The organism is Micromonospora sp. NPDC048040, from assembly GCF_055587185.1.
Genome location: NZ_JBVJGT010000028.1, coordinates 1 through 57671 on the forward strand (window position 1 = coordinate 1; position 57671 = coordinate 57671).

The 57671-nt window shown below is 72.1% G+C and carries 40 protein-coding genes (1 of these 40 running past the window's edge); 15 read left to right on the forward strand and 25 right to left on the reverse strand.

Annotation, left to right across the window (positions count from 1 at the left end; translation table 11 throughout):
* Positions 1-106: 106 nt before the first annotated feature.
* The 7 genes from ACZ6O2_RS23385 to ACZ6O2_RS23415 all read right to left on the reverse strand — a co-directional run bounded on the left by ACZ6O2_RS23385 (position 107) and on the right by ACZ6O2_RS23415 (position 6555).
* Positions 107-484: an SCP2 sterol-binding domain-containing protein gene (locus tag ACZ6O2_RS23385; RefSeq protein ID WP_350704605.1), complete on the reverse strand. Its 378-nt coding sequence runs from the start codon at positions 482-484 to the stop codon at positions 107-109.
* 169 nt (positions 485-653) lie between these two features.
* The gene (locus ACZ6O2_RS23390; RefSeq protein ID WP_466024278.1) at positions 654-2231 is read right to left on the reverse strand and encodes a hypothetical protein; all 1578 of its coding nucleotides are present in this window, start codon (positions 2229-2231) and stop codon (positions 654-656) included.
* Positions 2231-2530: a YciI family protein gene (locus tag ACZ6O2_RS23395; protein WP_350704609.1), complete on the reverse strand. Its 300-nt coding sequence runs from the start codon at positions 2528-2530 to the stop codon at positions 2231-2233. Before ACZ6O2_RS23395 ends, ACZ6O2_RS23390 begins: the two co-directional genes overlap by 1 nt.
* Positions 2527-3849: a hypothetical protein gene (locus ACZ6O2_RS23400; protein ID WP_466024279.1), complete on the reverse strand. Its 1323-nt coding sequence runs from the start codon at positions 3847-3849 to the stop codon at positions 2527-2529. The genes ACZ6O2_RS23395 and ACZ6O2_RS23400 overlap by 4 nt, the downstream gene beginning before the upstream one ends.
* Before the next feature lie 39 nt (positions 3850-3888).
* The gene (locus tag ACZ6O2_RS23405; RefSeq protein ID WP_357702966.1) at positions 3889-4650 is read right to left on the reverse strand and encodes an SDR family NAD(P)-dependent oxidoreductase; all 762 of its coding nucleotides are present in this window, start codon (positions 4648-4650) and stop codon (positions 3889-3891) included.
* Positions 4647-5627, reverse strand: a complete 981-nt coding sequence (locus ACZ6O2_RS23410) for an alpha-ketoacid dehydrogenase subunit beta (RefSeq protein ID WP_350704614.1) — start codon at positions 5625-5627, stop codon at positions 4647-4649. The genes ACZ6O2_RS23405 and ACZ6O2_RS23410 overlap by 4 nt, the downstream gene beginning before the upstream one ends.
* A complete protein-coding gene (locus ACZ6O2_RS23415) occupies positions 5620-6555 on the reverse strand; it encodes a thiamine pyrophosphate-dependent dehydrogenase E1 component subunit alpha (protein WP_350704616.1) in 936 nt (311 codons plus the stop codon). The genes ACZ6O2_RS23410 and ACZ6O2_RS23415 overlap by 8 nt, the downstream gene beginning before the upstream one ends.
* 130 nt (positions 6556-6685) lie before the next feature.
* Here ACZ6O2_RS23415 and ACZ6O2_RS23420 point away from each other — a divergent pair, with 130 nt between their 5' ends.
* Positions 6686-7816 (forward strand): mandelate racemase/muconate lactonizing enzyme family protein, encoded by a 1131-nt coding sequence (locus ACZ6O2_RS23420; RefSeq protein WP_350704618.1) that lies wholly within the window; start codon positions 6686-6688, stop codon positions 7814-7816.
* 62 nt (positions 7817-7878) lie between these two features.
* Here the strand turns inward: ACZ6O2_RS23420 and ACZ6O2_RS23425 are convergent, their stop codons facing one another.
* The 6 genes from ACZ6O2_RS23425 to ACZ6O2_RS23450 all read right to left on the reverse strand — a co-directional run bounded on the left by ACZ6O2_RS23425 (position 7879) and on the right by ACZ6O2_RS23450 (position 13663).
* Complete coding sequence (locus tag ACZ6O2_RS23425; protein ID WP_350704619.1) at positions 7879-8262, reverse strand: L-rhamnose mutarotase; 384 nt, start codon at positions 8260-8262, stop codon at positions 7879-7881.
* Between the two features lie 8 nt (positions 8263-8270).
* Positions 8271-9104, reverse strand: coding sequence for a carbohydrate ABC transporter permease (locus ACZ6O2_RS23430; protein WP_350678952.1), 834 nt, complete (start codon positions 9102-9104; stop codon positions 8271-8273).
* A complete protein-coding gene (locus ACZ6O2_RS23435) occupies positions 9101-10060 on the reverse strand; it encodes a carbohydrate ABC transporter permease (protein ID WP_466024280.1) in 960 nt (319 codons plus the stop codon). Before ACZ6O2_RS23435 ends, ACZ6O2_RS23430 begins: the two co-directional genes overlap by 4 nt.
* Before the next feature lie 61 nt (positions 10061-10121).
* Positions 10122-11417: an ABC transporter substrate-binding protein gene (locus ACZ6O2_RS23440; protein WP_350711949.1), complete on the reverse strand. Its 1296-nt coding sequence runs from the start codon at positions 11415-11417 to the stop codon at positions 10122-10124.
* A gap of 15 nt (positions 11418-11432) precedes the next feature.
* Positions 11433-12434, reverse strand: a complete 1002-nt coding sequence (locus ACZ6O2_RS23445; RefSeq protein WP_466024281.1) for a Gfo/Idh/MocA family protein — start codon at positions 12432-12434, stop codon at positions 11433-11435.
* Positions 12431-13663 (reverse strand): M20 metallopeptidase family protein, encoded by a 1233-nt coding sequence (locus tag ACZ6O2_RS23450; protein WP_466024282.1) that lies wholly within the window; start codon positions 13661-13663, stop codon positions 12431-12433. Before ACZ6O2_RS23450 ends, ACZ6O2_RS23445 begins: the two co-directional genes overlap by 4 nt.
* 113 nt (positions 13664-13776) lie before the next feature.
* Here ACZ6O2_RS23450 and ACZ6O2_RS23455 point away from each other — a divergent pair, with 113 nt between their 5' ends.
* The 3 genes from ACZ6O2_RS23455 (at position 13777) to ACZ6O2_RS23465 (ending at position 18239) form a co-directional block, all read left to right on the forward strand.
* Complete coding sequence (locus ACZ6O2_RS23455; protein WP_466024283.1) at positions 13777-14652, forward strand: amidohydrolase family protein; 876 nt, start codon at positions 13777-13779, stop codon at positions 14650-14652.
* A 150-nt stretch (positions 14653-14802) separates the two neighbouring features.
* The gene (locus ACZ6O2_RS23460; protein WP_350711953.1) at positions 14803-15339 is read left to right on the forward strand and encodes a hypothetical protein; all 537 of its coding nucleotides are present in this window, start codon (positions 14803-14805) and stop codon (positions 15337-15339) included.
* On the forward strand, positions 15339-18239 hold the full coding sequence (locus tag ACZ6O2_RS23465) for a M48 family metalloprotease (protein ID WP_466024284.1): 2901 nt from the start codon (positions 15339-15341) through the stop codon (positions 18237-18239). Before ACZ6O2_RS23460 ends, ACZ6O2_RS23465 begins: the two co-directional genes overlap by 1 nt.
* A 52-nt stretch (positions 18240-18291) precedes the next feature.
* On the opposite strand, the gene ACZ6O2_RS23470 is transcribed toward ACZ6O2_RS23465, so the two are convergent.
* The 7 genes from ACZ6O2_RS23470 to ACZ6O2_RS23500 all read right to left on the reverse strand — a co-directional run bounded on the left by ACZ6O2_RS23470 (position 18292) and on the right by ACZ6O2_RS23500 (position 27879).
* Positions 18292-19515 carry a multidrug effflux MFS transporter gene (locus tag ACZ6O2_RS23470; protein ID WP_466024285.1) on the reverse strand — a complete coding sequence of 408 codons (1224 nt, stop codon included), beginning with the start codon at positions 19513-19515 and terminating at the stop codon, positions 18292-18294.
* A 400-nt stretch (positions 19516-19915) separates the two neighbouring features.
* Complete coding sequence (locus ACZ6O2_RS23475; protein WP_466024286.1) at positions 19916-21151, reverse strand: outer membrane protein assembly factor BamB family protein; 1236 nt, start codon at positions 21149-21151, stop codon at positions 19916-19918.
* A gap of 75 nt (positions 21152-21226) precedes the next feature.
* A complete protein-coding gene (locus ACZ6O2_RS23480; RefSeq protein WP_466024287.1) occupies positions 21227-22621 on the reverse strand; it encodes an FAD-dependent oxidoreductase in 1395 nt (464 codons plus the stop codon).
* A gap of 207 nt (positions 22622-22828) precedes the next feature.
* Complete coding sequence (locus ACZ6O2_RS23485; protein WP_466024288.1) at positions 22829-23914, reverse strand: PQQ-dependent sugar dehydrogenase; 1086 nt, start codon at positions 23912-23914, stop codon at positions 22829-22831.
* A gap of 216 nt (positions 23915-24130) precedes the next feature.
* Positions 24131-24433 carry a GNAT family N-acetyltransferase gene (locus ACZ6O2_RS23490; RefSeq protein ID WP_350711959.1) on the reverse strand — a complete coding sequence of 101 codons (303 nt, stop codon included), beginning with the start codon at positions 24431-24433 and terminating at the stop codon, positions 24131-24133.
* Between the two features lie 78 nt (positions 24434-24511).
* Positions 24512-26095, reverse strand: coding sequence for a DHA2 family efflux MFS transporter permease subunit (locus ACZ6O2_RS23495; protein ID WP_350711960.1), 1584 nt, complete (start codon positions 26093-26095; stop codon positions 24512-24514).
* Between the two features lie 206 nt (positions 26096-26301).
* Positions 26302-27879 (reverse strand): helix-turn-helix domain-containing protein, encoded by a 1578-nt coding sequence (locus ACZ6O2_RS23500; RefSeq protein ID WP_466024289.1) that lies wholly within the window; start codon positions 27877-27879, stop codon positions 26302-26304.
* Between the two features lie 154 nt (positions 27880-28033).
* On the opposite strand from ACZ6O2_RS23500, the gene ACZ6O2_RS23505 reads away from it, so the two are divergent.
* Together ACZ6O2_RS23505 and ACZ6O2_RS23510 are read left to right on the forward strand one after the other, a co-directional pair.
* A complete protein-coding gene (locus ACZ6O2_RS23505; RefSeq protein WP_350711962.1) occupies positions 28034-29296 on the forward strand; it encodes an NAD(P)/FAD-dependent oxidoreductase in 1263 nt (420 codons plus the stop codon).
* A 210-nt stretch (positions 29297-29506) separates the two neighbouring features.
* Positions 29507-30064 (forward strand): hypothetical protein, encoded by a 558-nt coding sequence (locus ACZ6O2_RS23510; RefSeq protein ID WP_466024290.1) that lies wholly within the window; start codon positions 29507-29509, stop codon positions 30062-30064.
* A 26-nt stretch (positions 30065-30090) separates the two neighbouring features.
* Here the strand turns inward: ACZ6O2_RS23510 and ACZ6O2_RS23515 are convergent, their stop codons facing one another.
* Complete coding sequence (locus tag ACZ6O2_RS23515; RefSeq protein WP_466024291.1) at positions 30091-30507, reverse strand: TraR/DksA family transcriptional regulator; 417 nt, start codon at positions 30505-30507, stop codon at positions 30091-30093.
* A 574-nt stretch (positions 30508-31081) separates the two neighbouring features.
* On the opposite strand from ACZ6O2_RS23515, the gene ACZ6O2_RS23520 reads away from it, so the two are divergent.
* The 3 genes from ACZ6O2_RS23520 (at position 31082) to ACZ6O2_RS23530 (ending at position 34471) form a co-directional block, all read left to right on the forward strand.
* Positions 31082-32905, forward strand: coding sequence for an AMP-dependent synthetase/ligase (locus tag ACZ6O2_RS23520; protein ID WP_466024292.1), 1824 nt, complete (start codon positions 31082-31084; stop codon positions 32903-32905).
* Between the two features lie 114 nt (positions 32906-33019).
* Entirely contained in the window at positions 33020-33718 is a 699-nt protein-coding gene (locus ACZ6O2_RS23525) for a hypothetical protein (protein ID WP_466024293.1), read from the forward strand.
* A gap of 9 nt (positions 33719-33727) precedes the next feature.
* Positions 33728-34471, forward strand: a complete 744-nt coding sequence (locus ACZ6O2_RS23530; RefSeq protein WP_466024294.1) for an N-acetyltransferase — start codon at positions 33728-33730, stop codon at positions 34469-34471.
* 169 nt (positions 34472-34640) lie between these two features.
* Here the strand turns inward: ACZ6O2_RS23530 and ACZ6O2_RS23535 are convergent, their stop codons facing one another.
* On the reverse strand, positions 34641-35126 hold the full coding sequence (locus ACZ6O2_RS23535) for an SRPBCC family protein (RefSeq protein ID WP_466024295.1): 486 nt from the start codon (positions 35124-35126) through the stop codon (positions 34641-34643).
* Positions 35127-35129: 3 nt separating this feature from the next.
* Positions 35130-35471 (reverse strand): ArsR/SmtB family transcription factor, encoded by a 342-nt coding sequence (locus ACZ6O2_RS23540; RefSeq protein WP_350711969.1) that lies wholly within the window; start codon positions 35469-35471, stop codon positions 35130-35132.
* Between the two features lie 416 nt (positions 35472-35887).
* Between ACZ6O2_RS23540 and ACZ6O2_RS23545 the strand changes: the two genes are divergently transcribed.
* The 5 genes from ACZ6O2_RS23545 to ACZ6O2_RS23565 all read left to right on the forward strand — a co-directional run bounded on the left by ACZ6O2_RS23545 (position 35888) and on the right by ACZ6O2_RS23565 (position 52985).
* A complete protein-coding gene (locus ACZ6O2_RS23545) occupies positions 35888-46636 on the forward strand; it encodes an amino acid adenylation domain-containing protein (RefSeq protein WP_466024296.1) in 10749 nt (3582 codons plus the stop codon).
* Positions 46633-47952: an MFS transporter gene (locus tag ACZ6O2_RS23550; protein WP_466024297.1), complete on the forward strand. Its 1320-nt coding sequence runs from the start codon at positions 46633-46635 to the stop codon at positions 47950-47952. Before ACZ6O2_RS23545 ends, ACZ6O2_RS23550 begins: the two co-directional genes overlap by 4 nt.
* 363 nt (positions 47953-48315) lie before the next feature.
* A complete protein-coding gene (locus ACZ6O2_RS23555; RefSeq protein ID WP_466024298.1) occupies positions 48316-49524 on the forward strand; it encodes an SGNH/GDSL hydrolase family protein in 1209 nt (402 codons plus the stop codon).
* A gap of 375 nt (positions 49525-49899) precedes the next feature.
* Positions 49900-51720, forward strand: a complete 1821-nt coding sequence (locus tag ACZ6O2_RS23560; protein WP_466024299.1) for a YncE family protein — start codon at positions 49900-49902, stop codon at positions 51718-51720.
* A 122-nt stretch (positions 51721-51842) separates the two neighbouring features.
* Positions 51843-52985, forward strand: a complete 1143-nt coding sequence (locus ACZ6O2_RS23565) for an acetylxylan esterase (protein ID WP_466024300.1) — start codon at positions 51843-51845, stop codon at positions 52983-52985.
* A 175-nt stretch (positions 52986-53160) separates the two neighbouring features.
* Here the strand turns inward: ACZ6O2_RS23565 and ACZ6O2_RS23570 are convergent, their stop codons facing one another.
* A complete protein-coding gene (locus ACZ6O2_RS23570; RefSeq protein WP_466024301.1) occupies positions 53161-55848 on the reverse strand; it encodes an AAA family ATPase in 2688 nt (895 codons plus the stop codon).
* Positions 55849-55946: 98 nt separating this feature from the next.
* Between ACZ6O2_RS23570 and ACZ6O2_RS23575 the strand changes: the two genes are divergently transcribed.
* Entirely contained in the window at positions 55947-56357 is a 411-nt protein-coding gene (locus ACZ6O2_RS23575) for a hypothetical protein (RefSeq protein WP_350711976.1), read from the forward strand.
* Between the two features lie 152 nt (positions 56358-56509).
* On the opposite strand, the gene ACZ6O2_RS23580 is transcribed toward ACZ6O2_RS23575, so the two are convergent.
* A protein-coding gene (locus ACZ6O2_RS23580) for a citrate/2-methylcitrate synthase (RefSeq protein WP_466024302.1) crosses the window boundary here: on the reverse strand, positions 56510-57671 show its 3' portion. Its footprint extends 38 nt past the window's final position; 1162 of the gene's 1200 nt are visible here — the last part of the coding sequence; the start codon falls outside the window, past its right edge; it ends in the stop codon at positions 56510-56512.

Genomic DNA, 57671 nt, shown 5'->3' on the forward strand with positions numbered 1-57671 from the left:
TCGAACGAGAAGAGCCCGGTGGGAAAGGTCGGCGACGGGTGCAGGTCGCCACGTTCGTCGCTGACGACGAACGTGTTGCCGTCCAGGATGCTGACGCCTCGTTCGCTCATGAGCCCTGTCCTCCTGCACGGGCGAAGTCGCGCGGGTGGTGGGCGCCCTCGGGGCCGGGCAGCAGCCGCTCGAACGACGACAGGAGCGCCAGGTCGCCCTCGACGTTGATCTCGTTGCGCATCAGCGCCGCGTAGAGCTGCGCCCGACCCTGGACCAGCCGGTCGAAGAGCGTCTGGTGGCCCCGGATCACCAGGTCCGGCCGCTGGTCCTGGCGCGACACCTGGGTCGTGCCGTCGCACAACGTTACGAACCAGACATCTGCTCCCGTATCGCGTTCGACTTCCAGCCGGATCGTGCCCCGGGCCTTCATCGTGATCGGTGTGGCCGGGCGCCGGCCCAGCCGGCCGAGATAGTCGGCGGTCGGGTCCCCCATCAGAAACCTCCTTCCGACACCCCCGCGAGCAGCACTGTTCGTACAGCCTGGAACGCCCGGTGGTGAGCGGCCGTCACCCGAAGCGGGTGAAAGTCGCCGGCGGTGTACCCGCCGCGCAGCGGGGGCCGGTCGTCCGGCCGCACCGCTGCCTCCGGGGGGGTCTGGCAGGTCAGCCGGCGGAGTGGGCGTGACGGGCCGCGCGCTCGGCCAGCCACAGCCACCGACGCTGCACGTCGCCGCTGGTGGCGGCGACCATCGCCAGGGCGTCGCCGCGGACCGCGCCGAGGGCGTCCGCCGTCGCCGTGGGGTCGTCCAACACGGCCGCGCCGGCGCGGAACGCCTCGGCCTCGGCCGCGCCGCCGAACCGCGGTGCCACCTCCGCGCGCCAGAAGTCCGCCCAGGCCAGGTCCGGGTTCCAGGTGAAGCGCGCGTACGCCAGGTAGCTGATCTCGTTGGTCGGGTGGTACGCCGACGCCTCGGCGAAGATCGTCAGGCCGCGCATGCCCGCCCCGGCGGCCCGGGTCGCCATGTCGGCGTACAGGTCGGGCACCCAGGAGTGCCGCTGCCGGTTCCACTGGGAGCCGGCGTGGGTGCGCAGCACGTTGGTGGTGTGCGGAAGCCCGTGGACGTGGTCGGCGGTGAGCCGGTCCCGGTTGTCGTGCCAGAAGCCCCGGTTGACGCAGTACTGGTAGGCCACGTCGTCGGGCAGGTCGGCCAGCGGCTTCTGGGCCTCCAGGTCGAAGATGTTGTCCCAGTAGACCTCGACGAGGTGCCGCAGCGGCACCCCCGCCGGCCCGGTGCGGCGGGCGGTCTCGAGCAGGGTCGGGTAGACCGACCGCATGGCCTCGTACGACCAGGAGGTGCGCTCGCCGCCGGTGCGGGCCGCGCACCTGGCGCAGGCGCAGCTGCCGTAGTCGCCGGTCTCGAAGTTGACGCCGCCGACGGGGAGGGTGTCCAGCAGCCAGTCGACCGCCTCCCGGTGCCACGCCAGGTTGTCCGGCTGCGACGGGCAGGCGGCCATCATGTACTCGCTGGCCGGGAAGTGCAGGTCGCCGAAGTCGTCGATGTCGAACCCGACCTTCTTCGGCAGCTCGGCGGCCAGGTCGGGGCGCTGCCGCAGCCAGGTGGCGAGGTTGTAGCGGTGCCGGCCGTCGAAGTAGATGCCGCCGTAGGCGTTGACGCCGATCCCGGCGATGATCCGTACGCCTCGGGCGTTGGCGTACTCGCACAGCTCGCGGGCCGCCTCGACGCCGCCGTGGGCGTCGCGCAGCAGCCCGTACACCACGATGCCGCCGATCCGCTCCCGGCTGCAGAAGTCGACCAGCCGCCGGTAGTCGGCGCCGAACGCCTCGGCGGGCTTGGCGTACGGGTTCAGCGCGCCGATCTCCTGCTGGCCGAGCTGCCGGAGGTCCCAGTTGGTGGAGTGGTCCCAGGTCCACAGGTTGCGCAGCGGCAGCCGAGGCGCGCCCTCCCGGACGCCCACCGGCACGCCGGCCGGGGTGGCCAGGGCGAGCAGTTCCCGCGCGGCGTAGACCAGGCCGGCGAAGGGGTCGCCGCTGAGCCGGATCTCGCCCTGCTCGGGCACCTCGATCCGGTAGCCGCCCTCGGGCCGCGCCGGGTCGGCCTCGAAGCGGACCGGCACCCCCTCGGGTGTCTCTCCCCACGCCTCGCCCAGGAGCCGGGCCGCGTACGGCGCGGACGCGCTGCCCTGCACCCGGACTCCGGCGATCTGGCGGTACTGCGACATCATGACCTCCCGAGGGACTGCGGGGTGGCGGCGAGGTAGTCGACCACCTCGATGCCGGTCCACACCCGGTGCTGCCAGTACGGATCCTGTTCGACACGGTTGCGGGCGGCGGTGGCGTCGGCGGCCCGCAGGACGAGGACGGAAGCGCCGAGGTCGGCCCGGGCCCCGGCGAGCAGGGCGGTGCCGTCGGCGAGCAGGGCCTCGACGTGGGCGAGGTGGGCCTGCCGGTGCGGTTCCCGGCGGGTGGCGGCGTCCGCGGCGAAGGTGGCCGTGACCAGGAAGGTCGGTTCGAACCTCACGCCTCACCGCCGATGGCCTCGAGCAGCCGCCGCATCGCCACCCGGTAGACCGTCTGCGGCCGGCCCGCGCCGGTGCTGACGTGCACGCCGACCTCCTCGGCGAAGCCGGCGGCCCGCAGCGACTTGAGCAGTCGGCGCGCCGATCGTGCCTCCACCCCGTAGGCGTCGGCCAGGGCCCGCGCGGTCACCTGGTTCGGGTCCATCTGGTGCAGCGCGTCCAGCAACCGGCGGGTCGACAGCGGACCGAGGCGGAGCTGTTCGGAGATCCGCAGGACCTCGGGCGCGGTCTCGCGGAGCCGTTGCTTCACCGGGCTCTCCCGGCTGGAGTAGATCTGCCCGTCGGGGAAGACGACGTGGGTGTCGCCGCTGCCGCGGCCGAGTGCCAGCGCCTTGCGGGCGTTGTCCTCGGCGGCGGCGATGGTGGTGCCGGCACCGAAGCCGACCGTGTGCTCGACGTCGACGCCACGGAGGGTCAGCAGGGAGGCGTGGCCGGCCCGGTGCCGGGCGATGGCGCTCTCGACGGTGCCGCGGGTCGTCGTGATGAGCAGCGTCCGGTCGTCGATCGTGCCCAGCCTGCCCCGCATCCGCTCGGCGTGTTCGAGCAACGCCTCGCGCAGCCGCAGCCGCTCCCGTTCCATCTGGTACGGGTCCTGCTGGCGGCTGGCGGGCTCGGTCAGCTCGATCATCATCACCGCGATCTGGGTGGCGCGGGACTGTCGTACCTCCGCGGCGAGCCACGCCCGGCGCAGGGCGTCCCGCACGGAGGCGCGGGTGTGTTCCACCCGCCAGACCGGCACCCCGCTGTCGGCCAGGTCGCGGTGCACGGCGCCGAGGCAGGTCAGGCACGCCTCGACCGCGCCGGAGGCGTACCGCTCGCGGTGGAAGGCGGTGATCTCGTCGAGGCCGGAGAAGAGCAGGCCGGACGAGTCCGCGATGGGCAGGATCTCGGTCGGCGGGACCAGGTCGATGTCGTGGTACGTCTCGCGGACGATGTCGGCCTCGATGGTGTCCACGCTCACCGTGGGCAGCCGTCCGCCGCTCGCCAGCAGCATCCGCGACAGTGTCCGGTAGAGGTCGATGCCGGCGTGCGGCATGTAGTCGATCTCGGCGCGCAGGTCGCCGGCGGCGGCGGCGAACGCGTACGGGATGCGCCCGGTGAAGAGCAGCACCTGGCACAGCTCGTCGAGTTCGCGGGCGAGCTCGAGGGCCTGTTCCGGCCGGGTGTACGTGCGGGCCGTCAGGTCCGTGGCGCGGCCCTCGCCCGCGGCGACCTCCTGCACGAGCCGGATCGAGTCCTCCGGACCGATGATGCCGATCACCTTGCCACCTCCACGTCGTCGCCGTCTCGGGCGGGCTGTTCAGCGGGTGTGGACGGTGCCGACCACACCGTCGCTGACCGGCGACGCCAACAGGACCAGCGCGGACGCCACGTCCTCCGGACGGCCCAGGGCCGCCTCGATCTCCGCGACCCGGCCGGCGTCGGTCCCGTTGGTCCGCGCCTCGTCCAGCGACCGTCGCATCAGCGGCGTGTCGATGTCGCCGGGGCACAGCGTGTGCACGCGGATCCCCTGTGGACGGAGCTGTCGGTCCAATGTGAGCGCCAGGCCGTGCAGTCCACCCTTGCTCGCGCCGTAGGGTACCGAGCCGGAGCCGTTCTGCACGCCCGCCCTGGAGCCCACCAGCACGAGGACACCGGCGCCCGGGGTGAGGTGCCGCACCGCGTGCTTGGCGACGAGGAACGGCCCGGTCAGGTTGACCGCGATCACCTGCGCCCACAGCTCGGCGGTGACCTCCCGGACGTCGAGGCCCTGGCCGCGCATGACGCCCGCCACGTGCAGCACGGCGTCGATCCCGCCCCACTCGGCGGCGACGTCGTCGAGCGCGGCGGCGACCTCCGCCTCGACCGTCACGTCGACCCGGCGGGCGCTGGCGCTCGCCCCGGTGCGCCGGGCCGCGTCGGCTGCCCCGGCCGCGCCGTCGCCGTCGGCGTCCAGCACCGCGACCGCCGCGCCGGCCGCGGCGGCGGCGTGGACGGTGGCCAGGCCGATGCCGGAGGCGCCGCCGACGACGACCACCCGCCGGCCGGCCAGCAGGCCGGCCGGCGGAGTGTCAGCGGTCATCGGGCGACCGTGCGACGCACGGCATCCACCACGTCGGCCGCCTCGGGGATCACGGCGGCCTGCAGGGCCGGGGCGGCCGGCATCGGCACGTCCGGGGTGGCCACCCGGGCGACCGGGGCGCGCAGGTCGGCGAAGCACTCCGCGGCGGCCCGGGCGGCGATCTCGGCGCCGAACCCGCCGGTCAGGTTCGCCTCGTGGGCGACGACCAGCCGACCCGTGCGGGCCACCGAGGCGGCGACGGTGTCGAAGTCCAACGGGTTGAGCCAGCGCAGGTCGATCACCTCGGCCTCGATGCCCTCCTCGCTGAGCTGGCCCGCGGCGTCCAGGGACGCCGAGACCATCCGGGACCACGCGACGACGGTGACGTCGGTGCCCGGGCGGACCACGCGGGCGCCGCCGACCGGTTCGACCGGGGCGTCGGTGCGGACGGGGCCGCGGGTCGGGTAGAGCATGCGCGCCTCGGCGACCACCACCGGGTCGTCGCTGACGACCGCGGTGCGCAGCATCTGGTACGCGTCGTCGGGCGTGGCCGGCAGGGCCACCCGCAACCCGGGGGTGTGCGCGAAGTACGCCTCGGGTGAGTGCGAGTGCTGGGCGCAGGCGCCGGGCGAGTAGCCCTGCTGCATCCGGATCACCAGCGGCGCCTTCCACCGCCCGTTGCTGGAGTAGTGGATGGTGGAGATCTGGTTGACGAACTGGTCCATGGCCACGAACGAGAAGTCGGCGTACATGATCTCGGCGATCGGCCGGAGGCCGGTCATCGCCGCCCCCAGGGCCATGCCGAGGAACCCGGTCTCGGAGATCGGGGTGTCGAAGATCCGCGCGGAGCCGAACCGCTTGTGCAGCCCCTTCGTGGCGCCGAACGGCCCGCCGGGCAGGGCGACGTCCTCGCCGAAGTAGACGGTGTCCTCCCGGCTGTCCAGCGCCCAGGTGAGCGCGGCGTTGACGGCCTGGATGTAGCGCAGGGACTCAGACATGGACGTGCTCCTTGACGGTCGCCGGGTCCGGGAACGGCACGGCACGGGCGGCGGTGACGGCGGCCTCCACCTCGGTGGCGACCTCGGCGTCGATCGCGTCGAGCCGGGCGGTGAGCGCGGCGTCGGCGGCCTGCCGGATCCGGGCCAGCGGCTCGCGTTCCCGGGCGGCGGCGACCTCGCCCGCCGGCCGGTAGTGCTGCACGTCGCCGCTGTAGTGGCCGACCAGCCGTTCGGTCATGGCCTCGACGATGGACGGTCCGGACCCCTCGCGGGCCCGGGTCACCGCCTCGGTGACCGCCTCGGCGACGGCGTCGGGGTCGTTGCCGTCCACCACCCGGCCGGGGATGCCGTAGCCGGCGGCCCGCTCGGCGAGCTGGCGGACGCGCACCATGTCCTCGATGCGGGACATCTCGGAGTAGACGTTGTTCTCCACCACCAGCACCAGCGGCAGGTCGAGCACCGCGGCGAGGTTGAGTGCCTCGTGGACGTTGCCCTGGTTCATCGCGCCGTCGCCGATGCTGACCACGGACACCGCGCCGCTGCCGGTGCGCTGGGCGGTGAGGGCCGCGCCGGCGGCGACGGGCACGCCCGCGCCGACGATGGAGTTCTCGCCGAGGAACCACCGGCCCGGGTCGGACAGGTACGGCGAGGCGGCCCGGCCGCCGCAGAGGGCGGAGTCGCGGCCCATCATCTCGGCGAAGAGGCCCACCATGTCCACGCCCCGGGCGATCGCCCAGCCGTGGCCGCGGTACGTGGCGGTCACGTGGTCGCCGTCGCGCAGCGGCCGGCAGGCGCCGACCGGGATCGCCTCCTGGCCGTTGCACAGGTGGATCGAGCCCGGGATCTCGCCGTCGTCCTTGAGGGCGGCCAGCCGCTCCTCGAACCGGCGGATCCGGGCCATGAGCCGATAGTCGTCCGGCAGACCCATCACACCCCCAGTGGTAGTTAGAGCCTTATTCCGGCTCGTTCGTTTTGAAGCCTAGACCAGCGCCGTAAGCCTATGGAAGAGTGCAAGAGCAAGTTTCTGGCCGTTATTGGTCTCTTATTTGGAGGCAGGTATGGAGATCACCGCCGTCGAGTCGGTGGTGCTGGGCGACGCGCACTTCGTCCAGGTGCACACGTCGGACGGGCTGGTCGGCGTCGGCCAGTCCGCCTGCTGGGGCTACCCCACCGCGGTGCACGCCGTCGTGGAGGCGTTCCGCCCGCACCTGCTCGGCGCCGACCCCACCCGGATCGAGCACCACTGGCACCACCTCTACCGGATGGGACCGTTCCGGGGCTCGGTGCTCTCCGCCGCCGTCTCCGCCGTCGACCTGGCCCTGTGGGACCTGCTCGGCAAGCGCCTCGGGGTCCCGGTCTGGCAGCTGCTCGGCGGCCGGGTGCGCGACCGGATCCGGCTGCACCTGCTGCTGCCCGGCACGGGGGCGGAGGCGCTGGCCGCGCAGGCCGCGGCAGCCGTGGCCGACGGCTTCACGGCGGTCAAGTTCGACCCGCTGCCGGCCGACTACGCCGACCTGTCGCTGGCCCGGCTGGTCACCGCCACCGAGGCCACCACCGCCGCGGTCCGCGACACCGTCGGCACCGACGTGGACCTGCTCATCGAGCTGCACCGCAAGCTCACGCCCCTGCAGGCCGAGGCGGTCGTGCCCGCGTTGGCCAGACACCTGCCGCTGCTGGTGGAGGACCCCATCCAGATCGACAGCGTCAGCAGCCAGGCCGACGTCGCCCGCCGCGTGGCGGGGGTGCCGATGGCCAACGGCGAACGCCTCCACAGCATCTGGGAGTTCAAGGAGTTGCTCGCCCAGGGCGGCGCCCAGTACGTCCGCCCCGACCTGGGCCTGGCCGGCGGGATCAGCCACGCCCGCAAGATCGCCGCACTGGCCGAGGCCCACCACGCCGCCGTGGTGAGCCACAACTGTCTCGGTCCACTGCTGACCATGGCCTCGGTGCAGTTGGACGCGGCCATCCCGAACTTCGTCGTGCAGGAGTACTCGCCCCTGGACGACCAGCTCGCCGACGGGCCCGCGCGTGCCTGCGTACGGCGGCAGGGCGGTTTCCTGCCGGTGCCGCAGGAACCGGGACTCGGCGTGACGCTGGACCTCACCGGCGCCACGCCGCTCGACCTGACCGGTCGCCCGTTGACCCGGATCCCGCTGCGCGCCGACGGCTCGGTCGCCTACGCGGTCTGAGTGCTCACCCCCGTGGCCCGGCGGGACGGTCCGCCGGGCCACGGGGGTGCGCGACGCCGCGCTCAGCATCCCGCGGGACGGCCCGCGTGGTGGAAGACCGGGTACGCCCACAGCGGTTCGCCGTCGGCGTCGGCGATCTCGGCGAACAGGTGCGCCAGGGACCGGCTCCAGCGGGCCTGCACGGCGGACGCGCCGGTGACCCGCCGGGCGTGCGGGTGACCGTGCCGGGTCCGCAGCACGCAGATCAGCAGCAGCCCGTGCCGGTAGATGTGGTAGTCGTAGATGCCGGCGTCGTCGAGCAACGCCGACATCTCCGGCCAGATCTCGGCGTGCCGCCGCTCGTACTCCCGCTCCGCCCCGGGGCGCAGCCGGTACAGGTGGCACAGCTGGACCCCGGGCCCGGCCTCCCCCGGCCCGGCCGCCCCGTCCGCACCGGAAACCTCCACCGGCGGGCTCACTTGCCGGAGCCGGCCAGCGCGCCGGCCACCAGCTGCCGCTGGAAGACCAGATAGATGATCAGCACCGGCAGCAGCGCGACGATCAGACCGGCGCTGACCAGCGGCACCGACACGTCGTACTGGCCGCTGAGCAGGGAGACACCGACCATCAACGTCTTGCTGTCCGAGCCGCCCATGATGACCAGGGGCAGCAGCAGGTCGTTCCACATCCAGACGAAGTTGAAGATGGCCAGCGCGGCCAGCGCCGGGGTCGCGATCGGCGCCAACAGGCGGAACAGGATGGTGAAGTGGCCGGCGCCGTCCACCCTGGCCGCCTCGATCAGCTCGTCGGGCACCTGCTGGAAGTAACCGGCCAGCTGGTACGTGCCCAACGGCAGGCCGAACGCCGCGTACGCCAGGATCAGGCCCTGGTACTGCCCGGACATGCCCAGGTCCAGCACGGTCTGGTACAGCGGATAGATGATCGCCTGGCTGGGGATGGTCAACGTGACGATGATCAGCAGGAAGACCAGCTTGCCGCCCCGGAAGCGCAGCTTGGTCACCGCGTACGCGACCAGCAGCGCGGCCAGCACCGACAGCACCAGCCCACCGGCGGTGGTGATCAGCGAGTTCAGCAGCAGCCGCGGCATGTCCATCCGGCGGAACGCCTCGAGGTAGTTCTCCAGGGTCACGCCGGCCGGCAGGCCCAGCGGGTCCCGCGCGAAGCCCGTCTGCGTCTTCAGCGAGCTGACGATGGTGAACAGCAACGGGTAGACCGCCGCGACCGCGACGACCACCAGCGCGAAGGTCAACAGGTAACGCCCCAGCCGGGCGGTGGCACGCCGGTTCATCGCGACTTCCGGGTCCCCTCTGTGAACATGTGCCGCACGCTGAGGATCGACAGCAGGGCGACGAAGACGAACAGGGCGATGCCGATGGCGGAGCCGTACCCCCGGTCCAGGAACTGGAAGGTGGTGAGGAAGACCAGGTACTCGGGGAGCATGGTGGCGTCCCCCGGCCCGCCCTGGGTCAGCGCGTAGATCAGCGGGAACAACCAGATCAGCACGCCGGAGGCGCACAGCACGCTCCAGTAGGCGACGGTGGGCCGGAGCATCGGCACGACCACCGAGAACAGCCGCCGCCAGAAGTTCGCCCCGTCGAGGTAGGCGGCCTCGAGGACCTCGTCGGGGATGGTGGCCAGGCCGGCGAGGTACGTCATCACGCCCAGGCCGAACAGGCTCCACAGGGCCACCGCGACGAGCGAGAACAGGGCGCTGTAGCGGCCGTTGAGCCACTCGAGGGCCAGGGGGTCCAGCCCGACCGAGCGCAGGAAGGCGTTGAGCGGCCCGTCCGGGGCGAGGATCTGCCGGAACATGATGCCGACGACGATCGGCGCGATGGTGTACGGGATGAAGTACACGGCGCGGAAGAACTTCCAGCCCGGGGCGCGCTGGTGGATGACCACCGCCAGGACCAGGGGCAGCACGACCCAGATCGGCAGCGTCGCCACCACGAGCAGCGCGTTGCGGAAACTGGAGCGCACCACCGGGTCGTCGAGCATCCGGGTGTAGTTGTCGGCGCCGGCGAAGGAACTGCCACCGAAACCGCTCGACGATTCGAGGCTGGTGACCACGCCCCGGCCGAGGGGCACGAACTTGAACGCGACGGCCAGGGCCAGCGCCGGCAGCACCAGGGCGGCACCCAGCCACCACTCCCGGAGCCGCGCGGCGCGGGCCGGACGGCGTGCGGGCTCGGGCGGGCGGTCCGCGACCACCGGCTCCGACACCGGCGCGGTGGAGATGGTCATCGGGGGTTCCTCTTTCCGGGCGGGCCGGGCGGGGCGGCCGGAGCCGCCCCGCCCGGGGCGACTACTTGTTCTGCTTCTTCGTCGGGCTGCGCTCCAGGGCCTGCTGCATCTGCTCGGCCCACTTGTCGACGGTGAGCTGGCCGAGGGTGACCTGCTGCCAGCCGCGGGCCAGCGCGTCGGCCTCCGGGCCGGAGAGCATCACCCCGGCGTGCAGGGTCGGCTCCGCCACCAGTTCCTGGATCTTCTGGAAGGCCGGCGAGGAGGGCAGCAGGGCCTTGTCGACGTTCTTGTTCAGCGGCTGGCCCTTGGCGTGCTTGACCCACAGCTCGCCGTTCTCCTTGCCGGCGAGCCAGGTGATGAACGCCAGGCCGGCGTCCTTCTTCTTGCTCCACTGGGTCACCCCGTAGACGGCGCCCTCGATGCCGGAGAACTTCTGCGCCAGCGGCGCCGTCGGGTTGGCCGCCGGCCAGCGGGTCACGCCGAGCTTGTCGTCGCCGAGGGCCTTGCCGAACGCCTCCCAGTTCACCGCGTCCGAGATGATCGTCCCGGCGAAGGCGGCGCCGCCGCGCTGGAAGATGTCCGCCCCGTCGGGGAGCATCGTGATCGACGGCGCGTTCTTGTTCGCCCAGCCCTTGGTGGTGATCTCGGCCAGCTTCTCCAGCACCGAGACCAGCTTCGGGTCCTTCCAGGACAGGCTGCCCGCGAGCAACCCGCGGATGTCGTCCTCGCTCAGGTAGCTGCGGGCGATCTCCGGGAAGTCCCAGTAGGCGGGGAACGTGCCGGACAGGCCCAGGGCGAGGCAGGTCTTCCCCGTCTTGGCGACCGCGTCGCAGGCCGCGCCGAACTCGTCCCAGGTCGCCGGGGGCCGCTCCGGGTCCAGCCCGGCGGCCTTCAGCACGTCCTTGTTGTAGTAGAGGACGTTGCCCTGGTACGAGAAGGGCACGCCGTAGCAGGGCTTGCTGGTGTCGAAGCCCTCGCAGGCTCCGCTGTAGGTGACGAGGTCCTTGTTGATCTCGGCGGCCTTGTCGCCCAGCGGCACGTACGCACCGCGCCGGTCGAACAGCTCCAGGCCGGCGTTGTTGGCCATCACGTCCGGCCCCGACTGCGAGGTGATGTACGGGCCCTGCACCTCGGGGTACTTGTCGAACGGCACCGACTGCATCTCGAGCTTGATGTCCGGGTGGCTGGCCTCGAAGCTGGTCTTGACCTGCTTCCAGTACTCGGTGCCACCCGGCTCCCAGGTCAGCACCTTCAGGGTGACCGGGCCGCCCGCGGCGTCGTCGCCACCGCAGCCGGTCAGCAGCGCGGCGGCGGCCACGCCCGCGGCGACGAGACCGGCCAATCTACGTCGATTCATCGGCAGAAGCTCCTGTCAGCGAGGGGGATGAGGGATGCGGCGGACGGCGCCGTCGGCGGCGGCGCTGTCGACCACGGCGGCGGCGATCTGGACCACGTGCAGTCCGTCGGCCAGGGGAACGACCGGGGAGACATCGCTGCCGTCGGCCTGGCGGAGGAAGTGCCGGAGCTCGGCGGCGAGCGCGCCGCCGCCGTCGACCGGGGAGAGCAGCCAGTCCGGCGCCTCGGCCTGCTCGGCCTGCACCAGCACCGTGGGATGTCCGAGGTCGACGTGACCGACCCCGTCGGTGCCGTACACCTCGACCAGGTCGGAGGTGTGGTTGGGGGTGTGTTCGGGCAGGAGGTAGCTGTTGCGGATCGACGACACGACGTCGTTGGCGTGTCGGAGCTCCGCCCAGACCAGGACCGGCGTCGCCGATCCCGGTAGGGTCCGGGCCGCCGCGCGCACCTCGACCACCGGCGCTGCCGCGTACCAGAGCGCCAGGTCGATGTCGTGCACCGCGGTCAGCAGTGCGGGATGGTCGTTCGGGAAGAGCCGGGTCAGGGAGCGGGGACGGTCCCGGCGCGAGGAGACGGCCAGCACCCGGCCCAGGCGGCCCTCGCGGACCGCGTCGTGCAGCGCCCGGTGGGCGGGGCTGTGCCGCAGGATGTGCCCCGGCTGGCAGAGCACCCCGTGCGCCTCGGCGGCCTCGACGATCGCCGTGGCGTCGGCGACCGTCGCGGCCAGCGGCTTCTCGACCAGCACGGGAATCCCGGCGGCGATCAGTGCGACCGCGACGGCGCGGTGCGCCGGCCCGGGCACGCACACGGAGGCGACATCCGGCGCCGCCTGCGCGAGCAGGGCCGCGACGGAATCGAACGTACGCGGGATGCCGTGCTGGGCGGCGACCCGCTCCCGGGTGGCGGTGTCCGGGTCGACCAGCGCGTCCACCCGGACACCGAGCGACCGGTACGCGGCGACGTGCCGGGCGCCGAACGCGCCCGCCCCGACCACGGCCACCCGCGGCCCGGCGCTCACCGGGCCACCGCCTCGGCCGGCGTCGCCGTGGTGCCCGCGCCGGCGGCCGGGGCCGGTGCCTCCTCCGCGAGCCGACCGTCGAGGACCGCCCGGGTGAGGCGCTCCAGGGCGTCGACCCCCGTCGCGAGGCACCGCTCGTCGACGTCGAACGCGCCGGAGTGCAGCGGCGCGCCGCCGCGTTCGCCGGTGACCCCGAGCTTGACGTACAGGCTCGGGCCGAGCGCGCCCAGCAGGGCGAAGTCGTCGGTGGTCAGGGGCGGTACCGGCAGGTCGACGACGTCGACGTGCCCCGACAGCTCGGCGTGCGCGAGAGCCACCACCTCCGGGGCGTTGCGCACCGGCGGCATCTCGTTGGCCCAGGTGAACCGTACGCCGAGGTCGAGCGCGGCGGCCTGCTGGCGGGCGACGCGTTCGATGACCTCCTTCAGCCGCTCCCGTACGGCGGGGTCGTGGGTACGCAGCGTCCCGGTGGCCTCGGCGCGCTCGGCGACCTGACTCTGGCTCGCTCCCCCGGCGATCGTGCCGATGTTGAAGGCGACCAGTTCGTCGGGGTTGCGGGACCGGGAGACGGCGGCGTGCAACGTGGACACCATGGCGGTCAGGCCGAGGATGGCGTCCCGGCCCAGCGCCGGGGTGGCGGCGTGCGCGGCCCGCCCGAGCACCTCGACGCGGAACGCGTCCTTGGCCGCCATCGCGGTCGCCCGGTCGATCCCCACCGCTCCCGCGGGCAGGTCGGGCCAGCAGTGCAGCCCGAGCACGGCGTCGAACCGGCGGTCGCGGAACGCCTCGTCGGCCAGGACCGCGGCGGCTCCCGAGTCGGCGCCGAACGGGATCTCCTCGGCCGGCTGGAACAGCACGGTCACCGCGCCCCGGGCGGGTGGGTCCGCGGCGAGCCGGGCGGCGACCCCGTAGGCGACGGTCATGTGCACGTCGTGCCCGCAGGCGTGGCACACGCCCGGATTGCGGGACGCGTACGGCTCCTGCTTGCTGTCCTGCACGGGATAGGCGTCCATATCGGCCCGAAGAAGGACCGTCGGCCCCGGGGCACCACCGTCGATCTCCAGGACCACGCCGGTGTCGGCAATTCCGGTGCGAATCCGGCCGAGTGGCCCGAGCAGGCGCTCCAGGGTAGCTGCGGTCTGCCGCTCCGTGAACCGCAGCTCGGGGTGCCGGTGAAGCTGACGCCGCAGCCGTACCAGCTCATCAACCTCGTCGCCTGGCAGCGTCACCCGGCTCACTCCTCGCTCGCGCCAACGTAATCCGGACCTAATTGAGACAAGAACCTAAGTCAGGGGTGTCTCCGCGTCAATGGCCAGGCGAAATTTGAGTTAGGGTCCGAACCATGCAACGCGCCGACGCCCACCTGCACCTGTTCGCCGCCGGCTACCCCGGCCGCTACGGCCGCTCCCCCGCCGGCGGCAACGAACTGGCCGCCTACCAAGGCCTACGCCGCGAACACGGCATCGTCCGGTCGCTGGTGATCGGCTACGAAGGCGAGGCCGGCTTCGCCGGGAACAACCGCCATCTGGCCTCCCTCGCCGCCGCGCACGACTGGATCGCCCCGGTCGCCTACGTCCCACCAGATGGACCAACCGACGGAGACTCGCTCGACCGCTGGTGGTCGGCGGGCTTCGTGGGCATCGCCGCCTACCTGGCCGACCCGGCCTCGGCGGACCGCTTCGGCGGCTGGCTGGCAGGCAGCGCGGCGGCGCTGAACAGCACCGCCGCGCTGCTCAGCCTGAACGCCACACCCGCCGCGACCGACCGGCTCGGCCCGGCCCTCGCCGCCCTGGACGGGTGCACGATCCTGTTCAGCCACCTCGGGCTGCCCGGCACGCAGCCCGTGGTGCCCACCGGCGACGAGGCGCGGGAGATCCTCACGCCCCTCACCCACCTGGCGCGGCTACCCCACGTCGGAGTCAAGATCTCCGGGCTGTACGCCGTCAGCGAGCCCTCCCACGGCTACCCGCACGAGGCAGCACGACCGTTCGTCGAGCTGCTCCTGACGCACTTCGGCACCCGGCGCCTGTACTGGGGTTCGGACTTCCCGCCCAGCCTCGACCACGTGTCGTTCGCACAGACCCTGCACCCGGTCGGCCTCGACGAAATCTCCGTCGCCGAACGGGACGACGTCCTCGGCGCCAACCTCCTGCGTGCCCTGGACCAACGCGCCGCCGCGGTGCCCACCGGCCGCCCCGCCGCCGATCGGCAGACGTAGAACCAGAACGGTCCGCACATCCGCATCATCATTCCGCCAGGAGCTCCCACCCGCTCCCGGGACCTGCCGGCGAGTGGCACTGTGCAGATATACATGCACATGTGCCCATGTTTGTTGGCGCCCGACTTCGGGGCGGTGCGGGGAGGTGCGGTGACCACGACTGAGGAGCAGGGCGCGGCCGGCGGGGTCACGGTGCGCGAGGTGGTCCGGGACGTGGTGGCTTCGGTCGCCCAGGAGGAGTTGCCTCTGGTGGACGGGCTGTTCGCGTTCGACGACGCCACGGTGGTGCGGCGCCTGGGCGCCCGGGGCGGGCGGCGTGAGCCGTTGGGATTCGGGTGGGGCGAGGTCGTGGCGTTGGCGACCCCGGTGGTGTGGCTGGTCGTGCAGCAGCTCGCCGACCGGGCTGCCGCGTCGGCCGTGGATGGCGCGGCCAAGGGGACGAGAGCCATGCTGCGCAAGGTCTTCCGCCGGCGGGCCGCGCCCGTGGAGGTCCCCGCGTTGACCCGCGAGCAACTCGGCGAGGTACGGCAGCGGGTGTTGGAGGTCGCCGTGCAGCGGGGCCTGGACGACGAGCGGGCCACGGCGATCGCCGACGCGCTGGTGACCCGGCTGGCGCTGACCGCGCCGGTGACACCCGTGCCGGAGCCCGTGAGCCCGGACAGGCCCGGGCCCGGGGACAGGGCGTGATGGTCGCCGAGCCTGCCCGGTCGCGGGTCGACGAGCGGGCGATGGGTGCCGGTACGACCGTGCGGTTCGTGCTGCTGGCGGTCTTGCTGCTGGTCAGCAGCGCGACCATGACGGCCAACGTCACCGCGTGGCTCTCCGACACCGACGGCGTGGAGGGCTTCGCCTGTCTGCTCGCCACCGGGATGGATCCCAACGATGCCTACAGCGCGGCCGGCGAGGCCAGCTTCATGGCCAACGTGGATGCCTACGAGGCGTGCATCGCCCGCCATGAGCGACCGCTGCCGTGGTGGATCCGCCTGGCGTGGCCGGCTCTGCTGGTGGTGTCGGCCAGCGTGCTGTTCTGGTGCCTGCATCTCTGGAAGGCGCGGCGTGGCCGGGTCGTCCCGCTGACGGCGATCGACCGTCACGGCGAGGTCCTGCGCACCGTGGAGAGTCTGGCGGCGTCGGCTGGTCTGGCCCGTACGCCGAATGTCGTCGTGGATCCGGCAGCGGCCTCGGCCGGGGCGGTGGTGTTCGGCCGCAACCGCCGGCCGACGGTGCGCCTGCACGGTGGGCTGCTCGCCCGCAGGGCCACCGATCCGGAGGCGTTCCGGGCGGTGCTGCTGCACGAGTTCGCCCACATCCGCAACGGCGACGTCACCCTCGCCTACGCCACCGTCGCGGTGTGGCGGGTGTTCCTGGCAGTGGTGCTCCTCCCCTACGTCGTGTGGTGGATCATCGCGTTCCCGGGTGGGCCATGGTCGCCGGAGTGGCCCGGTGCGGTGCCGTTGGCGACACGTAGCCTCGTGCTGGCGGCCTTCCTGGTGGCGCTGATCTATCTCGCGCGGTCGGACGTGTTGCGCAGCCGGGAGATCTACGCCGATCTGGCCGCGGCGCGGTGGGGTGCCGACCCCCGCCCCTGGGCGGTGGCGACCCCGGGCCCGCCCGAGGGGAGACTGAGGCGGCTGGGCGCCTCGTTCGTCGAGCTGTGGCGCACCCATCCGCGATGGGATCTGCGCCGGGAGGCGCTGGACGATCCGGCGGTGCTGTTCGGTCTGCGGTCGCTGCCGATGTTCCTGACCGGGGCCGCCGCGACTCTGATCAACTCCCAGGTGCGGTTGTACCTGAGCATGTCCGATCTGACCCGCCCGTGGCTCGGCCAGGTGACGGCTGTCGCCGCGGCGGGGCTGGTCACCGGGCTGGTGGGGGTCGCCCTGTGGCGGGCCGTGGCCCATGCCGTGCTCACCGGACGGCGTGTGCCCTCCGGCCTGCGGGCAGGGCTGTGGCTGGGAACGGGGATGATGGCCGGCGAGCTGGTGCTGAACGACATCGTGCTCACCGAGTGGCTGCCCCAACGCCCCACGATCCTGGTGCTGGTGGTCTTCGCCGGGGCGGCGTTCACCTGGTGGGTCGCGCAGTGCGCCCACCTGTGGCTCAGGGCATGGCCGGGCCGGACGATCCGACCGGTGATGCTGGCGGGGTTGGCATCCGCGTGCCTTGTGTTGTCGGCATGGTTCACGTGGTGGCGCGAGTGGGGCTCTCAGTACCTGAACGGGCCGCCGTTCGACACGCGTGCGCTGCTGGCGCGTGACTACCCCGGCGAGGTGGCCGACCATCCTGCCGCGGCCAGCGTGATCGGCATCGTCCACCCGCTGTTGCACAGCCTGGACCAGCCCCTCGTCCTACCGATGGTCGCGGCCCTGTGGGCCGTGCCGCTGCTGGCCTGGACGAGCCGACGGGCTACGGCCACGCTCCGCTGGGTGCCCGGCGCGCTGCGGGAGCCGGCCGCGGCGGAACCACCTGTGGAGCTGCCGCCGCTGCGAGGGATGCTCGGAGTCGCGGCGCTGGGCGGGGTGTCGGGCTGGGTGGCCGTCGCGGGCGCGGCGGCGTACATGCATTCCTGGCAACCACCGCGTGGGCAGCGGGGCGGCCTGTACCTCTGGATCTACGAGGGGTGGGTGTTGGTGGCCCTGGTGACGGCGGCCACGGCAGCCGCCGTCGCCGCGAGCGTGGTCGCGAGTCGCCACCGGCTGCTCATCGCGATCATCACCGCCGAGCTCGCGGCGTTGATCGGCCTCGGCGGGTGGTTCGTCCTCCTGTCCGTCGACGGGTGCGTTCCGCTGCTGAACACCCTGGCGTCGTCCTGCCAGTGGCGTCCGGCCGCGGCCTGGCCGCTGGTCCAGCTTCTCGCGGGCCAGGTTCTCGTGGTCGCCGCGGTCACGGCCGTCATCGCGGCCGCAACCGTTTCCGCGATCCGCCGGGTGTGGACGTCTGGAGGGCACCACGCCGCCGAAGCGCGTCCGGCGAGGGAAGGACGGGGCGGGCTGGTCGCCCGACGGCTGTGCGTCGGTGTGTTGTGCGCCGCCGCGGTGGGGGTCACCGTGCTGGAGGAAGCGAGCCTGCTGGACATGGAGCGCTCCTCGAAACGTGCGGCCGCGGCCAACGTGCAGCTCATGGTGCCCGTTGGTGAGCCGCCGGCGGTGTCCGCCGAGACAAGAGCCATGCAGGTGCTCGCGTGGAAGAACCTCGGCGCAGGGGACCTGGTGAGGCGCTACGCCGATGCCCTCGAACGCCTCGGTACGGCGCAGATCCAGGCCGCGGACGCCGCAGACGCCGCGAACAGCGCACGCGCCGAGATCGATCCCGCCACGTTCCGGCCGATCTGTGCCGACATCGGTCAGGTCGCGCGGGACGCCGACCGCTACTTCCGGGTGCCCGACCCTCAGGGCCAGGTGCTCTGGCGCAGGTTCATCGAACAAGCGGCAAAGGGCAGTCAGGAGTGCCAACAATCGCTGGACCAGGGGGATGCCGCCCTCTTCACGGCATCGAACGACAGCATCGCCAAGGCCAGCGACGCCCTCACGTCGCTGCTCGACCGGACCGACGCGGTGCTGCGAGACGGCGGCCTGAAGGGCCCGTGACAGCGCCGGGCGGCGCCACGACCGCCGCCCGGCCACGAAACACGGCAGCTCCTCAGTGCGCTGCCACGACCACCGCTGCCGGTTCCAGTTCGGCGAGCCGGGACGGCCGCACCACCACGAGCAGGACCACCATCGCCGCCACCATGCCGCCCGCGACCACGAGGGCCATGGCGACCGCGCCCGTGCCCAGCACACCCACCAGGGGCGCGGCCAGCGCGCCGACGCCGAACTGCACCGCGCCGAGCAGGGCCGATGCCGTACCGGCCGCTTCCCCGTGCCGGGACAGGGCCAGGGCTGGCGCGTTCGGCATCGCAAGCCCCGCCGCGGCGAGCACCACCCACAACGACGCCAGCAGGCTCGGCAGACCGCCGAGCCCCGTCGCGGCGAAGGCGAGCAGCGCCACACCGGCGCCCGTTCCCACAGCCAGGGCGACGACGAGGATCCGCTGCGGCGAATAGCGGCGCAGCAGCCGTACGTTGAACTGCGTCGCCGCGATCAGCCCCACCGCGCCCGCGCCGAAGGCCAGCCCGAACTGCTGCTCGTTCAGCCCGTACTGCTCTTGCAGGACGAACGACGACCCGGCCACGTACGCGAACAACGCCGCCATGGCGAGCCCGGCGACCAGGACGAGACCCACGAACGTGCGGTCCCGCAGCAGCGAGCCGTACACGACAACCGTCGCGACCACCCCGCCGCGCTGACGCCGGTCCGCCGGCAGCGTCTCGCGCAGCCCGAGCGCGGCGACCACGACGAGCAGCACCCCGAGGACCGCCAGGGCCACGAACACGCCGCGCCAGTCCGTCCAGCGCAGCAACCCGCCGCCGAGGGTCGGGGCGAGGATCGGCGCCGCCCCCATGACCAGCAGCAGCCGGGAGAGCAACGTGGCGAAGGCCGCGCCGCTGAACAGGTCGCGGACCACGGCCATCGCGACCACCGAGGCCGCCGCCACGCCGAGGCCCTGCACCACCCGCAACACACCGAGTACCGCGATGTTCGGTGCGAGGACGCAGAGCACCGACGCCACGACGTGCAGCGCGATACCGGCGATCAGCGGCACGCGCCGCCCGACGGCGTCGGACAGCGGGCCGATCAGCAACTGGCCGACGGCGAGGCCCGCCAGCGTGCCGGTGAGGGTGAGTTGGACCGCCGCCGACGTGGTCTGGAAGTCCGCGACGATCGCGGGCAGCGCGGGCAGGTACATGTCGATGGTCAGCGGACCCACCGCGATCAGCGACCCGAGCACGAGGACGAGCCGCAGGCGTTGCCCTGCGCTCATCAGGTCACCCGGCGTCCCCGAGGCGGCGGGACCAGCGGGAGTATCGACGGTAGCGGTCATCGGATCGTTTCCGACCGGTCGACCCGCAGCCGCGGGGACTGTGCAGAAGTCATAACTGGCTCCAAATCCCGATCCGGGTGATCTCATTCCCCGGCGGACCAGGACGCAACGAAGATCACACAGCGGCCTCTCTGCCCGGCGGCCAACCAGCAGAGACCGGACGTCGCCTACCAGACGAACGAACGCGGCCAGCCGGACGGACCGGTTCAGAACGTGTGCAGGTCCAGGATGCTCCCGTCCGATCCCCCGGAATGGCTCACCGCGACCCAGTCGTCTCCGGCGCCAGCGAGCCAACCGGGGTAACGGCCGAGTTGGCGGCCGGTCGGCACGTCGTAAACGATCACGAACGGCCGGTGGCCCGTCGCGCCGCTGACGCCACGAGCCGTCCGGTCACGGTCGACCGCCAAGTCGCCGACCCACCGGAGAGCCCCGGATCCGGCGCGGTCCACCGCGACGCGCCGGTGGTCATGTCGAGCAGCTCCAGCTCACCCTCGTCGGCGCTGCGCCGCACCAGCACGGACCGGTCGTCCCCGTCGATCGGTACGCCGGCGGTGGCACCCTCCCACTCCGCCTTGCCGTTGCGCAGGTCCACCAACTGTGGCCGGCCGGTCGCGCTGACCGCGACGAGCCGGGTGCCGGCCCCGATCAGGACCAGCCCGCTCTGATGGTTCGTCAACCGCTTGACGCACTCACCATCCTCGTTACGCCCGCTGAAGACCTCACCGGACCAGCCTCTGGCACCGGTTGCCGCGTTGACGGTGTCGATGCTGACGGTGCACTGCCGATCACCCCGGGGTGGATCGTTGTCGGTGGTCACCAGCAGGTCGCCTGCGACGAAGCCGTACCAGGCCCGGCTCGGCAACCGCCCGGCCCCGGCCTTGCCGGTGGTGGTCGCGACTGCCGTGTAGGTAGGGGCGGACGCGCTCAGCCGCACCGCCACGTACCGCCCGGTGGGCGGGGCATACGGAATACGCGCACCGAGCGCGACGTCGGTCACCCGGGCGAACCGGTCGGCGGCCAGTTTCCAGAGCTGACGGCCGTCCCGGATGTCCCGGGCGATGACCACGCACTTCGCCGACTGCCCTGTGCCCACGCACTCCTTGTTGTAGACGACCTGTTGCTGGACGATGACGTCCTGGGTGTCCTCGGCCCGCCAGCGGGTGGCGCCGGTGACCGCGTCGAGCACCTCCAGCGGTCCTCCGTCGCTGGCGCTCGCGACGATCAGACCGTCGGTGACCGCGTACTGATAGCTCGTCGGGAACGGATGGCGCCACCGTTCCTGCCCGGTGGACCGGTCCACCGCCCGGAGTTCCCGCTCGTCGGGCACGACGATCAGCTGGCCGATCTGCGCCAGCTGATCGACGAGCCGGTTGACCGACACCGACCAGACCGGGTCGGGGCCCTCCTGCCCCGGCCGGCTGCCCCGGCCCCGTAGGGTCTCCTGGCTCGCCTCGACCTGCGGCGCAGGCTGCTCCGGCGGCTCCGCCCGAGGCCCGGCGCACGCGGCGAGCCCGAGGACCAGGCTCAGGGCCGCTCCGGCAAGGCTCCATCGGGGCAGGCGGTACGACGGTGACAACGGTCTCTCCCTCGATCGGCGGCGAGGGCCCCACCGTAGGACCCGCCCGCACCCGGAGAAGGCGTGACGCCGGAACTACCGGAAGGTGGCGCGGTCAGGGTGCCGACGGTTGGCGCGCAGGGCGGCCAGCACCACGCCCGGTGTGGCCAGCGACCTCGGATGGGCACGCATGGAGACGACCTCGTTGAACCGCCGCGCGACCGCGACGTCCGTGACGGTCGCCGTGACGATCTGCCGGCTGACCCAACCCGAGAAGCGGTGGCCGCGCGGGTAGGGCCCGTCGACGTGCGGCAGGGCCAGGTCGGCGGAGGTGGACGTCGACCACGCGGCGTCGACCACGACCCTCTGCCAGTCGAAGAACCGGCGCGCGGGCAGGCCCGGATCCGGCCGTGACCGCAGGTACACCGACAGGCAGGCCGCGTGCAGGGCCGCCGCCGTCATTCCCTGCCCGTACACCGGGTTGAACGACGCGACCGCGTCGCCGACGCTCACCAGCCGGGCCGGGAACCGCTTGAGCGCGTGGAAGTCCCGCCGCCGGCTGTCGGCATGGCGGTAGGTCCGGACGTCGCCGAGCATCTCGTTCCCGGCGACGTCACCGAACTCCGGTGGGAAGTGGTCCCGCAGCCGCCGCACGAAATCCTCGGCGGTGCTTCCCGGGCGGTTGTCGCCGTACCCGGCCATCATCGCCATCCACCGGCCGTCCTCGACGGCGAAGACCGCGGCTCCGGCCACGTCCGGCGACGTCCCCGGACTGTGCAGCGCCATGACGACCGTGAGGTCGGGATCCGTCTCCGGGCGTCGGAACAGGGCCGTGGCGTAGTTCAGGTTCACGGTCATCCGCCGCGTGACGGGGCGGTCCCAGCCGGCATGCTCCAGCCATTCGGACAGCCTGCTCGAACGCCCCATGGCGTCCACCACGAAGTCGCCGCTCTCGACGCCGGGCACCCCGCCGACGTCGCAGCGGACGCCGGTGGCCGCGCCACCGTCGAGCACGAGACCCGTGGCGCGGGCGACGACCGTCTTCACGTTGGGCAGTCGAAGCACCTGCTGCCGGATGAGCCCCTCCAGCAGCGGTCGGGTGCCCGCCAGGCTGTCGGCGTCGTCGGGCACGACAACCTTCAGCCGGCCGTCGAGGTAGGCGCGTCTGGTCCCGGGGGGAGCCTCGACCGCTCCCTGGGCCAGCGCCTGTTCGCGGAAGCCGGGAAACAGGCGTTCGAGCTGGAGGAAGCCACCGGGCAGCAGCGCGTGCAACTGCGTCCCCTGTGGCACGCCCCGCCGACCGCCGGTCAGATGCAGGTCGTCCCGGTCGACGACGACGACGCTCTCCGCGTGGTCGGACAACACCCGGGCGGCCAGCAGGCCGGCGACACTGCCGCCGACCACGACGGCCCTGCCCATGACCGGAGACTGCCGGGCGGCTGGTCGCACGGCGTTCAACGCGGCGAAGACCTTCGTCGGGGAGAGGGGCATCGTGCTCTCCAAGGGGTACGAGAGGTGCCGCGCACGCGCCTGCCGAGCGGGCTGCGCGTACGCGGCCCCACGGGGCGGACCGGCCGACATGACGCTCGTCGATCGTCGCACAGGCAGCGGGCGCCGCCCCGGCAGGTCGCCCACCAACCGGTCCTCGGTGCGACTGCGCGACCATGACGAACGCGTGCCCGGGTCGGGGCGCGGGCGTCACCGCCACCAGGAGCGCGGCGGGAACCGCAGGATCCGGTCGCCTGCCGCGGGAACGCCCCGGCCGTCACGGTTGCTGGTCGTCACCCAGAGGGAGCCGTCCGGTGCGTACGCGACGGCACGCAGCCGGCCGTAGGTGCCGACGAGTTGCGCGGTGGGCGTGCCGGCCCCGTCGAGCGGTACGACCCACAGCCGGGCGCCGCGCAGGGCCGCGACGTAGAGCGTCCTGCCCACGATCACCGCGCCGCTGGGCGACGCCTCGGCGGGCGTCCACGTCACGATCGGGTCGCGGAAGCGCGGGTCGCCGGCCACTCCCTCCACCACCGGCCAGCCGTAGTTGCCGCCCGGCACGATGCGGTTGACCTCGTCGAAGCGGCTCGAACCGAACTCGGTCGCGTAGAGCCGACCCCGCCAGTCCCAGGCCAGGCCCTGCACGTTGCGGTGGCCGAGGCTGTAGACCAGGGACCCGGCGGTCGGGTTGCTCCACGGCACGGTGCCGTCCGGCCGCATCCGCAGGATCTTGCCGTTGCGGTGCGACGGGTCCTGGGCGGTGGCCGGCTGCCCGGCGTCGCCGACGCCCGTGTAGAGCATCCCGTCGGGGCCGAACGCGATGCGCCCGCCGTTGTGCGCGCCGGAACGGGCGAGCCCGGTGAGAACCGGCTGCTGGACCTGCGGCGCGGTGAGCCGGAAGCGGACGATCCGGTTGTCGACGCTGGAGGTGAAGTACACGTACACGAATCCGTCGGTGCGGTAGCGGGGCGAGACGGTCAGCCCGAGCAGCCCGGCCTCTCCCGTCGCGACGACCCCCGAGATCTGCGCGACCTGCTGCGGGGCCGACCCGCGGCGTACCCGCAGGACCCGCCCGCTGTTCCGCTCGGTGACGAGCGCACTGCCGTCGGGCAGGAAGTCCAGCCCCCACGGCGCTTCGAGGCCGGTGGCGACGGTCTCCGGCCGGGTGAAGTCGAACCCGCGCCAGCCGAATCCGCGCTCGCCGCTGGGTGCGTGAGCGGTCGCCGTGGCGGGCGGCCCGGCGACGCTGACGCAGACGACGAGGGCGATACCGGCGACAACGCTGCGTCTTCTCATGGCGTACCCCGGGGTCTTCGACACACGCCAGTTGATGCCGGCGTCGCCCGCCAGGGACAGGCGAGCGCGACACCACTCTCCTCGTCCCGCCGTCTCGGGACCGTCACCGCGACGCCCGCCACGGAGACGCCGGATGTGCGGCCGTCAGGCGACGCGCCGGGACGGACCCCAGCCCGCGGGCGGTCTCGCTCGGCTGTCGGCGAGGTGACCCGGCCGCTACTTCACCTTGCGCGTCGACCGGGTCACGATGGCGTCGTACTCGGGGTGCTTCTCCAGCCATCCGCTGAGGTACGGGCAGATGGGCACCACGGTCCGGCCTCTGGCGCGGGCGTCGTCCATCACCGCTCGGGCCAGGGTCGATGCCACTCCCCGGCCCTCGAACTCCGCGTCGACCTTGGTGTGGGTGTAGGCGATGATGGTGCCGGTCAGTTGGTAGGTGACGACACCGGCCAGCGCTCCGGTCTCGTCCCGCGCCTCGAACCGCTCCCGCTCCGGCGCGTCTGTCACGGTGAACTGCACCAAGCCATCCAATCACGGAGCGGTCCACGGACCGGGCGGGGCCGCCGGGGTGTGCCCGACGGCCCCGCCCGGCGCGGGTCAGTGCAGGAGGACGGGAACCTTCTCCTGCTCCGCCTGCTGACCGTCGAGCAGGTGCGACGGCTCGCGCCGACGGGGCAGGAACACGGCCGGGATGAACGTGGCCAGCACCAGCGCGAACCCGACCCAGAACGTGTTCGCGAACGCACCGGCGGCAAAGTCGAGGCCACGGTCGATGAGCGACGGGTCGACCGGGAACTGCTGGGCCAGCTCCGGCTGCTGCTGGACGGCGGTGGCGAGGCCGGCTTCGGTCACCGGCTCGCCGCTCGGGTCGGTCACGCCGGGGATCGGCCGCGAGCCGTTCAGCTCGCTGGTGAGGATCACCGACATCACCGCGGCGCCGACGGACCCGCCGATCTGCTGGAGGATGTTGACCAGCGTGGAGCCGCGGGCGACCTCGTGGGCGCTGAGAGTCTTCAGCGCCGAGGTCATGATCGGCATCATGGTGCCGCCCATGCCGAGGCCCATGACGAACAGCGACCCGCAGAGCAGCCAGTACGACGTGTCCGGGCCGAGCTGGGTGAAGGTGAAGAACCCGGCGGCGATGAGCACCAGCGCGAACGGCACCGTGCGACCGACGGGCACCCGGTCGGCCAGCATTCCGGCCACCGGCATCGTCATCATCGCGCCGATGCCCTGCGGCGCTATCAGCAGGCCGGCGGCCAGCGTCGACTCGCCGCGGACCAGCAGGAAGTAGCTCGGGAACAGAATGCCGGCGCCCATGAACGCGATGATGAACACGAACATGGTCACCGACGCGATGGTCAGGTTGCGGTTGGCGAACAGCCGCAGGTCGAGCAGGGGGTGCCGGGGCTTGAAGGAGTAGAGGACGAACGCGACGACGAGCACTCCGCCGACCAGCATGGGCGCCCATACCTCGGGGTCGGCGAAGGTGCCTGCCTCAGGCAGCGTGGAGACGCCGTAGAGGAAGAGCGCGAGCCCCGGCGAGAGCATCAGCATGCCGACGAAGTCGAACGACTCGGAAGGCTCGGGGGCGTCCTTCGGCAGCGCCAGCGCGGCGTAGACGAGCGCGACGGCGCCGATCGGCAGGTTGATCAGGAAGATCCAGTGCCAGCTCGCCGTGTCGATCAACCAGCCGCCGAGGATCGGACCACCGATGGGCCCGAGCAGCATCGGGATGCCGAGGACAGCCATCAGCCGGCCGATCCGGTGGGGTCCGGCCGCCCGGGTCATGATCGTCATCCCGATGGGCATGAGCATGCCGCCGCCGAGGCCCTGCAGCACGCGGTAGCCGATCAACTGCCCGATCGTGTCGGCGGTGGCGCACAGCACGGACCCGATCGTGAACAGGGCCAGCGCGATCATGTAGAGCCGCTTGGTGCCGAACCGGTCGGCGGCCCAGCCGCTGAGCGGGATCACGGTGGCCAGCGCGAGCGTGTAGGCGGTCATCGTCCAGGCGACCTGGGCGTAGGACGCGTCGAACTCGCGTTGGAAGGTCGGCAGGGCGACGCTGACGACCGTCACGTCGAGGATCGACATGATCGCGCCGAGGACGACGACCCCTGCCACCTTGAGGACTGCGGCGTCGAGTTTGTCTGAGGTCGCGATGGATTGCTGTGTCACAAAGTCTCCTGATCCCCGTTGGGCCAGCGGGAGCTGGCCAGGCGCCGATCGGTACGGCCGGCGCGCGCTGTCACGTGCGCAGCGATGTCCGCGGGCAGACTAACGACCGGCAGTGACATTCGGCTTCCGGATTTCCGGCTGTCGAGGCCGACGTCACTCCGCACAAGTCGCGCCGAAAGGCCCACTCCGCGTTGAAAGCGGTCCCCCTATGCCGTCGGGCGGGGCGCGGTCGGCGCGGGACCCAGCGCCGCGAGTTGGATCTGCAACGCCAACCGCGTACGCGGCGACTCGAGATCGACGGCGACGACCTCGGCGAGGCGGCGCAGGCGGTACCGGAGCGTGTTGGGGTGCACGTGCAACTGCCGGGCGGCCCGCTTCGGGTCGCCCTGCTGCTCCAGCCAGGCCGCGACGGTGGCGACGTAGTCGGTGCCGTGCTGCCGGTCGTGGGCGACGAGGTCGGGCAGCGGGCCGCCGACCAGCAGGTCGGCGCTCGGCACGGCGCGGACCACGCGGTGCACGACCACCTCCGCCCACTGGTCCTCGAACCGCAGCACCGGTCCCCGCTGCCGGGCCGGGCCGTGCAGCGCGAGCAGTTCCGCCGCCTCGGCCCGGGAGCGCGGCAGGTCCGTCAGGTTCCTGGCGACGCCGCCGGACGCGGCGTACAGCCCCGGGTCGTGCACGGCGATGTCGCGGATCAGCCGCTCCATCCAGCGCCGGGAACCGGGCGACTCGCCGCCGTCGACCAGGACGGCGAACAGGACGTCGCCGACGTCCGCGATCAGCGGTTGGCGCCACCCGTGGCGGCGGGTGATCGACTCCCACAGGGCCAGGTTGTCCACCATCTCCCCCGTGCCGCCGTGCGTGCCGAGCCCGACGACCCGCCACGGGCCCTCGGGAAGCGCCAACTCCTCCCGGCCCATCCGGCCGGGCGCCCGCAGGGCGGCCCGCAGCCGGTCGGCCGAGACCCGGCGCGCGACGTCGGCCTGCACCCGCAGGCGGAGCAGGTGCAGCGCCAGCACGGACGCCGTGCCCTGGAGGTCGCGCAGCCGCGCGGCGGGGACCGGGCCCTCGACGACGGCCCAGATCGAGCCGAGCAGCTCGCCCCCGGCCCGGATCGGGATGATGAGCCGGGGCAGCGTCCCGTCGGGCCCCTGCGGCACGAAGATCAGCTCGCTGCCGGTCGCCAGTTTGCGGAAGACCCCACGGGACCGGAAGTGCGCGACCACGTTGCCGGGGGCGCGCCGCCCGACGATCGTCGAGACGCGTGCCGGGTCGGTGCGGTCCTGACGTGACGAGTACGCCAGCACCCGGGACTGGGCGTCCTCGATCGTCACCGGCGCGTCGACCACGGCGGCGGTCGCGTCGGCGAGGGCGAACAGTTCGTCGTACACGCCGGTCTCCCCGGTGTCGGCCGGGCCGGGCGCGACGGCCCGGTCGATCACCCCGCGCAGCAGCCAGACGAGCTGGGCCCACGAACCGTGGCTCTGCAGCTCGACCAGGGTCAGCCGCCGCTCGGCGGCGGCCGCCGTCACGGCGGGGTGCCCGGCCAGCGGAGGCTTGAGCACGAGGCCGGCTGCCCCCGCCTCGGCGTAGCGCGCGACGACGGCGAGCGCCTGATCCGGGGTGCCGATGCCCGCACCGAGCACGAGGTCGCCGCTCTGGCCGCTCGTGGCCTCGTCGACCTCGGCGAGGGTCACGTCGCGGACCTCGGCCTCGTCGGCGGGTACGACGACCTTGAGCAACGCGGCGCCGACCGCGTCCACCACGCCAGCCACGGTGATCACGACCAGATTGTGCCTCGTCCTTGTTCGCTTCGGCCAATCGTCGGGACAAGCCTTGGCCTGCCGAAACAATGACGTACCGGCGGGTCGGGGACAGGATGGGCGCGATCCCGGTCGCCCCGAAGGAGAGACCGGTTGCCCTGAAGGAGAGAAACGGATGCCCCCCATCGAGTCCGCCCCCGCCCCCCAGCGCGTCGCCGTCGTCGGCGCGGGGATGGTCGGGCTGGCCACCGCCTGGTTCCTGCAGGAACGGGGCGTCCAGGTCACCGTGCTCGACCGTACCGGCGTGGCGGCGGGCGCGTCGTGGGGCAACGCCGGCTGGCTCACCCCCGGCATCACCACTCCCCTGCCGGAGCCGGCGGTGCTGCGTTACGGGCTGCGGGCCGTCCTGAGCCCGTCGTCGCCGGTCTACGTGCCGCCGCGCGCCGACGCCCGGCTCCTGCGGTTCCTGACCGGCTTCGCCCGGCACAGCACCCCGTCGAAGTGGCGCACCGCGATGCAGGCGTTCATCCCGATGAACCGGCGCGCGTTGGAGTCGTTCGACGCGCTGGCGGCCGGCGGGGTCGGGGCGATGACGCACGAGGCGAAGTCGTTCATGGCCGCGTACCGGACCGAGGCCGAGCGGTCGGTCCTGCTGGACGAGCTGGCGCACATCCACTCCGCCGGCCAGGCGATCGAGTTCGACGTCCTGACCGGGGCCGAGGCGCGCGAGGTGGAGCCGTCGCTGTCGGACAACGTCGGCGCCGCCATCCGCCTGCACGACCAGCGGTACATCAACCCCGGGCAGTACGTGCACGCGCTCGCCGACTCCGTCCGCGCCCGCGGCGCGTCGATCGTCGCCGGCGTCGACGTCACCGACATCCGCGACGAGGGCACCGGCGTCCGGGTGGTCACCACCACCGGCACCGACGAGCGCTACGACGCGGTGGTGCTGGCGACCGGCACCTGGCTCGGTGAGCTGGGTCGGCGCTTCGGCGTCCGGACCGTCGTGCAGGCCGGCCGCGGGTACAGCTTCAGCGTCGCGATCGAGCACATGCCGGCCGGTCCGGTCTACTTCCCCGCGCAGCGCGTCGCCTGCACGCCCCTCGGGGACCGGCTGCGCGTCGCCGGGATGATGGAGTTCCGCAGGGCCGAGGCGCCGCTCGACCGTCGCCGCATCTCCGCCATCGCCGAGGCCGCGCGGCCGCTGCTGCGGGGCGCCGACCTCGACGCCCGCGCCGACGAGTGGGTGGGCGCGCGGCCCTGCACCCCCGACGGCCTGCCCCTGATCGGCCGGACCCGCTCGCCGCGCGTCTTCGCCGCCGGCGGCCACGGCATGTGGGGCATCACCCTCGGCCCGCTCACCGGCGAACTGCTCGCCGAGCAGATCACCGGCGGTGGGCAGCCCGTGGAGCTGCGCCCCTTCGACCCGCTGCGCTGACCGGCACCGCCCAGGGCCGGCCGGCTCGGCCCGACTCACCCCGGCAAAGCGGCGCGGCCCGCCGACCAGGAACCACGGTCGGCGGGCCGCGCCGCTTTCCGGTTAGCCTCGCCGTCGTGAGCTTCAGCGCCTACGCCCGCCAGGTCGTCCTCCTGGGCGAAGCGCGGGTCGACGTAGGTCCGCGATCCGGCCCTGCCGCACCGGCGCCGGGTGTCGGCGCTGCGGTCCTGCGTGCAGCCGTACCGGCCGATCGGCTTCCACGCCACGCTCAGCTTCCTCGAGGAGCAGGCCGGGTCGTTCCAGCGGGACGAGGCCGCTCTGCTCCGGGCGCTCGACGCCCTCGTCGCGAGCAGGCTCGCCAGGCGGGCCGAGCGTCGCCGCTATGCCGCCGCGCGCAGCGCCGCCAAGCGCCGTGGCCGGCGCAGCCCGGGCCCGGACGACCCGAATCCGCACCATCGGCGCGGTTACTGGTACGGCGCGCCCGGGTGGGCGGCGCTGCACGCGCTCCGGTTCTGGCAACGCGAACGCCGCCCCGCCCTGCTGCCGTCACTCGACCGGATCGAGGTGTGTTTGGACTCCTGCGTCCGCGCATGTCTGGCGGCGGGGGGACCCTTGACGCCGGCTCAGCGGCAGCTCCTGGCCACCGCCGTCGACGCGCTCGACGAGCGCATCCGCCCCGAGGTGTGGCGCGACCGGGCGGCCTACTTCCGTGCGCGGGACCTGCTGCAGGTCGCCCGGTTCATGGAGATCGCGGCGGAGGCCGCGTAGGTCCCCGCGCCGTCTGATCGTGTGGTCTACCGGCCGTGGAGCCGGCGCCAGGACGGCGCTCCGGCCTTCGGCCACTTGTCTTCGAGAGGTACGCCGGCGGGGGCGGCGGTGTGTGTGCCGTGGGTGGCCTGCTGGTGGGGTTCAGGCTGGCAGGTGGTGCAGTACCGGGCGGACGGCAGGTGAGCCAAGTGCTCGATGGGGATGTCGCCGTGGCACCCTTCGCAGGTGCCGTAGTGGCCCTGTTCCAGGTAGTGCAGCGCCCGGGCGATGTCGCCCAGGGCCCGCCGGGTGGCGGCGGTCAACGCGGAGGCGGCCTCGACATCGGCGCCGTCGGCGCGCATCCGGCGGGCCTGCCGGTCCAGCAGCGCCAGCTGGGTGCTGTGCCGCTCGTACTGCTCCTCCAGGACGATCCGCAGCACGCCCAACTCGTCCTGCCTGCTCACGACGTACACGATCGGGGTTCCTTCCTGCTCGGGACGAAAAGAAAGGGCGGAGCGCTGATGCGCTCCGCCCGCCGGTGCCGGACATGTGGATGTCGGCCGGGTGGCGGCGGGCGGCGCTGGCCGGGCGCCCGCCGGGTCGGCGGCGCGACGATCGGCGCGACCGTGCCCCGGCGGACGCGGGCGACCACCGCCCCGACGAGGTGACGCATGGTCGTGTCGGTGACGAGGCGGGTCCGCGCGTTCGTCGACGGCGCCGCTGCCGCGGGGACCGGGCGTGAGTGCGCAGCAGCGGCCCGCGGCCCCGACGAGCGGGGCTGCCCGGACAGGCCGCAGAGGATCACGGCGTCACCATAGACCGGCTGCCCGCGGATCGGCCACCACCTGCGGCGGCGGCCACAAAGCCGGGCCGCGGGGACCTTCGGCGGGCGGGATGGCGGGCGCCCTCAGCCGCCGGGACGCTCGGCTACCACGCCGCGGAAACAGCAGGCCCGGTTTCGCCGTTCGCGCGACCGGACGCCGGTGCACGCCTCATCATCGAACTCTCAGCGACCTGACTGAGGGTAGGTGGACGAGCGTGCGGGAGATGGCGGTTGCGCCGGTCGTCACCGACGTCGAGCTCGGCCTGGCCGAGGTGGTGTGGCACAACGCCGAACGCGATCCGGACCAGACGCAGTTCGTACGGCCGGACCCCGACCCCCGGTCCTGGCCGGCTCGCGGGTCCGGGCGTGGCGCGACGACCGTGACCTGCCGACAGTTCCGTGACGACGTGCAGGCGGTCGCCCGAGGTCTGGTGGCCACGGGTGTCCAGCCGGGCGACCGGGTGGCGCTGATGAGCCGCACCCGGTACGAGTGGACCCTGGTGGACTACGCGCTGTGGTCCGTCGGCGCGGTGACGGTTCCCGTGTACGACACGTCGAGCGCGGACCAGTTGGCCTGGATCCTCTCCGATTCGGGCGCGGTCGCCTGCGTGGTGGAGACGGCCGGGCACGCCGCGATGCTGGACGGCCTGCGCGACTCCCTGCCGGCGTTGGCGCACGCGTGGCAGATCGACGCGGGCGACCTGATCCGACTGGCCGGGGCCGGCCGCGCCGTCGACGTCGGGCAGGTGGCGGCCCGCCGTCGGCGCGTGTCGGCGGGCGACATCGCCACGATCGTGTACACCAGCGGCACGACCGGACGGCCGAAGGGTTGCGTCCTGACGCACGGCAACATCGCCCTGGACGTCGGCAACGCGACCGCGATCCTGCCGGAGGTGTTCCATCCCGCCGCGTCGACGGTGCTGTTCCTGCCCCTGGCCCACGCCTTCGCCCGGATGATCCAGGTCGGCGTCGTACACACGCGCGCCACCATGGTGCACAGCGCGGACATCGGCGGCGTGCTGGACCAGCTCCGCCGGTACCGTCCGACGTTCGTCCTGGCCGTGCCGCGGGTGTTCGAGAAGATCTACGACCGGGCGAGACGGAAGGCGACCGACGAGCACCGGGGCTGGCTGTTCGCGGTCGCCGACCGGGTGGCGGTGCGGTACAGCCGCGCGCGGGACACCCGTGGCGGACCGGGGACCGTGCTGCGGCTGGCGCATCTGGTGTGCGACGTACTGGTCTATCGCAAGCTGCGGGCGGCGCTGGGTGGACGCTGCCGGGTGGCGATCGTCGGCGGGGCACCGCTGGCGCCGCGGCTCGCGCACTTCCTCCGCGGCGCCGGCCTCACGGTGCTCGAAGGGTACGGGCTGACCGAGACCTCGCCCGCCCTGACGGCCAACACGCCGGCGGCGATGCGGATCGGCACGGTGGGCCGTCCGCTGCCCGGAGTCGAGATCGCGATCGCCGAGGACGGGGAGATCCTGGCCCGGGGAGGGGTGGTCTTCCCCGGATACTGGAACAACGCGGAGGCCACCCGCGAGACGTTCACCGACGGTTGGCTGCGTACCGGCGACCTCGGGGCACTCGACGAGGACGGCTACGTGCGGGTCACCGGGCGGAAGAAGGACATCATCGTCACGGCGTCCGGCAAGAACATCGCCCCCGCCCCGTTCGAGGACCAGGTCCGCGCGGATCCGCTGGTCAGCCAGTGCGTGGTGATCGGCGACGGCCGGCCGTACCTCGTCGCGCTGGTCACGATCGACCCGCAGGCGTGGCCGGGGTGGCGGGCCGCGCACGGTCGTGCGGACGCCTCGGTGTCGGACCTGCGGGATTCCCCGGCGCTGCGGGAGGCGGTCCAGCACGCGGTCGACCGGGCCAACCGCGCGGTGTCCCGGGCCGAGCAGATCAAGAAGTTCAGCGTCCTTCCCCGCGACCTCACCGAGGCCGACGGTGAACTCACCCCCACGTTGAAGGTACGGCGAGCGGTGGTGCAGGAGCGCTACGCCGCCGACATCGAGGCGCTCTACCGCGACCACTGACGCCCCTGCCGGGGACAGGCTCATTGACACGGAGCGTCGTACGGATTCCACTGCTTGCAACAGCACCGCCGGCCCGGCTCGCCTGACCGACCGTTGCAACAGTGGGGAGGCGTCATGTCCACGCCCGTCAAGCCGCCGCAGGACGCCGTGACCCTCCGCCGTCTCCGTCTCGGGATCGGCACGGTCGGCATCGCCCTGCCGATCGTGCTGACGGTCGGCAACGCGCTGCTCACCGGCAGGTTGGTTCTGCTCGACTCGATCAGCGCCTCCTACCACACCGGCATGCGAGACGTCTTCGTCGGCGGAATGTGCGCCATGGGCGTCTTCCTCGTCTGCTACCGCTACCGGAAGGTGGACGACGTCCTCAGCTCGATCGCCGGCGTGCTGGCGATCGCGGTGGCGCTGTTCCCCGCCGCGACGGGTGCGCCGAGGGGAACGCTCACGCCCACCGACGTCACGATCGGGCGGCTGCACCAGGTCTCGGCCGCTGCCCTGTTCGTGCTGCTGGCCGTCTTCTGCATCTTCCTGTTCCCCCAGACCGGCTCGACGGTCCCCGCGGCAGGGCGGACGCGGGCCCGCAACGGCATCTTCTACGCCTGCGGCGGCATCATCATCGGCGCCATCGCGCTCGCAGTGGCGAGCAACGCTCTGCCCTTCTCCGTCCGCGACACGCTCAAGCCGCTGTTCTGGTGCGAGGCGGTGGCGGTGCTCGCCTTCGGTGCCGCGTGGCTCGTCAAGGGCGAAGCGATGTTCCGCGACTCACAACCGCCCCCGGCCGAATCCGAGGTGCGCCGCGCGGCCCCGACCCTCTAGGGTTCCGCCGTGGCTTTGGAGATCGTGACCCTGGCGGACCGTCCGGACCTGGCACCGCTGCTCGACGACGACTTCGACGGGGCGTGGCCGCAGTTCATGCTCTGGGACCCGATGGGCGCGGTGTACTACGGCGTCGCCCACGACCTGTACCCCGAGTTCGTGTTCGCCGCCGTCGACTCCGCCGAGCCCGGACGCGCCGTCGCCCGGGCGTACGCCGTGCCGCTGCGCTGGACGGAGGCGGAGCTGCCCGACGGCGGCTGGGACCGGGTGATCCAGCGTGCCACCATCAACCGCCTCACCGGCGCCACCCCGAACATCGTCTCGGCCTTGGAGATCTGCATCCGGCCGGACCGGCGGGGCACCGGCCTGTCGGCCCTGATGCTCGCCGCCATGCGGGAGACCGTCGCGAAGCGGGGCTACGACACGCTGGTCGCGCCGGTCCGCCCGAGCGGCAAGCACACCCGGCCCGACCTGCCGATGACGGAGTACGCGGCGCAGGTCCGCGAGGACGGCCTGCCGGTCGACCCGTGGCTGCGGGTGCACGTCCGCGGGGGTGGGCGCATCGAACGCGTCGCTCCCCGGTCGATGACGATCACCGGGACGCTCGCCGACTGGCGCCGCTGGACGGGCCTGCCGTTCGACACCAGCGGACCGGTCCACGTGCCGGGCGCCCTCGTGCCCGTGCACTGCGACGTGGCGCACGACCACGCCGTCTACGTCGAGCCCAACGTCTGGGTCCGGCACCGCCTGTAGGCCGCCGCGCACGGCACCACACCGGTCGGCCCCGGCGGTCGCCGGGCAAACCTCGCCCTACTCCGCAACGAGTACTGCTCACCGTGTCGGCGATGCTGTCGAGGTCCTGCTCGGCGCGATCGCGCGTCGTCGTCGGACCGGGGCCATGGCGGCCCCGGTCCCACGACGATCAGGAGGTGACCAGGTCGTCGATCTGGTTGATCGCCGAAGTGGCGCCCTCCACGATGCCCATGTCCAGCACCTGCTGCAGTGCCTCGGCGGAGGCGTACCTGCCCACGTAGGTCGCGCGGGTGCCGCCGTTGTGCTCGGTGAAGGTGTAGGCATTCTTGGAGACCGGCAGTTCCGGCCTCGGGTTGAAGTCCAGGTCGGCGAAGCCGTCGTCGAAGGAGAAGCCCCTCGGCTCGTCCACGGCGGTGACCAGCCAGTATCCGGCGTGCTTGTCGCCCTCCGGGCCGGTCATGTAGTAGGTCACGCGACCGCCAGGCGTGAGGTCGTGGTCGACCACCGTCGCCGGGTAGGTCGGCGGTCCCCACACCTTCTCCAGTTGGCGGGGGTCGGCGTAGACCTGCCAGATCCGCTCCACCGGCGCGGCGAATTCCGCGGTGATGGTCAGGGTCAGGTTGTCAAGGTCGTGCTGGACGTCGGTCACGGGCATGGTTCAGTCCTCCTGATCACGGTCCGATGCGATGAGTACGTCGATGCGGGCGATGCGGCCACGCCAAACCTGTTCGAGCTCGGTGAGCATGGACGCCACCGACCGCACCGCCTCCACGTCACCGCTGGCCAGTTGCTCGCGACCACTGCGTCGCTTGGTCAGCAGACCAGCCTTCTCCAGCACGGCGACGTGCTTCTGCACCGCGGCGAAGCTCATGTCGTACTTCGCCGCGAGCGCGGAGACCGAGTGTTCCCCGGCCAGCACGCGGCGCAGGATGTCGCGCCGGGTGCGGTCTGCGAGCGCGTGGAACATGGCGTCCGCGCGGTCGTCGCTCTCCTTGGCCACGGGTCAAATATACAACCGATCGGTTGTATATAGTCAAGGCATGACCAACTACCACCACCGGGCCGATCGGAACCTCGCGCCGTACGTCAGCCTGTCTGTCGGCTCGGCGAGCCGGGGCGCACGACGCATGGTTGAGCAGCAGCCCCGCGGTGGGTCGGGCCAGCGATCCCACCCGGGTCGACCAGCGCACTGCCGGCGACGGCGACCGCGCCGGTCGCCCCACCGACTCGGCCGCGACCCGCCGATGACGGGCGCCGTGATCAAGTTGCCGTACGGCGCGGATCGTGTTCGTCCGTGAATCGGCGTGCGCGCTACCTGCCATCGAGGTTGCTCAGCGTGCGTACGCTCCACGGGGCGGCGGCGGGCTCTGCTGGCGCAGCCAGGCAAGCAGCGAACACGACGCGATTGGGGAGAGCGTGGACCGACCGGCCTTCTACAGCGGCCCACCGTTGGAGCTGGCGGATGACTATCCACGGTGTCTGCCTGAGGCGCTTCTGCGCGCCGCGGAGCACTTCCCCGACGCCGGTGTTGTCGTCGTCTCCGGGCCAGGACGGTCTGAGTCCTTCCTATACCCGGCGCTGTTGCACCGGGCCCGTCGAATCCTCAGCGCGCTGCGCGACCAGGGGTTGCGAGCCGATGACCAGGTCGTCCTGTACAGCGGGCAGCCGCTGGACTTCGTCAGTACCTTCTGGGCCTGTGCACTCGGCGGGATCCGTCCGCTCCTGATCGCTCGCCCATCCGATCCTGCCGCGGTCGCCGAGGGAGTTGACCGGTTGTGCCGCGCGGCGCGGCTGCTCGGTGAGCCGCTCGTCCTCTGCACCGCAGATGACCGCGACGGCCTGCCCGACGGGCTTCGGCTCCTCGATGTCGGGGCGTACGTCGAGCATCCGCCCGCCGTGGACGTGCATCAACCGGATCCGGACGATGTCGCGATGCTGATGATGTCCTCCGGGAGCACCGGGAGCGCCAAACTCATCCAGCTCACGCAGCGAGGCCTGGTGGAGTTCGCTGCGGGGACCCCGACGCTGCTGCCGATCCGCCCCGGGGATGTCACGCTGAACTGGCTCCCACTTGACCACAGCGCGTCGTTCCTCCTTTATCACCTGCTCGAGGTCTTCGTGGGGTGCACCAACGTGCACGCGCCCACCGACCTGGTCCTCGCCGACCCGGTGCGCTGGCTGGACCTGATCGTCGAACACAAGGTCAACCACGCCTGGTCGCCGAACTTCGGGTACCAACTGGTCAACGAGGCTCTCTCGGGACGTACGGACGGACACTGGGACCTGTCCTCGATCGTCACCCTGGTAAGTGGCGGCGAGCAGATCACTGTCCCGGTCATGGCGGAGTTTCTCCGCGCCACCGCGCCCTTCGGCATCCGGCCGGAGGTCTTCGTTCCCGCATGGGGAATGACCGAGACGGTCACCGGCATCAGCTTCGCGCACGGAGGCCTGGACGCTAACGTGCACCGGATCCACGCGTCGAGCCTCGCCGGGGAACTGACGTGGATGGACGAAGCGGCCGAGGTGGACGGCCACGTCACGTTCGTGGCGGTCGGGTCGCCGGCACCGGGAGCGACGCTTCGCGTGGTCGACGACCACAACGTCGTGCTACCGGAGGGACGCATCGGGCGACTGCAGGTCAGCTCGGCCCGGGTCACGGCGGGATACTTCGGCAACTCCGACGCCGACCGAGCCGCGTTCGTCACGGGCGAATCCGAGCACGAGGTCTGGCTGAACACCGGGGACCTGGCGTTCGGCAAGGACGGCCAGGTCGTCGTCACCGGTCGTGAAGGCGACCGGATCATCCTCAACGGACAAACGTGTTACGCCCACGACATAGAGAGCGTCGTCGCTGAAGCACCTGACGTGGTCCCAGGGCTTGTCGCGGCCTGCGGCGTGCCGCATCCGACGAGTGGCTCCGAGACACTGGTGGTGTTCTTCGGCACCGACCGCGCCGAGCCGGCCGGCACGGTCCGGGCCATCCAGCAGACGCTCTTCGTCCGGCTGCGGTTGACCGCGCGGGTGGTGCCGGTGCCACGCGCCGCGTTCCCGAAAACGGCCAGCGGCAAGGTCCAGCGCGCGGCACTGCGTCGGCGGCTTCTCGACGGTGGGTTCGACGCTCGCCCCACCACCGCCGGTGCTGTCGCCACGCCCGCCGGATTACGCGGCGCGGTGCGGGCTGTGTTCCACACCGTGCTCAAGACCGACGTCGACGACAACGCGCGCTTCTACGAGGTGGGCATCGACTCCGTGACGATGGTTCGGCTGCACGCCCGGTTGCAGAACGAACTCGGCATGGAGTTCAGCAAGCTGGCGATGTTCGAGCACCCGTCCATCGCCGCGCTCACCAGCCACCTCAGCTCGCTCGCCCCGCCACCCGAACGGCAACCGCGCGCCGTGACTGCCCCCGACCAGCGGATCGCCATCATCGGTATGGCCGCGCGGTTTCCCGGCGCCGACACTCTGGACGACTTCTGGACGAACCTGACAGGGGGCGTGGTGAGCGTCCGGCGGTTCGGCGCGGAGGAGCTGACGGCGGCGGGTGTGCCTGCCGCCGACCGTGCCCACGCCGACTTCGTTCCCGTCACCGGCGCGCTCGCCGACATCGACGCCTTCGACGCCGATTTCTTCGGCATGAGCGCGGCGGAGTCCGAGCTGACCGATCCCGCGCACCGGCTGTTCCTCGAGTGCTGCTACCACGCCCTGGAGCACGGCGGGTACGCCGGCGCGACAGCCGGCCAACGCATCGGAGTCTTCGCCGGTAGCGGCATGAACCTCTACACGCACCAGAACTACCTGCTCAACAACCTGATGGCCGGTCAGGACGACCCGATAACCACGATGCGGAAGGCCATCGGCACCCAACCGGATTTCCTGGCGACCCGGGTCGCCTACCGACTGGGCCTGACCGGCCCCGCCATCGGTGTGCAGACCGCATGTTCCACCTCGCTGGTCGCCGTGCACCTGGCCTGCCAGGCGCTGCGTAGCGGTGATGCCGATCTCGTCCTGGCCGGTGCCGCCGCAGTCCACGTCCCGCAAGCCAACGGATACCGCCATTACCCCGGGTCGATCCTCTCCCCGACCGGACAGTGTCGCGCGTTCGACGCCGACGCCGACGGCACGGTGGGTGGCAACGGGGTGGCCGCCGTACTGCTCAAACGGCTGGACCGGGCCGTGGAGGACGGCGACACGATCCACGCGGTGATCCTCGGCTCGGCGGTGAACAACGACGGAACGGGCAAGGTCGGCTTCACGGCGCCCAGCGTGGCGGGGCAGGTGGACGTGATCAAGCGGGCGCTCGACCAGGCGAACATCCCGGCCGAGACCGTCTCCTATCTGGAGGCCCACGGCACGGGGACGCCGCTCGGTGATCCGGTGGAGCTTCGCGCGGCGGCCAGGGCGTTACGCGACCGGACGGACAAGGTCGGTTTCTGCACCGTCGGCTCCGTCAAGCCCAACATCGGTCATCTGGACAGCTGCGCGGGCATGGCGGGCCTGATCAAGACGGTCCTGATGCTGTCACACCGCATGCTCCCACCGCTGGTGAACCTGCGGAGACCGAACCCGGAACTCGACCTCGACGGCAGTCCATTCGTGCTCGGCACCGAACTGCGGCCCTGGTCGACCGATGGGGCGCCCCGCCGCGCCGGGGTCAGCGCGCTCGGCGTCGGCGGCACCAACGCGCACGTCATTCTGGAAGAACCGCCACCGGCATTCGAGCGGGACACGGCGCCGGGCACACTCCGCGTCCTGCCGCTCTCCGCGGCCGACCCGGAGGCGCTCACCGAGCTGGCCAGCCGGATGCGCGATCATCTGCGCGATCATCCGGCCCTGCCGGGCGCCGACGTGGTCTCCACCGCCGCGCTCGGCCGAGCCCACCGCCGGTATCGGCTAGCTGTCGTCGGCGGCAGCGCCACCGAACTGGCCGATGCGCTCGACGAGGCGTTGGCCGGCGAGGTCCCGGCCGGCGGGCCCGGCCCGTTGGCATTCGCCTTCACCGGCCAGGGCGCCGCGAGCCCCGGCATGGCCGACGAGCTCTACCAGGCATTCCCGGCCTTCCGGCGGGTGCTCGACGAGTGCGAGCGGCTGTACACCGCGGAGAACGACGCCAGCCTGCTCGCGCTGCTGTGCGGACGCCACGATCAGCGACTCTGGCCCACCGACACGGCGCAGCCCGCACTCTTCGCGTTCCAGGTCGCCCTGGTCGAGCTCTGGCGCGCCTTCGGGTTGGAGCCGGACCTCGTGGTGGGGCACAGCGTCGGCGAGTACGCGGCGCTCTGTGTCGCGGGGGGCATGTCGCTCGCCGACGGGATCCGGCTGACGGCGTCGCGCGGCAGGCTGATGCAGCAGGGCACTCCCCCGGGCTCGATGATCGCAGTGCTGGCCGACCGCGCCGCCATCGCCCCGATGCTCGCCGACATCCACGTCGAGGTGGCCGCCGTCAACGGCTCCGAGGAGTACGTCCTGGCCGGGCCGGAAGCCGCCGTCGAGCAGGCGACCGCGTGGCTCGACCGACACGCCATCGGGTGGCAGAAGATGCCGGTCGACCGGGCCTTCCACAGCAGGCTTCTGGATCCGATCGTCGACGCCTTCGCGGCGCGGGCGGCGACCGTGCGGATGTCACCGCTGAGCACGCCGATGGCCAGCACCCTGACCGGGAGGTTGCTGACGTCGGGCACGGTGATGCCGACCGACTACCTCGCCCGGCAGATCCGCCGGCCGGTGCTGTTCGCCGACGCGGTGAGCACCCTCGTGGCGCAGGGTTGTCACCGGTTCCTCGAGATCGGCCCGGACGCGGTGCTGAGCGGGGTGGGGCGACGCGCCAACCCCACCACTGCCTGGGTGGCGACGCAACGGCGAGGCACACACCCGGTCCTGGCGGTCGAGCACGCCGTCGCAGAGCTGTACCGCCACGGCGATCCGGTGGACTGGGCGGAGGTAGCCAGGGGTGGAAGGCGGATACCCCTGCCCGGCTACCCGTTCCGGCGCAAGCGCTACTGGATCGGCGCCGACGGCCCCACCAGTTCCCACGAACCGGTTACCGCGGGTGGCGAAGCGCGGGCCTACGCACCGGCTGCCGTGCCGGCCGCTACGGCAGCGCGGCGCGCAGAGGTGCTGGCGACCGTCCGTAACCTGACTGCCCGGCAACTGGGCGCCGCCTTGGCCGAGGTCCGGCCGGAGCGGGCGTTCCTCGAACTCGGTGCCGACTCGCTGTCCATGCTGCGCGTCGTGCAGGAGGTGCGGCAGTCGTTCGGGATCGAACTCGCTGCCCGGGAGTTGTTCACGATCGCGGACAACCCCGAGCGCCTGTCCGCGTTGATCGCCGACCGAATGGGCGCCGAGGATGACCCGACGGAGACGCCGACCGATCCGGTGGCGGCTGACGAAGGGCCCGCACCGACCGCATCCGGGGCCGACGCGCCGCCCGAGGCGAGCGCCGCGCCGTCTGCGGAGGTCGCCGACGTCATCGCCCAGCAGCTCCGACTCACCGAACAGCTCGTCGAGCAGGTCACCTCCGTGATGCGCGAGCAGCTGGCCGTGTTGGGTGGAACGCCCGGATCACCGGTCGGCTCGCCGGTGCCGCCAGTTCAACCCGGACCCCAGGTGCCCGCCCCGCCTGCCGCAGCCGTCGCCGTCGCCTCGGCCGCCGCGGGTACGCCGGGCAGGACGACGCAGGTCACCGAACCCGTGCCCACGCCGCCACCGCCGCGGCCTCGACCCGCGCCGCCGGCGCGGCCGGCGCGGACCAGCACGTGCGATTTCAGCCTGTACTTCTTCGGTGACTACCCGGACCAGGACCAGCAGGACAAGTACGCCGCGATCATGGAAGCCGTACGGTTCGGCGATCAGCACGGCTTCCACGGTGTGTGGTTTCCGGAGCGGCACTTCCACTCGTTCGGCGGGCTGTTCCCCAACCCGGTCGTGCTGGCCGCCGCGGTGGCCCGCGAGACGTCCCGGATCAGGATCAACGCGGGCTCCGTGGTGCTGCCGCTGCACAACCCGATCCGGGTGGCCGAGGAGTGGTCGGTGGTCGACAACCTCTCCGGCGGCCGCGTCGGGTTGTGCGTGGCCAGCGGTTGGCACCCGAACGATTTCGCGCTCAGCCCGGACGCGTTCGGCAGCCATCGACAGCTCATGTACGAGCACCTGACGACCGTCCGCACGCTGTGGTCGGGTGAACCGCTGCCCGCCACATCCGGCAACGGTGAACGGATCGACGTCCGGATCTTCCCACGACCGCTGCAGACGATGCCGCCGTTCTTCGTCGCCGTCGTGGCCAACCCGGACTCGTACCGGTCGGCCGCCGCCGCCGATCTCGGCGTGGTGACGAATCTGATGACCCAGTCCATCGACCAGTTGGCCGAGAACATCTCGCTCTATCGCCGCACCAGAAGCGAGCACGGGCTCGATCCGGATGCTGGCCGGGTGGTCGTCCTGGTTCACACGTACCTGGGTGACGACCTCGAACGCACCCGCGCCGAGGCGTTCCCGCCGTTCTGCGACTACCTGCGCTCGTCGCTGTCGCTCCTCGGCGGCGTCACCAACAGCCTTGGCATCACCATCGACGACACCACTCCCGACAGTGACGTCGACTTCCTGCTCGAGCAGGCCTACGGACGGTACTGCGAGGACCGGGCGTTGATCGGAACACCCGACAGTTGCGCCCCGATCATCGACCGTCTCGCCGAGATGGGCGTCGACGAGATCGCGTGTTTCGTCGACTTCGGTGTGTCAACGAAGCAGATGCTGCGAAGCCTACGGCTCGTCGACCAGGCACGCGTGCGGCAGCAGGACCCGGGACGCGACCCGCGGCAGGTCACACAGCATGCGCCGCTGGCAGCAGCGCAGCGGGGAATGTGGTTCCTGGAGCAGATGTACCCGGCGCGCACGAGCTACCACGAGCCGAAGGCGATCCGGCTGGACGGCGCGCTCGACGTCACCGCACTGCGGTGGGCGTTGCGCAAGGTGGTGGAGCGCCACGCGCCGCTGCGTACGGTGTTCCGCGAGGTCGATGGCGAGCCGCAGCAGGTGGTCCTGCCCTCAGTCGACATGGACTGCCCGCTGGTCGACCGGTCGGGTGTTCCAGACGACCAGGCGATCCGAGACGCAGTGGTCGAGTTCGGCGCCCAGGGGTTCGACCTGACCACGGGACCGCTGCTGCGGATCAGGTTGATCCGGCTGGGCGAGGCTGAGCACGTGCTGATGCTCTACGCGCACCATCTCGTCTTCGATTCGTTCTCCACCGCGGTGTTCGTCCGGGATCTCGCCGCGTTCTACCGGTCGGGGCCGACCCAGCCACCGCCGCTCGCCCCACTACCGATCAGCTATCCGGACCACGTACGCGCACGCCTCGTCACCGGCGAGGAGAAGCGGCGGCACCTGGACTACTGGCGATCTGCTCTCGCCGGGGCGCCACCGCTGCGCCTGCCCACGGACCGGCCCCGACCGCCGGTGATGACGGCGCGGGGCGCCGCACTCGTGCACGACCTGGACGCCGACGTCGCTGCGGCCGTACGTCGGATCAGTCAGGAGCACCGGGTCACGCCGTTCATGACCCTGCTCGGCGGGATCGCCACCGTGCTCGGGAGACTCAGCCGCCAGGACGACGTCGTGCTCGGCACCGTCCTCACCAACCGGCCCGCCGGCACGGAGGACCTGATCGGTCTGTTCATCGACTCGGTTCCGCTGCGCATCGACCTGTCCGGTGACCCGACCCTCGGCGCCGTCGTGCAGCGAGTCCGGGACGCCAGCACAGAGGCGTTCGACCATGCGGGAGTCGGGTTCGACGAGCTGGTCGGGGCGGTCAACCCGGAGCGGGATCCGAGCCGCAACCCGGTGTTCCAGGTCCTGGTCGAGTACGAGAGCGCAGCCACCGTCGACTTCGACCCGCCGCGGGTCGATGCCACGCTGCTCGACGTGCCCAGTGACCGGGCACCACTCGACATGACCCTCTACCTGACGCATCATCCCGACCGGGTGCAGTGCGTCGTCGAATACAACACCGACCTGTTCGACGAGACGTCGGTACGACGGGTTCTCGCCTACCTCGAGGCAGTGCTCAGGCGGGCGGTTGCGGGGCAGGATCTGGCGTTGTCAGCGTTGACGGCACCGGTCGAATCGGATCGGACTGCGATGGGCCGATGGAGCGGCGATCGCCACGACGACCCGGCGGCCCGCCTGCACGAGCTGGTTGAGCGGCAGGTCGCACGAACCCCGGACGCGGTCGCGCTCGTTGCCGGGGAGACCCGACTGACGTACCGCGAGCTGGATCGGCGCGCCAACGCGATCGCGTGGCGGCTGCGCGACCGAGGCGTACGGCCGGACGACGTCGTCGCGGTGTGCCTGCCGCGCGGCGTGGATCTCATCGTCGCGCTGCTCGGGGTGCACAAGGCCGGTGCCGCCTACCTGCCACTGGACGGCGGCGTCCCGGAGTCCCGGCTGACCTTCATGGCCCGCGACAGCGGCGCCGTTCTCCTCGTGACGGACGAGGAGAAACTCGCCGCTCGCCTCGGGATGGAGATGCTCGCCCCGCACGGAGCGGACCCGAGGGCGGACAGTGCTCCGCCACGGGCCGGCGGCCCCGACAGCCTGGCGTACTGCATCTACACGTCGGGTTCGACCGGCCGCCCCAAAGGGGTCGCCGTGCCGCACCGGGGCCCGGCAAACCTGGTCGGCTGGTACCTGCGGCACCGGCCGACGTTACGCACCCTGCAGTGGACCTCGGTGGGCTTCGACGTGAGCGTCCAGGAGATCTTCACGACGTTGGCATCCGGAGCCGCGCTCGTGTTGATCCCCGACGAGGCGCGCTACGAACCCCAGGCGATGGTCGCGGCGATCAGACGTCACGGGGTGGAGCGGTTGTTCATGCCGTTCACCCCGCTCAGGTACCTGATGGACACCGAACCGGCGATGCCGTCACTGCGCGAGGTCGTGTCGGCCGGCGAGGAGATGATCCTGACGCCGGCTCTGCGTCGCTTCCTCGCCTCGCATCCTGACTGCGCGCTCTACAACGAGTACGGGCCCACCGAGGCATCCATCATCAGCATCACCCACCGCGTCGACCCGGACGCCGGCGAGAAGCCTCCCATCGGCCGCCCGATCGACAACGTCGTCGTCCGGCTGCTCGACGAGCGACAGTTGCCGGTGCCGGTCGGGGCCGTGGGCGAAATCCACCTGGGGGGCGCCTGCCTGGGCCGCGGGTACGTGGGCCGACCAGAGGAGACCACCAAGGCGTTCGTCCCCGATCCGGCTGAACCCACGAGGCGGCTCTACCGGACTCGCGACCTGGCGCGATGGCTACCCGACGGCACCCTGCAGTACCTCGGCCGCCTCGACAACCAGGTGAAGATCCGTGGCTACCGGGTGGAGCCGGAGGAAGCGGAGCGGGCGCTCTACGCGCTGGACGAGGTGCGAGACGCCGCGGTGCTGGCCGGCCAGGACTCCCGCGGGGAGACCTGTCTCGTCGGGTACGTCGTGCTCGCCGACGCCGCGGCCGACATCGACCGCGTCGCCGGACAGTTGGCGGCCAGCCTGCCCAGCTACCTGATTCCGACCGAGTGGGTGCGGGTCGAGGAACTGCCGGTCAACGCCAGCGGCAAGCTCGACCGCAGCCGGCTGCCCGAACCGGACTGGAGCCACCGGCGTGGCACCGAACCGGCCTCAGATCTGGAGCGGAGACTGCACGCGCTGTGGTCGGAGCAGCTGGGGTTGGGGAGCGTCCCGGTCGACGCCTCATTCTTCTCGCTCGGCGGGCACTCGCTCACGGCGGTCGAACTCGTCAATCGGGTACGGGACGCGCTCGACGTCGAGTTGCGGGTGGCTGACCTGTTCCAGGCACCCACCATCCGGGACATGGCGAGGCGCATCCACGCCGCCACCGTGTCGGACACCGCCCCGACGACGAGCATCCAGCAGCGGGCGTGGCGGATGCATCACGCCAACCCGCGTCCGGCCGTCTACAACGTGGCGCACCGGATTCGGCTGGAGGGTGACCTCGACGAACTCGCGCTGGAGCGCGCCCTCGATTCGCTCGTACGCCGGCACGCCGCGCTACGGACCCGTCTTGTCCCCCGGGGTGACCGACTGGTCCAGGAGGTCCTCGCCAAGCTGCCCGTGCGGCTGTCGGTCACCGACCTGCCAGCTGAGCCGGAGGGCGTGGAGCGCTGGTGCGAAGCGGCGGCGAACGCGGTCATCGCGCCCGATGAGGCGCCGCTGTGGCGGGCTCAGCTGGGCCGGCTCGGCGAGCAGCGATGGGTGCTGGTGCTGGTGCTGCACCACATGATCTGCGACGGATGGTCGATGGGTGTCATCTGGCGGGACCTGTCGACGCTCTACGCCGACGAGGTGAACGGCACTACCACCGGCCTCCCGACCGTGGTCGGGTATCCGGACTACGCGCGGTGGCGGGTGGCGCAGCTCGATGCGGAGCGTGATGCGCTGGTTTCGTTCTGGCGTACGGAACTGGCTGGAGCACGGCTGCGCTTCGAGCTTCCCTACGATCGGCGCCATCCCGGCAGGCTCTCCGGCCGAGGGGCGCTGCACCGGTTCGAGGTCCCCGCGCGGACCGTCCGGCTCTTGCAGGCGGCCGCGACGCAGATCGCCGCCACCCCGGCTGCCGTCCTCACGGCGGCGTTCGCGGTGTGGATGGCGGAACTGTGCGGGCAGCGGGACATCGTGGTGCCGGTGTCCAGCGCGAGCCGCGTCCGCCCGGAGCACACCGGCGTGGTCGGGCCGGTCGGGGAGGCGCTGCTGGTCAGGGTGACTCTCTCCGACGGGCTGCGTTTCGACGAGCTCGTCCATGCGGTCACCGAGCGGACGTTCGTCGCGCTCGATCACCACGCGCTCGCGCTGGGCCAGGTGGCGGACGCCGTCGGAGCCGACATACCGACACCGCAGGTGCTGTTCGCGGTCGTCACGACCCCACCGCCGGACCTCACGCTTCCCGGTGTCTCGGCCGCCGTGGAGAGCCTCGCCGTGGCAGGCGTGGCGCGGACCGAGCTGTACGTCGTACTCATGCCGACAGAGCACGGCGTCGAGGCGGCGTTCGAGTACTCCACGGACCTGTTCGACGAGTCGTCGATCGAGGGCTGGGCGGCGAACTTCCTCTCGGTGCTCGATCGGGTGGCGGCGGCCCCGCAGGGCGAGATCGGACACGGACCCCGATGACGGAACGACGGACGATGCGGCTGTTCACCGTCTTCGTCGCCGGCTACTCGGTCTCGACGTTCGGCAACTTTCTCAACCTCGTCGCCCTCAACCTGTACGTGTATCACCTGACGGGTAGCGCGCTGCAGACCGGGCTGTTGATGGCGACCCGGCTCGCCGCCGGTTTCGTCGTAGCGCCGGTGGCTGGCGGCCTGGTCACCCGCTTCGACCCCAGAACCGTCATGATCGTCACCGACGTCGCACAGGCCCTCGCGATGATCGCGCTGCTGGCCGTGCCGGCAGCCGGGCACCCGCAGCTCCTCTACGCCGTGGCCGTGGTCCTCGGCAGCGGCAACACGATCTTCAACGTGGCGCTGCGGACGAGCGTGCCAGAGCTGGTGGGCGACGCGGAGCGGTTACGGGGCAACGGGTATCTGCTGACGGGAAGGTCAGCGGCGACGGTGCTCGGCTTCGCCTCGGCCGGCCCGATCATCGGCGAGTTCGGGTTCCTTCCCGCCTTCGCGGTCAACGCCGGAAGCTTTCTCGTCTCCGCGGTCGTCCTGGCCTGTCTGCCGCTGTCGTTCCGCAATGCCGTTGCCGGGTCGACGGCGCGGAAGTCCGTTCGCGAACGGGCCGGGCTGGGCGCCGTCCGGATGCTGCTCGCCGGGTCGCCTGTCCTCGCGGGCATGGTGGCGTTACGCGGTGTGGACGCCTGGGGATCCGCGTCGCACAACGTAGCCCTGCCGGTCTTCGCGAATGTCGTGAACCCGGGCAACCCGGCGGCGCTGCTCAGCCAGTTCTGGGCCGCCTGGGCCTTCGGCACGCTGCTGACGCACCAGATGGTCTCGTTGTGGCTGAAGCGTACCGGCCGGTCACTGGATGAGCGGACGTTCGCCGTGGCTGCCTGTGTGATGTCACTGGCGTTCGTGGCGGCGTTCACTGGACCGCCTGTGCCGCTACTGATCCTGGTGGCGCTGGTCGCCGGGTTCGCGGACGGGTGCACCGAACTGGCGTACTCCACCCGCCTGCAGGCCGCGCCCGCGCAGGTACGTGGGCATCTGTTCGGGATCTCCGCGACGGCTGAGACGCTCGGCTTCGCAGTCGGCATGCTGGCCAGCGGGCTCGTGCTGGAGCGGGCCTCCCCGATGCCGGTGGTCGCCCTGTTCCATGGCACGGTAGTCGTCACCGCCGGCGCGTTCCTGTTGCTGACCCTCACCAGGTGGCGAACCGTCGATCGGGGCGCCCCGCCGGCGGCTGACCGTACCGCGGATGATCAGAAACCGGACCTGGATGTCCTCGCGAGTTCGTCCCGTGGCCCGCACGACGACCGCACGTGAGCGGGACCCTAGCCGACACCTACGGCCGGCCGGAATGGTTCGACGTGCGGAAGTCGATCAGTGGAAGCGGAACGGCCGCCCGATCGGCGATCGTGCGGCCGTTCCGGCGTCCGGTGCCCCCGCTTGTGCGACCACGGGAGTGGTCTACGACGTGCCCATGACGGCGTGTTGTGGGTGGCGGCCCCACCGGGCGTGGTCGCTCGCCGCGCGTCGCCTACCACTCGACTTCGGCAAGGCGCCGCTTGCCGCCCGCCACCGCCCGCTCATCGCCTCGATGGCATCCATGCCCTTCAGTCGCCGGGAGTGCCGGCCTAGCGTGCCGTAACCGGTGCCTTCGGGCGCAACAGCCGCAGAGGAGCCAAGATGGCGCAACCATCGATCAGCCGCAGGCGGCTTTTCCATCTGGCCGGGGTCGGGGGCGCGACGCTGGTCGCACCCGCCGTGCTCAACCAGCCAGCCCATGGTCAAGCTGCCCCACCATCCGTCACGCAGACTCGAACAGCCGCCAGCCATTCGAAACTCACCACGATTGATGCAACTCCCACCATTGAGAACGGAATCGCCTGGTACGACGTCGCCCAATGGGGCGTGGAGGGCAAGGGCTGGCAGGACACGGAGCGCTTCTATGACCGCCTTCCCGCCAGGGCGAGATCAACGGTCCGATCGGCGGTGTGGGATCTGAGCCGTGACTCCGCCGGGATGTTGACCCGATTCGAGACCGACTCGACTGTTTTCCACGCCCGTTACCGCTTGGACTCGTCAGCACTGGACATGTTCCACATGCCCGCGACCGGGATGAGCGGCTTGGACGTCTACGGGCGAACCAGCTCGGGTGTCGACCGCTGGCTCGCTGGGACGAAACCGGCGACGCAGCTTGTGGAGCAGCGTCTCGTGAGCGGGGTCGACCCTGGTCGCCGGCTCTACACTGCCTACCTTCCGCTCTACAACGGCGTCGAGTTTCTCCAGATCGGCGTGGATCCGGGTGCCTCCTTCCAAGGAGTGCGACCGCGCACCGAACGGCCCGTGGTCTTCTACGGAACCTCCATCATGCAGGGCGGGGTTTCGTCGCGCCCCGGCATGTCGATCACCGCGATCCTCGGCCGGCGCCTCGACTGCCCGACGATCAATCTCGGCTTTTCCGGCAACGGCACGATGGATCTGCCAGTCGGCGAACTGCTGACTGAAATCGACGCGTCGGTCTATGTGATCGACTGTCTTCCCAACATGACTCCGGCCATGGTTGCAGAGCGTACCGAGCCGCTCGTTCGCCTGCTCCGCGACGCACGACCTGACACCCCGATCCTGCTCGTCGAGGATCGGACCTACGCGAATGCCACCTTCGTCGAGTCGTCCCGGCAGCGGCACGCCGGCAGCCGCGCCGCCCTGCGCGCCGCGTACATGAACCTGCGCACCTCCGGCGTCAAGCATCTGTTCCGTCTCGAAGGCGACAACCTGGTTGGCGACGACGGGGAGGGCGAGGTGGACGGATCGCACCCCAGCGACCTCGGGATGGTCCGTTACTGCGATGCCTACGAGCGGGTCCTGCGGCCCATCCTGGCCGTGGCGCGGTGACGCCCACCGTGGCCGAGGACGGCGATGGCCGTTCGGTCGCGCCCGGCGCCGTCGTGGTCATCGACCTGCGGACCGGTCGCGCGTCGGCGGGTAGCGCAGCGATTCGGGCCGGTTGTGCCGGGTTGTCGCCCCCGGTCGGCGCCCTGCCGCCCGACGGCGCGGACAGATCCTTGACGGCCCCCAGCACCGTGATTAGGGTCCGGGCCGTAATGACATAGACGAACGGAGCCCACCATGCCCCTCAGCCGTCGTTCGCTCCTCGCGAGTAGCGCCCTCACCGGCGCCGCACTGGCAGTTGGCCACGGGGCGGTGGCCGGCCCGGCCATGGCCCAGGGCGACCAGGAGCTCACGCCGACGAGTTTCGGTCCTGCCTCTTTGACCGCTGCCGTCCGGGGGGCCGCCGTCATCGGCGACAGCGTCTTCATCACCTCCCGGTTCAACACGCCCGAGGGGAAGATGCGGCTGGGCGAGTTCGACGTCAACACCGGCGAGATGCGCAGCATCGACGACCTCACCATCCCGAGCAACGGCGGGCAGAAGCTCGCCGCCGACGGCCGGTACGTCTACATCGGCCCCGCCGGCAGCGCGTACGTCTACCGGTTCGACCCGCAGACCAAGGAGCTGGTGGCCTGGGCGCACGCCGGAGGAAGCACCACCTGGTACTACGACATGGTCGTGCACGGCGAGCACCTCTACATCGGCACGTACCCGGACTGCACCGTCAAGCGGATCCGCCTGGCCGACGCGACCGTCGAGACGTACGGCCGCATCTCCACCTCGCAGTACGCGGCGGCCGTGGCGGTCGACGACGAGTACGTCTACGGCGGGTCGGCCGCGCCCGGCACGCTGCTGGCCTGGCCGAAGGCCGGCGGCGCGCCCACCAACCTGACCCCGCACCTCAGCTCCTCCCCGGTCGGCATCCTCGACATGACGGTCTCCGACGGCGTCGTCTACGTGGCCAGCGGCCGGCAGCTGATCTCCTTCCACCGCGACGGCTCCAACCGGGTCTCGCGGGACATCCCCGCCGAGGACCGCTACGTCGACCAGGTCACCGTCGGCAGCGACGGCAAGGTGTACGCGCTGACCCGGCTCACCGCCAACCTGTACGAGGTCACCGCCGACGGCCTGGTGAAGGTCGGCCAGCCCCTCGCCGACGTGGAGAACGCGCTCCTCGCCCCGCTGCCCGGCGGCGCCCTGCTCGGCGTCAGCGGGCTGGGGCACGTGTGGAAGACGACGCCGGGCGGCACGGCCAGCGTGTGGCAGACCGCCACCCGGGGCTTCGGCTACCCGGAGACCATCCAGTCGATGATGCGGCACACCCGGGGCACGATCTGGGTCGGCGGCCACTACGCGATGACGGTGCACCGCACCGAGGCCGGCACCAACGACCGGTTCGACATCAACGGCGAGGTCAAGGCGATGGCCGAGGGCCAGGCCGGCGTGGTCTACGCGGGCCTGTACCCGAGCACCCAGATCGTGGCGGTCGACCCGGACAACTACCAGATCAAGGTGCTGGGCCTGCTCGGCAACGAACAGCTGCGTACCAAGCGCATCTTCGTGGACCGGCCGCGCAACCAGCTCGTCGTGGCGTCCAGCCCGCAGACCACCAAGCACACCGGCGCGCTGACCTTCGTCGACCTGGCCACCAACACCTTCGACTCGCACCGCGAGTTCCTGCCCGAGCAGAGCGTCATGGACGTGGTGGTGCAGGGCACCACCGCCTACATCGCCGGCGACACCTACGGCGAGGGCACCACCGGCCCGATCCGCAAGGTCGCGCAGGTGGCGGCCGTGGACATCGTCACCCGTACGCTGCTGTGGCGCGAGGAGATCAAGCCGGACTGGCAGTCGTACGAGAGCCTGCACGTGGTGGGCAACCTGCTCTATGCCATGGGCCGGCGACCGCGCGGCGCCTGGTTCGCCTACGACCTGCACACCCGCACCATCGTGATGGAGGGCGACCTCGGCGGGTACGGGCAGTTCAACGGGGTCGACGGCCGGGTGTTCTCCTGGGTGCACTGGACCCTCGACATCTGCGAGCTGCCGACCGTCCCGGGCGGCGCGGTGACCACGCTGTACGACAACGTGCCGCGCGGCTGGTACAACAACCCCTCGTTCCACTTCACCCCGGACGGCAAGGCGACCTGGGGCATGCACGGCATGGACCTGGCCCGCTTCCCGCTGCCCAAGAAGTAGTCCGAACCGGGCAGGTAGGCCGGCCCGCCGACCGGACGCGACCCGGTAGGCGGTGTGGTGGATTGGCCCGCCGGATCGCGGAGGGCCAATCCACCAGAGGTTGCAATCTGGACGGAGACCTGTTGCGGCACGAACGCCAGAACATCGACCCGGCGCTACCGCACGTACCGGACGGCGTCCGGCACACCGACGCCCGCCAACGCGCCGCCGTTCGGTTCGCGCACGACTTCCCCTTCGACCCGAGCTACGGTCACCGCCTCGACCAGTTGCTCCGCATCCCGGCGCCAGCCGCACCCGCCGACTTCGACGAGTTCTGGCGCTCCCGATACGACACCGCGCGGCGGGTCGCGACGGAGCCCACCATCGGTCCCCTGGAAGAGGAACGCGACGGCGTACGAATCTTCGGAGTGACCTACTCTTCCGTGGGCGGCGTCCGCATCGGTGGTTGGCTCGTGCTGCCTGCCGAGTCGGCGGGGCCGACCGCCAGCGGCGTCGAGCACGGGTTCGTCATCGGCCACGGGTACGGCGGCCGTCAGGAGCCGGGCCCCTCGGTGCCACTGCCGTTGCCCCGATCGGCGGCGATCCTTCCCTGCGTACGCGGCATGGGCGCGCGCAGCCTGCTGCCGGGCGTACCCGACCACGCCGACGGGCACGTGCTGCACGGCATCGACTCGCGTGACCGGTACGTCATCGGGGACTGCGTCGCCGACCTGTGGTGCGCCGCGTCGGCGCTGTTGCACCTGGTGCCGAGCCTCGACCTGCCCGCTGGCCCGCGCCTCGGCTATCTCGGCGAGAGCTTCGGCGGCGGCCTCGGCGCCCTGGCCCTCCCCTGGGACGACCGCTTCGCCGCAGCCCGCTTGACCGTGCCCACCTTCGGCAACCACCCGCTGCGGCTCACCCTCCCCTGTGTGGGCAGCGGTGAGTCTGTCCGCGCCTACCACCGTGAACACCCCGACGTGACGCAGGTCCTGCGATACTTCGACGCCGCCACGGCCGCGACGAGGCTGCGCATCCCGACCCTGGTCGCGCCCGCCCTCTTCGACCCCGCCGTGCCGCCGCCGGGCCAGTTCGCCGTGCACAACGGCCTGGCCGGGCCGCGCGAGCTGCACGTGCTGACCGCTGGGCACTTCCCGCACGCCGACAGCCAGACCGAGTACGAGGAACTCGTCGCGGCGAGCCAGCGCTTCTTCGGACAGCACCTCGACGACGGCTGCGGCGACCAGGGCGGCCCGGCCGCCGAAGGCGCCGACGAACCACAGGTCTGACGGCCGGCACCGGCGCAGAACAGGATCCCGTCGCTACGCCGAACCGTCGCCGATGGGCTGACGACGGCGTACGGCGACCAGTCGACGCTCGCGGCCGTCGGCCGACCATCGGCATGAATTGCGTCATTGCCGGCGTACGTTGGACGATCCTGGCGGGAGCCTGTTGCCGGGACCCTCAACTCCGCGCCGACGACGACCCGGCGATGGAAGCCAGTTGGGCCCGCGAGGTGATACCCAGCTTGGGAAACGCCTTGTAGAGGTGGTAGCCGACGGTCCGCGGGCTGAGGAAGAGCCGGGCGGCGATGTCACGGTTGGAAGCGCCGGTGGCTGCCAGCCGCACGACCTGGCGTTCCTGGGGAGTCAGCACGCTGAGCGGATCGTCGGCCTTGCGGGGCGCCGCCGGCACGTCCCCCGTCGCGCGCAGCTCCGCGCGAGCCCGCTCGGCCCACAGCCGCGCACCGAGCCGGTCGAAGGTGTCCAGCGCGTCGCGCAGTTGCGTACGGGCATCCGCCCGCCGCCGTGCCCGCCGCAGCCACTCGCCGTAGGCGAGCTGCGTCCTCGCCTGCTGGTACGGCTGAACGTCCTGCTGGTGAAGCCGCACGGCGTGCGCGAAGTGTGCCTCGTTCTCCTCGACGAGGGCCCGGCACCGCAGGGCGATCGCGTCCGACGACGGCTGGCGGACGTGCCGGGCCCAGGCCAGACACCGGGCGAGCGGCTCCTTCGCCCGCTCGGCCTCGCCGCTGCGGACGGCTGCCTCCACCTGATCCGCGGCGCTGAGGAGAGCGATCCCTGCCGAGGGGATGGCCGCCAACTGCCGGAGGGCGGCGGCCGGACGACCCAGGCCGAGTTCCAGCATGCCGAGTGCCCAGCGTCCGATGTCCGCCGCGAGGACCAGTCCCTGCTCGCCGGCTCCCGCTATGCCCTCCTCGGCCTTCGCGCGGCACTCGTCGACGTTCCCCTGCTGCGCGAGCACCCAGGCGAGCGAACACGTGAGGTGGCTGACCCGAGGCTCGTGGCCCAGATCCGCCGCCAGCCGCAGGCCCGCGTTGAGGGACGTCATGGCCTCGCCGTACCGGCCGAGCCACCCCTGCGCGAGTCCGTGGTCGTTGAGCGCGAAGGCGAGCCAGCCGATCATCCCGTTCTGCTGGCAGTCCGCCACGACGCGGCCGGTGATCTCCTCGCAGACGGCGGTGCGGCCCAGCGGAAGGCAGACAGCGGCGGTGAAGGTCAGTCCCGGCACCCCCAGCCCCGCACCCGGGTGTGCGTCGACGGCCTCGCCCATGAGCGTGATCCCGCCACCGATGTCACCGCCCAACAGGCGGCTGAGCCCGAGCGCCGCACCGACCAGCGGTGACCCGATCTCGGGAAGCGCGCGGAGACTCGCCGCGGCCTCCTCCGCCAGTCGGGTGTCACCGGCGAACCAGGCGCAGCGGATGGCCTCCACCAGCAACCAGGTGGCCCGCTCGGTGGAGCGGGCGGCCACGCGGGGGACGTTGTCCAGGAGGATCCGGCCCGCCGCGAGCGGTGTGCCCAACTCGAACTCCCGATGCGCGCGTACCTGGACCAGCGCGGCGATCATGTCCGGGTCGTCCACCTCAGGCGTCGCCCGGTCGGCGAGCGCGGCAGCGCGACCCGTCAGACCCGCGTCACTGGCGGCCAGCGCGGCGGCGGCCAGCCGTTCGGATCGTCGCACCGGGTCGGCGGTGAGTTCGGCGGCCCGCTCGTAGGCGGTCGCGATCGCGGCGTGGCCGCCCCGCGTACGTGCCCGTTCCGCCGTATTCTCCAGCTCCCGGGCGACGTCCTCGTCAGGGCCGAGCGTGGCGGCGGCCAGGTGCCACGTCCGCCGGTCGGCCGCGTCGACGGCGGCCGAGCGGGTGAGGGCGTCGGCGAGGGCTCGATGTACGGCGAGGCGCCGGGTCACCGGCGCGCTCTGGTAGGCGGCGGCCCTGATCAGGGGATGGCGGAATCCCACGGTCGCGCCCCTGATCTCGATCAGCCGGCTCCGCTCGGCCTCCTCGAGGCCGTGGAGGGAGGCGCCCGCACCCACCAGGGTGTCGAGCTCTCCCGAGCCGTCCGCCGCCGCGATCAGCAGCGCGGTCCGGGCAGGCTCGGCGAGCGCGGCTATCCGTGCGTGGAAGGCTTCCTGGACCCGGTCGACGACCGGCATCGCGCCCACCGGCGGCAGTCGTCCCGCCCGCTGTTCGGCGGTGAGCGCGGCGGGCAGTTCGACGAGCGCCAGGGGGTTGCCGCCGGACTCCTCGATGAGGCGCTCCCGCACCTGCGGTGGAAGGTCGGGGGGAAGCAGGGCGGCAGCGGCCGCGTCGTCCAGCCCGCCCAGCCGGAGTTCGGGCAGCCCCGCGGCCGGAAATCCCGCGCGCGCGGCGAAGATCATGACGACGCCTTCGGCCTCGAGGCGGCGGGCGGCGAACAGCAGCGCGTCGGCGGAGGCCTGGTCGAACCACTGTGCGTCGTCGACGAGGCAGAGCAGCGCGCCGTCGCCGGCGAGGTCGGCGAGGAGGCTCAGCGTGGCCAACCCGACCAGGAACCGGTTCTCCGGGGCGGGGTCACCCAACCCGAGGGCACCGCGGAGCGCGGCGGCCTGTGCGTCAGGCAGTGCGGGGATCCGGTCGAGCCCGGCACGCAGGAGCAGGTGGAGTGCGGCGAAGGGCAACGTGGCCTCGGACTGGACACCGACGCCGCGTAGCACCCGCATGCCCTCCGCCCGTTCGGCGGCATGGTCCAGGAGCGCCGACTTGCCGATTCCCGCCGGGCCGCGGATGACCAGCACCCCGCTCCTGCCGGTTTTGGCCTCCGCCAGCAGCCGTTCGATGTCCGCCTGTTCCCCGGCTCGTCCGTGCAGCACGGTCAGGAACCTACCGTCACGATGACTGATTCGGCTCGGGGTGGATCTCCGTAGCGTCGTGCTCGCACGCACGTCACGACTACGAACGGACCTCCGACATGACCACCGTCACCAGTCCCGCCCAGACCGTCGCCGACACAAAACTGCTCCGTTTCGCCCTCAAGCAGGACGCGATCGGCTCCGGCGGCAACGGGGTCGTGTACGTCGCCGCCGCCGTGATCTTCGGGGAGATGTTCGGCCTTCCCGCCGGCTTCCTCTACCCGGCCGGGGCGTTCCTGGTGGCCTACGCGGCCGCCCTGTTGTTTCTCGCCTCCCGGCCCGTGGTGAGCAGGGCCGCTGTGGGTGTGGTGATGGGTGCCAACGTCGCCTGGGTGGCGGCGAGCGTGATGGTGCTCGTCGCCGGTTGGTTCCCGCTGACCGGCCTGGGTACCGCGCTGGTGATCGTGCAGGCGGTCGTGGTCGCCGGCTACACCGCCCTGCAGTTCGCCGGTCTTCGCAGGGCCGTCTGAGCGACCATCCGGATCGCCCCGGGCCGCGACCGAGACCGCGGGAATCGGTCCTGCGCAGGGTGGCCACCCCGCCGGGCGGCCACCCTGTCGGCGTCGGAGGGGACTCGACTTTCGTGACGTGCGGGGGCCAGGACGCTGCCGCACGTCGGAGTTCACGCCGACTCCGGTGGCGGCCCGGTGTAGCCGCTGCTCCACCGGAACCGGTTGCTCGGCTGCGCGTACTCCTCGACGATGTGCGCGATCCAGCCCGCCGTCCGGGCGACCGCGAAGATCACCTCCGCCGCGCCCGGGCCCATGCCGGTCGCGTGCGCCAACGCGGCGACGGCGAGGTCGACGTTGGGCAGGGCGCCCCGCCGCGCCGCCGTGGCGATCAGGTCGTCGACGGCCCGCCGCAGTTCGCCCCCGGTCGGCAGCTCCGCGACGAGATCGAGCAGGGCGGCTCCGCGCGGGTCGCCGTCCGGGTACAGCGAGTGCCCGAACCCGGGCAGCGCGCCGGTCCGCAGCCACTCGGCGATCGCCGCCGGCGCCCCGTCCCGCAGCGCCACCTCGATCATCCGGTGGACGCTCCTGCCGACGGCCCCGTGCATCGGCCCGTCCAGCGCGCCGAGCCCCGCCAGCACCGCCGCGTAGGGGTTCGCCCGGGTCGATGCCGCCACGCGTACGGCGATGGTCGACGCGGCCAGGTCGTGGTCGGCGAGCAGGACGAGGGCGGCGTTCAGCGCCCGGAGCCCCGCGGTGGACGCCGGCGTGCCCGTCAGCCGCGGCCACAGGCGGGTCGCGAGGGCGTCGTCGGCGGGCGCCTCGCCCGCGAGGGGCAGCGCGTCGACCATGCTGGACAGCAGCGCGGGCGCGAGCGCCGTCACGGTGGCGGGCGCCAGGTCGAAGCGCAGCGGGTCCATCGCGGCCGCCACGGCGACGATCACCGGCAGCCGGTCGAAGAGCCGGGCCTGGGCCGGCAGGTGACTGCTCGCCCGCCGCGCCGTCTCGACGGTCTCGGCGGACGTCGCGAAGGGCTCCCGGCGCCGCTCGCCGGTCCAGAGCCACCGGGCGATCTCCTCGAACGGCGTCACGGGCGCGAGCTTCGCGGCATCCAGTCCCCGGTAGTGCAGCCGCCCGTACGCGATCAACGTGGTGGCGGTCCGCATCGCCGGCGCGGCATCGCGTTCCGGCCGGGTCGCCTGGGTGCGGGCGGCCAGCCGCTCGACGTCGGCCAGCCGGAAGCGGCTGGTGCGCTCGCCGGGAACCCTGACCCTGGCGAGCAGCCCCCGGCTGACGTACGCGTAGATCGTCTCCGGCTTGATGCGCAGGCGATGG

What these genes read in the sequence shown, in the direction of transcription:
- ACZ6O2_RS23385 (WP_350704605.1), bottom strand. Translation starts at nt 484, where the DNA reads ATGGGGGACCCGACCGCCGACTATCTCGGCCGGCTGGGCCGGCGCCCG.
- ACZ6O2_RS23390 (WP_466024278.1), bottom strand. Translation starts at nt 2,231, where the DNA reads ATGTCGCAGTACCGCCAGATCGCCGGAGTCCGGGTGCAGGGCAGCGCG.
- ACZ6O2_RS23405 (WP_357702966.1), bottom strand. Translation starts at nt 4,650, where the DNA reads ATGACCGCTGACACTCCGCCGGCCGGCCTGCTGGCCGGCCGGCGGGTG.
- ACZ6O2_RS23410 (WP_350704614.1), bottom strand. Translation starts at nt 5,627, where the DNA reads ATGTCTGAGTCCCTGCGCTACATCCAGGCCGTCAACGCCGCGCTCACC.
- ACZ6O2_RS23415 (WP_350704616.1), bottom strand. Translation starts at nt 6,555, where the DNA reads ATGGGTCTGCCGGACGACTATCGGCTCATGGCCCGGATCCGCCGGTTC.
- ACZ6O2_RS23420 (WP_350704618.1), top strand. Translation starts at nt 6,686, where the DNA reads ATGGAGATCACCGCCGTCGAGTCGGTGGTGCTGGGCGACGCGCACTTC.
- ACZ6O2_RS23430 (WP_350678952.1), bottom strand. Translation starts at nt 9,104, where the DNA reads ATGAACCGGCGTGCCACCGCCCGGCTGGGGCGTTACCTGTTGACCTTC.
- ACZ6O2_RS23435 (WP_466024280.1), bottom strand. Translation starts at nt 10,060, where the DNA reads ATGACCATCTCCACCGCGCCGGTGTCGGAGCCGGTGGTCGCGGACCGC.
- ACZ6O2_RS23440 (WP_350711949.1), bottom strand. Translation starts at nt 11,417, where the DNA reads ATGAATCGACGTAGATTGGCCGGTCTCGTCGCCGCGGGCGTGGCCGCC.
- ACZ6O2_RS23455 (WP_466024283.1), top strand. Translation starts at nt 13,777, where the DNA reads ATGCAACGCGCCGACGCCCACCTGCACCTGTTCGCCGCCGGCTACCCC.
- ACZ6O2_RS23465 (WP_466024284.1), top strand. Translation starts at nt 15,339, where the DNA reads ATGGTCGCCGAGCCTGCCCGGTCGCGGGTCGACGAGCGGGCGATGGGT.
- ACZ6O2_RS23470 (WP_466024285.1), bottom strand. Translation starts at nt 19,515, where the DNA reads ATGAGCGCAGGGCAACGCCTGCGGCTCGTCCTCGTGCTCGGGTCGCTG.
- ACZ6O2_RS23480 (WP_466024287.1), bottom strand. Translation starts at nt 22,621, where the DNA reads ATGCCCCTCTCCCCGACGAAGGTCTTCGCCGCGTTGAACGCCGTGCGA.
- ACZ6O2_RS23485 (WP_466024288.1), bottom strand. Translation starts at nt 23,914, where the DNA reads ATGAGAAGACGCAGCGTTGTCGCCGGTATCGCCCTCGTCGTCTGCGTC.
- ACZ6O2_RS23505 (WP_350711962.1), top strand. Translation starts at nt 28,034, where the DNA reads ATGCCCCCCATCGAGTCCGCCCCCGCCCCCCAGCGCGTCGCCGTCGTC.
- ACZ6O2_RS23525 (WP_466024293.1), top strand. Translation starts at nt 33,020, where the DNA reads ATGTCCACGCCCGTCAAGCCGCCGCAGGACGCCGTGACCCTCCGCCGT.
- ACZ6O2_RS23535 (WP_466024295.1), bottom strand. Translation starts at nt 35,126, where the DNA reads ATGCCCGTGACCGACGTCCAGCACGACCTTGACAACCTGACCCTGACC.
- ACZ6O2_RS23550 (WP_466024297.1), top strand. Translation starts at nt 46,633, where the DNA reads ATGACGGAACGACGGACGATGCGGCTGTTCACCGTCTTCGTCGCCGGC.
- ACZ6O2_RS23555 (WP_466024298.1), top strand. Translation starts at nt 48,316, where the DNA reads ATGGCGCAACCATCGATCAGCCGCAGGCGGCTTTTCCATCTGGCCGGG.
- ACZ6O2_RS23575 (WP_350711976.1), top strand. Translation starts at nt 55,947, where the DNA reads ATGACCACCGTCACCAGTCCCGCCCAGACCGTCGCCGACACAAAACTG.